Annotated in this window: 46 protein-coding genes (1 of these 46 running past the window's edge); 22 read left to right on the top strand and 24 right to left on the bottom strand. The window is 47.4% G+C overall.

Going from position 1 to position 57,671, the window contains the following annotated elements; translation table 11 throughout:
• Positions 1–796: 796 nt before the first annotated feature.
• Positions 797–1,930: a DUF4932 domain-containing protein gene (locus FN124_RS24615; RefSeq protein WP_142687420.1), complete on the top strand. Its 1,134-nt coding sequence runs from the start codon at positions 797–799 to the stop codon at positions 1,928–1,930.
• A gap of 109 nt (positions 1,931–2,039) precedes the next feature.
• On the opposite strand, the gene FN124_RS24610 is transcribed toward FN124_RS24615, so the two are convergent.
• From FN124_RS24610 to FN124_RS24590, 5 genes are all read right to left on the bottom strand, one after another.
• On the bottom strand, positions 2,040–2,609 hold the full coding sequence (locus FN124_RS24610; protein WP_142687419.1) for a hypothetical protein: 570 nt from the start codon (positions 2,607–2,609) through the stop codon (positions 2,040–2,042).
• Between the two features lie 105 nt (positions 2,610–2,714).
• Positions 2,715–2,846, bottom strand: a complete 132-nt coding sequence (locus FN124_RS31245) for an SMI1/KNR4 family protein (RefSeq protein ID WP_142687418.1) — start codon at positions 2,844–2,846, stop codon at positions 2,715–2,717.
• A gap of 98 nt (positions 2,847–2,944) precedes the next feature.
• On the bottom strand, positions 2,945–4,606 hold the full coding sequence (locus tag FN124_RS24600; protein WP_142687417.1) for a DUF5005 domain-containing protein: 1,662 nt from the start codon (positions 4,604–4,606) through the stop codon (positions 2,945–2,947).
• A 399-nt stretch (positions 4,607–5,005) separates the two neighbouring features.
• A complete protein-coding gene (locus tag FN124_RS24595; protein ID WP_142687416.1) occupies positions 5,006–5,464 on the bottom strand; it encodes a MaoC family dehydratase in 459 nt (152 codons plus the stop codon).
• A gap of 242 nt (positions 5,465–5,706) precedes the next feature.
• On the bottom strand, positions 5,707–6,060 hold the full coding sequence (locus FN124_RS24590) for a winged helix-turn-helix transcriptional regulator (RefSeq protein WP_142687415.1): 354 nt from the start codon (positions 6,058–6,060) through the stop codon (positions 5,707–5,709).
• A 99-nt stretch (positions 6,061–6,159) separates the two neighbouring features.
• Between FN124_RS24590 and FN124_RS24585 the strand changes: the two genes are divergently transcribed.
• Positions 6,160–6,690 carry an NAD(P)H-dependent oxidoreductase gene (locus FN124_RS24585; RefSeq protein WP_142687414.1) on the top strand — a complete coding sequence of 177 codons (531 nt, stop codon included), beginning with the start codon at positions 6,160–6,162 and terminating at the stop codon, positions 6,688–6,690.
• 5 nt (positions 6,691–6,695) lie between these two features.
• Here FN124_RS24585 and FN124_RS24580 read toward each other — a convergent pair whose 3' ends face one another.
• From FN124_RS24580 to FN124_RS24570, 3 genes are read right to left on the bottom strand one after another with little or no spacing between them, the layout of a single operon-like run.
• The gene (locus FN124_RS24580; RefSeq protein WP_185937358.1) at positions 6,696–8,234 is read right to left on the bottom strand and encodes a S41 family peptidase; all 1,539 of its coding nucleotides are present in this window, start codon (positions 8,232–8,234) and stop codon (positions 6,696–6,698) included.
• Between the two features lie 28 nt (positions 8,235–8,262).
• Positions 8,263–8,787 carry a hypothetical protein gene (locus FN124_RS24575; RefSeq protein WP_142687412.1) on the bottom strand — a complete coding sequence of 175 codons (525 nt, stop codon included), beginning with the start codon at positions 8,785–8,787 and terminating at the stop codon, positions 8,263–8,265.
• Between the two features lie 6 nt (positions 8,788–8,793).
• On the bottom strand, positions 8,794–9,372 hold the full coding sequence (locus FN124_RS24570) for a peptidoglycan recognition protein family protein (protein ID WP_142687411.1): 579 nt from the start codon (positions 9,370–9,372) through the stop codon (positions 8,794–8,796).
• A 364-nt stretch (positions 9,373–9,736) separates the two neighbouring features.
• On the opposite strand from FN124_RS24570, the gene FN124_RS24565 reads away from it, so the two are divergent.
• Both FN124_RS24565 and FN124_RS24560 read left to right on the top strand, forming a co-directional pair.
• A complete protein-coding gene (locus FN124_RS24565) occupies positions 9,737–10,780 on the top strand; it encodes an SDR family oxidoreductase (protein WP_142687410.1) in 1,044 nt (347 codons plus the stop codon).
• 46 nt (positions 10,781–10,826) lie between these two features.
• Positions 10,827–11,633 (top strand): helix-turn-helix domain-containing protein, encoded by an 807-nt coding sequence (locus FN124_RS24560; RefSeq protein WP_142687409.1) that lies wholly within the window; start codon positions 10,827–10,829, stop codon positions 11,631–11,633.
• 124 nt (positions 11,634–11,757) lie between these two features.
• On the opposite strand, the gene FN124_RS24555 is transcribed toward FN124_RS24560, so the two are convergent.
• Both FN124_RS24555 and FN124_RS24550 read right to left on the bottom strand, forming a co-directional pair.
• Entirely contained in the window at positions 11,758–12,537 is a 780-nt protein-coding gene (locus FN124_RS24555; RefSeq protein ID WP_142687408.1) for a hypothetical protein, read from the bottom strand.
• Between the two features lie 333 nt (positions 12,538–12,870).
• Positions 12,871–14,088, bottom strand: coding sequence for a Gfo/Idh/MocA family protein (locus tag FN124_RS24550; protein WP_142687407.1), 1,218 nt, complete (start codon positions 14,086–14,088; stop codon positions 12,871–12,873).
• 156 nt (positions 14,089–14,244) lie between these two features.
• Here FN124_RS24550 and FN124_RS24545 point away from each other — a divergent pair, with 156 nt between their 5' ends.
• Entirely contained in the window at positions 14,245–15,012 is a 768-nt protein-coding gene (locus FN124_RS24545; RefSeq protein WP_221887892.1) for a rhamnogalacturonan acetylesterase, read from the top strand.
• Between the two features lie 50 nt (positions 15,013–15,062).
• Here the strand turns inward: FN124_RS24545 and FN124_RS24540 are convergent, their stop codons facing one another.
• The 3 genes from FN124_RS24540 to FN124_RS24530 are packed head-to-tail and all read right to left on the bottom strand — an operon-like array spanning position 15,063 to position 23,755.
• Positions 15,063–16,847 (bottom strand): RagB/SusD family nutrient uptake outer membrane protein, encoded by a 1,785-nt coding sequence (locus FN124_RS24540; RefSeq protein ID WP_221887891.1) that lies wholly within the window; start codon positions 16,845–16,847, stop codon positions 15,063–15,065.
• 14 nt (positions 16,848–16,861) lie between these two features.
• Positions 16,862–20,122, bottom strand: a complete 3,261-nt coding sequence (locus FN124_RS24535; protein ID WP_185937357.1) for a SusC/RagA family TonB-linked outer membrane protein — start codon at positions 20,120–20,122, stop codon at positions 16,862–16,864.
• Positions 20,123–20,155: 33 nt separating this feature from the next.
• Positions 20,156–23,755, bottom strand: a complete 3,600-nt coding sequence (locus tag FN124_RS24530; protein ID WP_142687405.1) for a T9SS type A sorting domain-containing protein — start codon at positions 23,753–23,755, stop codon at positions 20,156–20,158.
• Between the two features lie 411 nt (positions 23,756–24,166).
• Here FN124_RS24530 and FN124_RS24525 point away from each other — a divergent pair, with 411 nt between their 5' ends.
• Both FN124_RS24525 and FN124_RS24520 read left to right on the top strand, forming a co-directional pair.
• Entirely contained in the window at positions 24,167–24,538 is a 372-nt protein-coding gene (locus tag FN124_RS24525; protein WP_142687404.1) for a hypothetical protein, read from the top strand.
• Positions 24,539–24,683: 145 nt separating this feature from the next.
• A complete protein-coding gene (locus FN124_RS24520; RefSeq protein WP_142687403.1) occupies positions 24,684–27,083 on the top strand; it encodes an ABC transporter permease in 2,400 nt (799 codons plus the stop codon).
• 10 nt (positions 27,084–27,093) lie between these two features.
• Here FN124_RS24520 and FN124_RS24515 read toward each other — a convergent pair whose 3' ends face one another.
• The 3 genes from FN124_RS24515 to FN124_RS24505 form a co-directional block, all read right to left on the bottom strand.
• The gene (locus tag FN124_RS24515) at positions 27,094–27,714 is read right to left on the bottom strand and encodes an alpha/beta hydrolase (protein WP_260607579.1); all 621 of its coding nucleotides are present in this window, start codon (positions 27,712–27,714) and stop codon (positions 27,094–27,096) included.
• A 172-nt stretch (positions 27,715–27,886) separates the two neighbouring features.
• Positions 27,887–28,816: a helix-turn-helix domain-containing protein gene (locus FN124_RS24510; RefSeq protein ID WP_142687401.1), complete on the bottom strand. Its 930-nt coding sequence runs from the start codon at positions 28,814–28,816 to the stop codon at positions 27,887–27,889.
• A gap of 5 nt (positions 28,817–28,821) precedes the next feature.
• Positions 28,822–29,685, bottom strand: coding sequence for an NmrA family NAD(P)-binding protein (locus FN124_RS24505; protein WP_142687400.1), 864 nt, complete (start codon positions 29,683–29,685; stop codon positions 28,822–28,824).
• 185 nt (positions 29,686–29,870) lie between these two features.
• Between FN124_RS24505 and FN124_RS24500 the strand changes: the two genes are divergently transcribed.
• The 6 genes from FN124_RS24500 (at position 29,871) to FN124_RS24475 (ending at position 34,319) form a co-directional block, all read left to right on the top strand.
• The gene (locus FN124_RS24500; protein WP_185937356.1) at positions 29,871–30,383 is read left to right on the top strand and encodes a Crp/Fnr family transcriptional regulator; all 513 of its coding nucleotides are present in this window, start codon (positions 29,871–29,873) and stop codon (positions 30,381–30,383) included.
• Between the two features lie 61 nt (positions 30,384–30,444).
• Positions 30,445–30,894: a carboxymuconolactone decarboxylase family protein gene (locus FN124_RS24495; protein ID WP_142687398.1), complete on the top strand. Its 450-nt coding sequence runs from the start codon at positions 30,445–30,447 to the stop codon at positions 30,892–30,894.
• Between the two features lie 10 nt (positions 30,895–30,904).
• Positions 30,905–31,549 (top strand): HD domain-containing protein, encoded by a 645-nt coding sequence (locus FN124_RS24490; protein WP_142687397.1) that lies wholly within the window; start codon positions 30,905–30,907, stop codon positions 31,547–31,549.
• Positions 31,550–31,616: 67 nt separating this feature from the next.
• Positions 31,617–31,943 (top strand): ArsR/SmtB family transcription factor, encoded by a 327-nt coding sequence (locus tag FN124_RS24485; protein ID WP_142687396.1) that lies wholly within the window; start codon positions 31,617–31,619, stop codon positions 31,941–31,943.
• Entirely contained in the window at positions 31,940–32,425 is a 486-nt protein-coding gene (locus FN124_RS24480; RefSeq protein ID WP_142687395.1) for an SRPBCC domain-containing protein, read from the top strand. Before FN124_RS24485 ends, FN124_RS24480 begins: the two co-directional genes overlap by 4 nt.
• Before the next feature lie 124 nt (positions 32,426–32,549).
• Positions 32,550–34,319, top strand: coding sequence for a hypothetical protein (locus FN124_RS24475; protein ID WP_221887890.1), 1,770 nt, complete (start codon positions 32,550–32,552; stop codon positions 34,317–34,319).
• A gap of 83 nt (positions 34,320–34,402) precedes the next feature.
• Here FN124_RS24475 and FN124_RS24470 read toward each other — a convergent pair whose 3' ends face one another.
• Entirely contained in the window at positions 34,403–34,984 is a 582-nt protein-coding gene (locus FN124_RS24470; protein ID WP_142687394.1) for a dihydrofolate reductase family protein, read from the bottom strand.
• Between the two features lie 308 nt (positions 34,985–35,292).
• Positions 35,293–36,213, bottom strand: coding sequence for a carboxymuconolactone decarboxylase family protein (locus tag FN124_RS30975; protein WP_185937355.1), 921 nt, complete (start codon positions 36,211–36,213; stop codon positions 35,293–35,295).
• 274 nt (positions 36,214–36,487) lie between these two features.
• On the opposite strand from FN124_RS30975, the gene FN124_RS24460 reads away from it, so the two are divergent.
• Positions 36,488–36,847 carry a SnoaL-like domain-containing protein gene (locus FN124_RS24460; protein ID WP_142687393.1) on the top strand — a complete coding sequence of 120 codons (360 nt, stop codon included), beginning with the start codon at positions 36,488–36,490 and terminating at the stop codon, positions 36,845–36,847.
• Between the two features lie 145 nt (positions 36,848–36,992).
• On the opposite strand, the gene FN124_RS24455 is transcribed toward FN124_RS24460, so the two are convergent.
• From FN124_RS24455 to FN124_RS24430, 6 genes are all read right to left on the bottom strand, one after another.
• On the bottom strand, positions 36,993–38,291 hold the full coding sequence (locus FN124_RS24455; RefSeq protein WP_142687392.1) for an aminopeptidase P N-terminal domain-containing protein: 1,299 nt from the start codon (positions 38,289–38,291) through the stop codon (positions 36,993–36,995).
• A gap of 45 nt (positions 38,292–38,336) precedes the next feature.
• The gene (locus tag FN124_RS24450; protein WP_142687391.1) at positions 38,337–38,837 is read right to left on the bottom strand and encodes a DinB family protein; all 501 of its coding nucleotides are present in this window, start codon (positions 38,835–38,837) and stop codon (positions 38,337–38,339) included.
• A 61-nt stretch (positions 38,838–38,898) separates the two neighbouring features.
• On the bottom strand, positions 38,899–39,747 hold the full coding sequence (locus FN124_RS24445; RefSeq protein WP_142687390.1) for an RNA polymerase sigma factor: 849 nt from the start codon (positions 39,745–39,747) through the stop codon (positions 38,899–38,901).
• A 74-nt stretch (positions 39,748–39,821) separates the two neighbouring features.
• Positions 39,822–40,625, bottom strand: a complete 804-nt coding sequence (locus FN124_RS24440; RefSeq protein ID WP_142687389.1) for an SDR family NAD(P)-dependent oxidoreductase — start codon at positions 40,623–40,625, stop codon at positions 39,822–39,824.
• Positions 40,626–40,724: 99 nt separating this feature from the next.
• Positions 40,725–41,468 (bottom strand): DUF1444 family protein, encoded by a 744-nt coding sequence (locus FN124_RS24435; protein ID WP_142687388.1) that lies wholly within the window; start codon positions 41,466–41,468, stop codon positions 40,725–40,727.
• An 18-nt stretch (positions 41,469–41,486) separates the two neighbouring features.
• On the bottom strand, positions 41,487–43,430 hold the full coding sequence (locus FN124_RS24430) for an FAD-dependent oxidoreductase (RefSeq protein WP_142687387.1): 1,944 nt from the start codon (positions 43,428–43,430) through the stop codon (positions 41,487–41,489).
• Positions 43,431–43,632: 202 nt separating this feature from the next.
• Between FN124_RS24430 and FN124_RS24425 the strand changes: the two genes are divergently transcribed.
• From FN124_RS24425 to FN124_RS24390, 8 genes are all read left to right on the top strand, one after another.
• On the top strand, positions 43,633–44,604 hold the full coding sequence (locus FN124_RS24425; RefSeq protein ID WP_142687386.1) for an aldo/keto reductase: 972 nt from the start codon (positions 43,633–43,635) through the stop codon (positions 44,602–44,604).
• Between the two features lie 40 nt (positions 44,605–44,644).
• A complete protein-coding gene (locus FN124_RS24420; RefSeq protein WP_142687385.1) occupies positions 44,645–45,457 on the top strand; it encodes a helix-turn-helix domain-containing protein in 813 nt (270 codons plus the stop codon).
• A 491-nt stretch (positions 45,458–45,948) separates the two neighbouring features.
• On the top strand, positions 45,949–49,041 hold the full coding sequence (locus tag FN124_RS24415) for a SusC/RagA family TonB-linked outer membrane protein (RefSeq protein ID WP_142687384.1): 3,093 nt from the start codon (positions 45,949–45,951) through the stop codon (positions 49,039–49,041).
• An 11-nt stretch (positions 49,042–49,052) separates the two neighbouring features.
• Positions 49,053–50,930, top strand: a complete 1,878-nt coding sequence (locus FN124_RS24410) for a RagB/SusD family nutrient uptake outer membrane protein (RefSeq protein ID WP_142687383.1) — start codon at positions 49,053–49,055, stop codon at positions 50,928–50,930.
• Positions 50,931–50,978: 48 nt separating this feature from the next.
• Complete coding sequence (locus FN124_RS24405) at positions 50,979–53,798, top strand: SusC/RagA family TonB-linked outer membrane protein (protein ID WP_142687382.1); 2,820 nt, start codon at positions 50,979–50,981, stop codon at positions 53,796–53,798.
• Positions 53,799–53,831: 33 nt separating this feature from the next.
• Complete coding sequence (locus FN124_RS24400; protein ID WP_142687381.1) at positions 53,832–55,604, top strand: RagB/SusD family nutrient uptake outer membrane protein; 1,773 nt, start codon at positions 53,832–53,834, stop codon at positions 55,602–55,604.
• 54 nt (positions 55,605–55,658) lie between these two features.
• Complete coding sequence (locus FN124_RS24395) at positions 55,659–56,612, top strand: DUF5627 domain-containing protein (protein WP_221887889.1); 954 nt, start codon at positions 55,659–55,661, stop codon at positions 56,610–56,612.
• Between the two features lie 17 nt (positions 56,613–56,629).
• A protein-coding gene (locus tag FN124_RS24390) for an endo-1,4-beta-xylanase (RefSeq protein ID WP_142687379.1) crosses the window boundary here: on the top strand, positions 56,630–57,671 show its 5' portion. The gene runs 1,115 nt beyond the window's last position; 1,042 of the gene's 2,157 nt are visible here — the first part of the coding sequence; its start codon is at positions 56,630–56,632; the stop codon falls past the right edge of the window.

Genomic DNA, 57,671 nt, shown 5'->3' with positions numbered 1-57,671 from the left:
TTGAAGTAATTCAATTCGGATAAGGTAAAGCCGAAAAGGCCGGTTTGAGCTATGCACTCAGCCATCAAGCGGTTTGTTATTGGGTTTTCAGGTAATATATTCATCAATTCAGGTGCAGCGCCATCGATGTGCTTGGTTTTTTGAAGAACAATAATGTGGTAGTTGTTCCTTCCATCCAGATGCTCATAAAAATCACGTATGGCCGTAGCCGTTAGCTCTCATAATGCTGTTGTATAGCACAAACAGAATCCCGGTTTACTTTATGGATGATATTTGGCCGTCCTGCCTCCAAAAATAGAGCTGCCATTTTTCGGGAGGCAGGGCCGGAGGTTCGTACAGTAAGGCCTTGCATAGGGAAGGCCCTCTGCAGGTTAGTGAGAGCAGTCGTGTTTTCATAACGGAAATCTTTCTCTTAGTGGAATATTGTAAATCTACTGAGATGTTTTTTTAAACAGGGGGCTCAGTTGTTGCAGATAGGGGCAAAGAATGTTACATGCCTCAAACTTTGAGGCCCCTGGATTGAAAAAACATTAAGTCCCAATACTATAAGAAAGACAACCAGGTAGCCGGTTTGGATTTTTTATACTTGATAATCTAAGTTCATCCAGGATTTTCAGATTTGTTTGTATTTTGCGGTCCCGGTTGCGGACCGTGTTCTACTGACCTGGTGCTGTAGTTTGAATCCTGCAAATTGCCGGTATCCCGTTTGCCTGTAAAGCATGCTGTATTGGCCTCCAAAGCCAGGCAGGATGCTTGCCAACCGTATGTAGCAGAAAACCGAACAGACATAACCCATATGAAAAGAACAATTTTAGCTGCCCTGCTGGCAATTATCCCTGCTTTTTTATTTGCACAGGACGGAGATGTGAATTTTTCCGCCGCTTTTAAAAAGGAAAATGATGGAAAATCAAAGATTGAGATCAACGAGGTAAAGGAACTGATTCATATTATGGTGGCCATCACCCAAACAGGCCTGGGGAACGATGACATGGTACAGTTAAAGGGGCCTTATTACCAGGATGTGCTGAAGCAATTTGCGGCTTATGAAAAGGAACCGGTTATTGCCACCTTCGATTCCCTGCTCCGGGAAAGTCCCCTGCATTATGTTTTTTTAACCGGGAACGCCATCGCCTATTATTTTGATAAGGACCGGCTGTTGCCCAATAATGTTTTCCTGCTGCCAGCCGATGAAGTAGCCGGTACCAGGATCACTATAAATCCCATCACCACTTATAAAGCAAGTATTGAAGATTTTGCGAGGAAATCAGGTTTCCGTGCGTTTTATGCAGCGCATGCCGCTTATTACCAGGGCATCATTTCCGATTATAAGAAAAACGCCAACCTCGATAAACAATGGAAATGGCTGGAAGCTAATTTTAATACCCATATCAATAGCTACCAGATCCTTTGTTCACCCCTGATCAATGGGCTTAACTATACGCTGTCGTTTAAGAAAAAAGGCTTTGAGCTGATACAGATGATATTGCCACCCATTGATCACAATGATGCATGGTCTGCAAAATATACCGAGGCATTTAATACCAGGGGCATGTTCACCGAAATAGACCACAATTATGTGCGCAAGCCAGGTGAGCAATTCGAAAAAAGGATCAATGAAGCGTTGAAGAACCGGAGTAAGTGGGTAGATACCACTATAGAAGGTACAGCCTATTATCCTACGCCGGTGAAGGTATTCAATGAGTATATGACGTTTGGGGTTTTTGTGTTGTATTGTGAAGATGTGTATAAGAATGATCCTGCCATCCTGAAGGAAATTTATGCAGACGTGAATGGCGTGATGAGCAAACAGCGGGGATTTACAAAAATGCAGGAATTTACCAACTGCCTGGTAAAGCTGCGTAAGGCGCAGCCCCGTAAAAAAATAGATGAGCTGTACCCGGCACTATTGGATTGGTGTATGGAGCAGTAAAGGGAGGTAAACGAAATGACCGTTATTTCGGTCATTTCATTTATTATTGACTGAAATAACGGTCATTAAACGACGGGTTACTTTGCTGTTACCGTTTTAATCAGATCTGTTAATAATCAGACCTTTTTTTCGCTTCTTCCTTTGCAAAATCCAGCAGGGACTTTTTGATCACCTTCGTATAGGCGTCTTTCGTTTTGTTGTTATAGGAAAACGACTGCAGATACTGTTCATAATCCTTCCCCTCATAGTTCATTTTCTTTGCCAGCTGCAGATAGGTATCCTGATCTGCCTCTTTCCCGAAGATATAAATAATGGTAAGGGTATTATAGGTTAACAGTGCGTCAAGGTAGTTTTTATGTTCCTTTGATGTATCTTCTTTTGCCATGAGATCTGCCGTTACAATGGCGCCCAGGTCAGTGCTATTGGCATTATACACCTGCTGGGGACTATCGTCGGCTTGCAGAAGGCTGTCGCGCCGCTTGTAATAAATATCCTGCGTCGCCTTCATGGTAGCTTCTGCTTTCTTTAGCTTTTTCTCATCTGCCTTTTCATTTCTCAGCGTAGTAGCCGCTTTCTTTAATAGTGCCAGGAATTGCTGCTGCCGAATACTATCAGCTTGTTGGGCGAAACAGTTGCCGGAGGCAAACAATAATAATATCGCTATAAATTTACTCTTCATCTTCGCATTGTTCCAGGGCTTCTATAAGATTATCGAACCCTCGTGTTAAAAAACGTGCACTTCCTGCACCTTCATCTAAATAGAGTATAAATATATAATTTATTTTTAAATTGATACATAATAAATTCCCACCCCAATCCTGAAAGCTTCCGGTAATTGTATATTTAATGATTTTTCAAATGACTGAATATCTTCTTCACTTATTTTTTCACTGCCTGTTTCAAAGTTACTATTCATATCAGAAGTTGATTTTTTAATCAGTCATAGATATTTAAGACATAAAAAAGGAGGCCGGAGCCCCCCCAATCGTTTATACATTCAGGTTAGTGCCCTTCTTACAACCCGATTTTTGCGTAGGGTACCCTGATCCCTTTCACGCGGTAATAGTATGGATCCAGCCAGGCTCCTTCACAGCTTTCCAACTTGCACCCGGAAAAATTGAGGCAGTATGTCAGCAGCAGCTCCTGCCGGCCGTTGTTGAACTCCGGATGCACAACAGGGGTATAGTACCGTGCGTATTGCCCTTTAAAGTATTCCTGGATCGTATATACTTTCACCGGTGTAGTGAACGGCCCGGTAGGTGAACTGGAAGTAGAGATATAGATGTTCCTGATTGTTTCGCAGTTGAAACCCTGGTCCATCGTCATGTGAATATACTTGCCATTGAGGTATGCTATGCTGTTGGTGCCTTTACCGGTTGTTACCTTCGCCGCTGAGCCGGGGCTGGGGCTGTTCGTCCAGCTGCTGCCGTTAAAATACTCCCATTGCAGCGGATTATTTTCCGGGAAACGTGCAACGTGGATATAGCTTTCATAATTGAAGCTGATGCCTTCGCTGCCGAATGCATATACATATCCATCGCCCGGCTTCACCATGCCCGTGGAATAATTGATCACAGGTGTGCCGGCGAAGCCATTTGGTACGAAGCGTTCAGAGACCCACTGTGTGCCGGTGCTTTGCGTTAACCGGTAGAGCGACTGTCCCGTTGCGTTAAGGTCATTGCCTTCCCCGCATTGCACATACACTTTGTCACCGATTTCGATACCCGGACCGGACCAGGTCCAGGCTGTACCGGGTTGAATATTGAAGATCTGCTTTGGCTTGCCGGAAGTGCTGGTAGTGATTGTCATATTCGGCGCGTCGTTGGGGTTCCAGTTTGTTTTCGAAGGCTGGATAAGCACGGAGTTGCTGTAACTGTGAACTGCGCCGCAGTTGAACATGCCGTTGGATTGCACCTGGGAGCCGTCCCAGGCATCCTGTGTTACCCACAACACTTTACCGTTGTTGCCACTCCAGGTCAGCGGTATTGTATTGCCCTGATCGAATGCAGCGGAACCGAGGCTGGCGCTGTTGCGATGAAAGAAGCGCACCACTTCATCATCGCGCCAGGTGTCTGCCTCAATGGAGCTAACGGTCCACTGCTGCCTGGTATCGGTTACATCAGTTTCCTGGATCACCTTTGCACCATTTGCCGTAGAGCCGTCCTGTACCGCTAATGCCAGCCCATTGCCTTTATTGTATATCTTGTACTGCCCGTTGCCGAGGTCCTGCATGCGCCAGAGCTGCTGGTCGGCCGGGAGGGGGAATGCGGCATATTGTTGCAGGATAGTGCCGCTGGTAGCAGAACCGGAAGGAACATCCAGCAGCTTACCACTGTATAGGTTCCGGATGTGATAATACTTCACGCCGTTGGAAGTGGTCCTGTAGATCATATGCCATTTCTGCCAGTTATCCATCTGGCCGGCCGGGCCGGAGAATTGCCACTGCTGCAGTTGCGCATTGTCTTTAAACTTCTCATTAAGTGTAGGGCTGCCACCTGTTTCCAGGTATTTGCCACTTTTAACGTTGGTAATGGTAACCGTGGCATAGTCGGGTACGGCCAGCAGGGCTACGGATAATTTTTTGTTGTCGATTGCGGCGAGATCGTTTGTTTGTGGCTGCCGGCAGGCGGCCATTACAAGCAGACAACAGAACATGGAAAGGGTTTGTTTTTTCATAACACGTATTTATTGATTAGCATGAACAAGCGGTGCTCATCCGGCGGGGCGCCGACGGGTACTTCACGGGTGCTATATGACAGATGCTGCTACCAGGTTGATCCTGTAGGTATGTATCAGTTCACGTAATCGGGTCAATGGAACGGTCAGGATCCCTCAGGAATAAGACACCCTTGCGGAAGGATACCGCCATCAGGGTAAAAAAAATCATAAGGCCGGGCATTGCGCCGCCTGTCCGTTGCCGTGAGGTACGGCAATACAGACGCGCTGATTGCAGGCAGGACCTATTTATGAATAGTCAGAGATGACTAAAACCCGCAATGAATTGAACAGGTTCGTTGGAAATAAATAGTGAACACCCCTGTAACTTTCAGGTTAAACCATATTAATTTGATGCTGTTAATTGAAATGATACAGGAAGATAACGTCTCCTGTATATACAGGTTTGGGGTTGTCTTTGAGCTGTAAAACCGCCTCGATCACAGCTTTCACAGTTCCTCTGAGGTTTGTTATTGATTTTACTTTAGCCTGTAACTGGATCTCGTTATCGACCAATACGGGTTGGCCGAACTTGAAGTTTTCGATCCCGTAATTGATCTCCATCTTTACATTTCTTACATCCGCAATCTGTTTCCACAGGTAGGGGATTAGCGCCAGCGTCAGATAACCATGTGCAATAGTTGATTTAAAGGGGCCTTCGTTTTTTGCCCGCTCCTGATCTACGTGTATCCATTGATGGTCCAATGTGGCGTCGGCAAATTTATTGATCTGTTCCTGGCTGATCCTGTGCCAGCTGGAAACACCTAATATCTGTCCCTCAAAAGATTTGTATTCCTCAAAGCTGCTAATAGTTACCACAGTAAATTATTGTTGTAGGTTATAGTTGATTAATGTATATAATTTCAAAATGCAAGTTTATATAATTGATGGCGTAATATCAATTTCAGCAATAAATAATTTATTTTTAAATATATACATATAAAAATCAGGGAAATGTAAATTACTGTGGTATAGCAGGGTAGGGCGATTATTTCAAACTATACAGTGGCGTTTTGTGTAATTATTATCGGATGTGGCAAGGCCCGAAGATTGACAATAAATTAAAGCGCCTTATGCTTCTCTCCCCATTTCCCCAGTTCCCGGATAATCGATCTTAATTCATACCCGATAGGCGTTAGCTCGTACTCAACACGAAGCGGCACTTCGGCATAGACCGTCCTTTTTACTACTTTGCTTTCCTCCAGTTTTCGCAGTTGCAGGGTGAGCATTCGTTCTGTGATGTTGGGCAAACATTTTTTCAGTTCTCCAAACCGTTGCTTCCCGTTTACCAGGTAGCAGCAGATAGCTAATGCCCATTGGCCGCCAATGATGTTGGAAGCGTATACCTCCGGGCACTCATTCGCTAAAGCCTGCTTGTTCGCATAATTAGTGGAGGTTTCTTTTATTCTTGCCATACTTACATTTTTTATAGTACCGTACAATGGGTTGCCAGTATGCAAAATTAGTGTTTTGCCATTTACTTTTGAGCCATCATTCAGTTTAAACAAGGAGATATGAAAACATTGGTAATTGTTGTCCACCCCGATATGGAGAGCTCGGTAATCAATAAAAGATGGGTGGAGGAATTAAGCAGGTACCCGGAAAAATATCACATTCATCAGTTGTATAAGGTCTATCCCGATGAAAAAATTGATGTACCGGCAGAACAGCGATTGATAGAGCAATACGATAAAATTGTATTTCAGTTTCCCTTCTATTGGTTTAGTTCCCCGCCGTTATTGAAAAAGTGGTTTGATGAGGTGCTGACCTATGGTTGGGCTTATGGAAGTAAAAGCGGATACAAGGTAGGAGATAAAAAAATAGGTTTGGTTATTTCAGCAGGAATAGATGAAGAAGGTTATTCCTCGCAAGGGATGTATAAATATACGCTCAAAGAACTGACGGCTCCGTTTGAATTAACATTCAATTATATCAGAGCCGATTACAGGTCTTTATACGCTTATTATGGTATTGAGCTAAACAGTACCCGGGAGTGGATTGAAAATAGTGTAGCCCCGTATATGGATTATCTCAACAAGTTATAAAAGTACTACCCGCCGATCAGCCGGAGCACATATTCCATTTGCGTGTCTTTTTGCTGCATAAAATCGTTGAACGTAGGCCAAACCGTATGATCCGGGATGATGCCCCTGCCTTCCGGCTGATCCGGTTTTACGGGCGCATCCTGGTTTACATACACAATAGAGAATTTCGTTTTTATTTTTGAGTGGGGCAGCTCATATATTAAAGCCATATGCCCGTTGTGCCCGTAATATCCTCCAACGGTTTCCACTCCCACAATGGTAACATTGTGGGCGTAGGCCTTTACCAGGGAAGCCAGGTGGGAGGCGGCAGATGCCACGTTTTCATCGATGAGCAGGTACAGTTTCCCTTTATATCCCGGTTGCTTCGGATAGTATACCGGGTTATAAAACGGGTTCTGTAAATTCCTTCCATTATGCAATGCAGGGAAATGGTCCTCCAGCATTTTCTTTCCTTCGGCTTTGGATGCTGAATCCATCCTTACTGCGGTAGATATGCCCCAGAAATACTGTTCATACGGAACCCCGTTATCAAAGATGCTGTATGCCAGTGTATTTTCCTTAAAGCTGGAATCTGTGAGGTACATCATAGGTTGTTCAAAAGTAGGGTCGCTGCCACCGGGATTGCTACGGATGTCCAGGATCAGGTTGGGTACATTATTATGGCTGAGGGCCTGGAATACGCTGTCAATAAACGCTACATATACCGCAAAGGCGGGGTCATCTGCCCCGGTGGCCATGGTGAATATCCGGAGATTTAATAAGCCGGTGGAGGGATTCAGCATTCTGAAACTGTATTTGGGCTGCAGCTTGTAATCGATCACACTGTCGACCGGCGCGCTATAGCGCTGTTTCAAATTAGCTTTTTGCTCTTCCAGCGATACTGCCGGTACGGTCACTGTTTGTGGAACAGTAGTGCCAGGAGGAATGAAGCGGATGGCAAAACTGTCTTTAATGCCATATTCATACAGGTAACGTAGCCCATAACTTCCATTTACGCTGTTTGAGAGTTTCTGTGTTTGTATAAAACCATCTGTTGTGATGTATTTGTAAAAAGACGTCATCAGCTCCTTTTGGGAAACGCCATTGATCCCCAATACCTGCGACCCTACGGGAATTGGTGCAGACGGGCTATTGAAAATGATATTACCTTCTATGTACTTTAAGGCATAGGGAAAGAAACCGCGTTGCCGGTTTAAATAGCCAACAAGACCGGCTTCCGGTTCTGTATAGTTATGACAGCTTCCTTCAAAATCGGTTAGCTGTAAAATGATCTTATAAAAGGAGATGGCAGACATAGGCCGGCGTATCTCTTTAAAGGCCCATTGGTAAATGCTGTCGATCTGCTTTGGACTTCTGTAACGATACAGGCCCGAGTTGGCTTTTTTACGGATATCGAGGAACAACTGCAGGTCCTGTTTCATTTCATGCGGACGGAGCTGCGGGTTGTATACAGACAGGCTATCGGCAGAGGGCCGGGATGTACGGGTTACCGGCTGCGCCCATCCCTGGTGCACCAGTAGCAGCAAAAACAGTACTTTCTTCATTAGGTTTTTCATGTGTCAAGGTACGAATCTACAAAAACCGGTTCATGAAATGAATTTTTGCAGCCACCAGTTCCTGGCTTCTTCTTAACCGGGCATCAAATGAATCGGCTTGCACTCTTACCACTTTAAGATAATCCTTCCAGCAATCTCTCAGTTTTTTGGACGGTGTAACGCTGGCAAAGAATTCTGCCAGCAACAGCCTGTTCCTGGGATTCTCCGCATATACCACGTTTTCGGAGGCGTATTTGTTGTATGATTCCAGTTCGGCGATCCCTTGTTCCCGGTCCCTGAAGCCCCAGTTAATAATATAAGTGATAACGGTAAGGCCTACTGTTCCGATCAGCCATTTGAAAAGATCAATTTTTACCTTGTATCTCTCAAATGCCTCTGAAAAAGTGGCGTAGGTGTACTGCTGGTTTTCCGGAATTTTAAACAGTTGCTCTAAGTTACCAGCTTGCACATTACTGGTACTCGGGTATGTGGAAGATTGGAGGTTGTGCTCAAGTTCTTCCTGCGACAGGTCGTCGGGGGAATCGTGTTTAGGTACGGGCATATGTATTTATTTAAAGAGGGGTAGAAAATTATCGTTATAGGCTTTTACGGTATTGCCGCCGAAGAAGTTGGTACCGGGGCACGTTTTGATACTGTCTGATTCGTCGGTTATCTTTCTTTTTCCGGTTTCCAGGTCGAACCAGTGGTGATATACCAGGGTTTGGCTGTTGGGGGTGATATTGAATTTCTTCAGCAGTAAACCGGTTAATGCAACAATGGTACTTTTTTGTTGTTGGTTCATCACGTCCCGTCCTATATCAAAGTCGCCGATGTTCTCTATGCAGATACCTCCTTTATTGGCTAAATGTATACCGGCAGGCTGCTTGTTCAGGTGCCGGCAGATCATGATCTTTCCATCGGGGAAGGTAGTCAGGTTCTGCGCAATTTCGTCAAAGCCCCTTTTAATGTGACCTTGCTCCATACTGTCGCACAATTTAAAATGATTGTTGCCATCAAAATGTTTGTAAGAAGGGATCCAGGTGTGGTGCTGTTGGACATGGGTGATAACTCTGCCAGGTTGGAAAAGGGACAACCATTTCTGGAATTCATCTACGTCCAGCAACAGGAATTTGCCTACTTGTTTCATAGTTTGTTTAATTAGGATGAGGGATCAATTGACATTCAGGGGCCAAAATGCCAGCGGCAGTTTTTGGGGAGCGCTTTCTTTTGGCTATTAATAGTTTTTATCGGGTTAATAGGGAGGTGTTAGATAAAGCTAGGTATAACTGCTTTAGAAAAAAATACCTGGTAGTGAGTATTTTTTTGGGTGATGATGAAAACAATTGCGTTGCCAGGATGGGGCGAGGCAAAGAACAGCCTTGCTTACTCCCAGCTCAATAAGGTCAGTGGTGCATTATAGAATGGCCCTTTAAACAATATTAAATTGGTCTTTTAAACAAAACGGCATAGCAGTATTCCATTGATCTTTGTTGCATCAAATTATTTATCAGATGGCAACAAATTCAAATAGTAGTAAAATGGTGCTCGTAACGGGCGGTTCAGGCTTTATTGCCGTACATTGTATATTGCAACTGCTGAATGCAGGTTTCCTGGTGAGGGCCACCGTAAGGTCGTTGAAACGGGAGTCTGAAGTACGCGATATGTTGAGGCAGGGAGGTGTTGAAGCCGGCGACCGGCTATCATTTATAGCGGCCGAATTAGGCGCAGATACCAATTGGAAGGAAGCCGCAAGCGGCTGCACCTATGTTTTACATGTAGCATCGCCAACTCCCCTGAATGAGTATAAGCACGAAGATGAAATGATCATACCGGCCCGTGAAGGCGTATTGCGTGTATTGCGCGCCTCGCGCGATGCGGGTGTAAAGCGTGTGGTGCTTACTTCTGCTATCGGCGCGGTTGTTTGCGGGCATAAACCACAAACAAACCCTTTTACAGAAAAAGACTGGACAGTGATAGGTGATAAAGTACCGGCTTACCAGAAATCAAAAACGCTGGCAGAGCGGGCTGCCTGGGATTTTATCGGGAAAGAAGGCGGAGGGCTGGAGCTTTCAGTGGTTAACCCTGTTGGTGTTTTAGGGCCTGTGTTGGGTACCGACTATTCTCATTCCATCTATTTTATTCAAAGACTGCTGGAAGGAAAAATTTCCGGTTGCCCGAAGATAAATTCTTCGTATGTAGATGTACGTGATGTGGCCGATCTTCATTTGCGGGCGATGCTCGATCCTGCTGCCGGGGGCCAACGTTTTATTGCCACCGCAGGTGAAAGCATCTGGCTGGTGGAACTGGCAAAAATACTTAAGGAAAATGTGCAGGAATTTGCAGATAGGATACCGGTTAAGGAGGTACCTAATATAGTCATGCGGATTGCAGGTTTAAAAGATCCGAAGATCAAAGCGATTCTTCCACTTTTGGGTATTGTGCTGAACACCAGCAATGAAAAGGCCGTGCGTCTGTTAGGGTGGTCGCCACGCTCTACGGGAGAGGCTATACTGGCTACCGCCGAAAGCCTTATCCGTTTGAAGATCATTAAGTAAATTTGGGGCGGTCATCTTCAGGGTAAATTTCAATAAATTAAGTAAGATGGAAGCATTAACCATAACCAGTGTGCCTGAAATATTTATATCCTGCAAAAAGGAAGTGCATTATAGCCGTGAATTGATCCTGCCGCAGCCCGCACTGGTAAGGGTAATGTCGGGGGAAGTAAGGGTTGCGGCGGCCGACCGGCAATATAACTTTTACGAGGGAGACACTGTGTTATTCCCCCGGAACCAGTTAGGGAGAATGAGCAAACTGCCTTTGGATGGCAAGCCTTGTATCGCGGTGTCCATTGTTTTCAGGCGGGATGTATTGCACCGGTTTTATACGGCTAACCCGGTTGAATCGCCGGTTTTTCAAACAGCGGGTTTAATGGAATTTGGGGAGCACCCCTTGCTCGAAAGCCTCTTTAATTCACTCACGCCTTATTTTAAACTGGCGGATGCGCTGCCACCCGATCTTGCGGCGTTTAAGATGGAAGAAGCGATAAGGGTGCTGCGTGCCATTAATAAAAACGTGGATCAATTGCTGGGATGGTTTGAGGAGCCAGGGAAGATAGACCTGATGGATTTTATGGAAAGGAATTTTATGTTTAACCTGCCTGCGGCCCGGTTTGGTTACCTAACGGGGAGAAGCCTTACTACGTTTAAACGGGATTTTAAAAAGGCGTTTAACAACACCCCTGAAAAATGGCTTACAAAAAAGCGCCTGGAACTGGCACATTACCTGATATCAGAACAAAAGAGAAGGCCTTCGGATGTTTATTTTGAAGTGGGCTTTGAGAATTTATCCCATTTTTCTTTTGCTTTTAAGAAACAGTTCGGGTATAATCCTACCGCTACTCCTGTATAATTCAGCCGTTATGCAGCGGTTGCTGTAATACGCACTTTGGAAGAAGGGAGGTGTTGATGCAGTGAAGGGGTCCCGCTGATCTGAAGATAAAAAAACCGGGATCTTTTTGATCCCGGTTCAAACATCAGGGGGCCGGAGGCGGAGGCGCCGGCATGCCTGAAATGGCCACCAGGGCCAGGGCGTTGTAAGCGCCGTTTTTGAGGCTATACGAAACGCCATTCACCTTCTGGAAGAACTCAATGCCCATTGCAAGGAACAGTGGCCTGGTACTGTTGGCTGTTAGGTTAACAGACAGGTTCATCACTTCAGTGGGAGTAGCGCTGATCGCTGTTTCGGCACCGGCTGCCGTTGCATTCACGATCGTTTCCGCTTCGAAATCTATCTCAGCGCCGGCAATCGTGATTTGAAAATGCGTGGCGCCGGCGGGGCTGGCCAGCAGGTTCACCGGTACAAAGGCCGGCATATCCACTTTAAGCACGCCTGTACCACGATCTATACTGGCTGCGAAAGGCGCATACAGCGTGCCGCCCAGTCGCCCGTTGGCATTGAACTCAAAGCCATTCAGCAGCTCCACTTCTCCGTCGATTACATTGCGTTGGCCTCTTGCATTGGTGGCATCTGCCTGAATCTCCCTGAGCATTTGGGAGGAGAGGCGCGATGTTACCTGGCTGTCGCCGATGTTTGAAAGCAGTGCGCGGAACGCGGTGCGGAGCAATTTGCCGGCTTTACCCGCGCGGCCAAACTCTGATCCGTTTTCACGGGTACGCACAAACGCGGGGTCTGTGGCCAGGCGTCTGGCATCAACCCCGCCTTTTGCACGGGCCATTGTACCGTCTTTTGATTTGTAAAAGGTAATATTACCTATCGTACCTTTCAGGGAAATGATTCCAGTTTGTTTTGCCATTTTAAAACATTTTTAGATTAACAATGGGGCTGTTTATATAGCCTTGCCCGTTAGGCTTACATCTGCGCAGGATGTTGTGTTTTTGGATTAATCATGTCAAACCTAAGCTGGCATCTCCATCAAAAAAAAATTCCCTTCCGGTTATACCGGATTGATATGAATTAGTATCTGAATTGTGCTGGTGAGGGGTATAATGCAGTTGATCCTGGCAGTATATTACCAGGATCAATTTTCCGGGATCACAGGCAGATGCCTGAACAGATGTGGGGGCTTACAGGGATTTAGGGTTATTGAAAATTAACCGTTATGCATAAAGAGGGAAGGTATCCCAGATCATACATCATACTCAGGTTTCCAGTACTGGCAAGCGCCGGTTTCAATGGCATGATTCGCCATATGTACGGCAACAGCGGCGTCTTTCCCGCTTTCTACACCGGATACCGGCTTTTTGTTGTTCCTGATGCAGGCGGCGAAATCGAGTAATGCAGAAGTGGTTGGCTCTGGTACCGGCTCGCCTGCTTTTCCGAAAGTAAGCGGCATACCCTGGCCGGGAGGGCCGTCTGTCCTGGTGGCGCCGGTTACGCCATCTACGGTATCCAGTACTTTTTTTACGTCTTCGCTGTAAAGAAATGCTTTGTCGCGCTGTATTTCAAGTGTGCCGCGGTTTCCCAGTACCCTGATGGAATATCCCTTATACGCATTGCTGAGGATAGAGGACACGCCTGATTTTACACCGCCGGGATATTCAAATACAGTGCGCACATTGTCCCAGGTTTCCCGCCCGTCTTTCCAGTAGTCGATACCGCCCATGCCTACTACGCGGAGCGGGTGGCTGTTGAGGATATAATTGACTATATCGATCTGGTGCCCGCATAGTTCGGCTACCAGGCCGCCGGAGTATTCGCGGTACATGCGCCAGTTGATAAGGCGCTCCATGGCCGGGTCGGGCACGGGGTTTCTCCAGTCGGAATTGCGATGGTACTGGCACTCAAAATGAGTAACGGTGCCCAGCCAGTTTTGTGCGATTATTTCCTTCACGCGATGGTAGAGGGCATAGTACCTGTATTGATGCCCTACCTGGAATACCAGCCCGGATTTCCTCACCTGGGCCACCAGTTGCAACGCCTGTGGGATATCATAGGTCATGGTTTTTTCCACGTACACATGTTTACCGGCATCCAATGCGTCCTTTGCCATGGCATAGTGCAGGTAAAGCGGCGTAGCAATGATCACGGCTTCCACTTCTTTATTTTCGAGCAGCTTACGATAGTCGGTATAGGCTTTAGCTCCTTTTGCTGCCAGGGCCATACCATGTTGCAAATTTGCAGGGATGGTATCACAGCAGGCAATTATTTCAAGGGCCGGGTTTTTCTTCAGCAGCCTGGCTATGCCGCTGCCGCGGTTACCGGTGCCTATGAGGCCGGCCTTAACGGGAGCTGCGCCTGGTGCGCCCAATGCCCATGCCGGCAAAGTGGCCGCTGCTGCAATGCCTGTTAATGTTACGGCGCCGGAATACAAAAACTTTCTGCGGGAAAAATGATGATCTTGCATATTCCAAAATAGGTAATAAAAAGCAGCGGGGCAAGGTTTGCACAGCATAAATCTCCGGTAACGTTCTCGCTGTTTTAGCGTGTGCAAAAAGAAATCCATCAGGGCAATGAGTATATTTATTACCTGGATATTTTATCAACCGGAAATATTTTCTATATGCAGATGAATTTAAAAAAGAACATGCTGCCGGCGGCTTTGTGCCTGTTACTTTGCAGCTTTATTCCACAGCAAAAGAAGATCAATATTTTTTCCATTGGCGATTCCACGATGTGTGATTACGATGAAAAATACCTGAGCTCATTCGGGGGCAGCAGTCTTTATCCTATCCGCGGATGGATGCAGATGGCGCGCGAGTATTTTAACGGGCCTGTTATTATACATAATGCGGCCAGGAGTGGGAGAAGCTCTAAAAGCTACCGCAGTGAAGGGCACTGGCAAAAGGTGATCGACAGCGTACAGCAGGGTGATTATGTTTTTATCATGTTTGGTCCCAATGACCAGAAAAGCGATACCGCCAGGCATACGGACCCGCGTACTACCTACCGTCAGAACCTGATCGGCTACATTAACGAAACGAGGGCAAAAGGAGCGCATCCTGTATTATTCACTTCTATAGTAAGACGTAAATTCGGTACTAACGGGAAGCTGGAAGATACTTTGGGCGATTATATCCCGGTGGTGAGGGAACTGGCGGCTGAAATGAAGGTACCACTGGTAGATCTTTACAAAAAATCCGGGGAGCTTGTTGAAAGCTACGGACCGGAGGAATCCAAAAAATTGTTTGTTTATATCCGGCCGGGCGTATTTCCAAAGTTGCCTGAGGGGAAGCAGGATGATACGCACCTGAATGAGCGGGGAGCTACTGAAATAGCAGGGCTGGCAGTTAGTGAGCTGAAGGCGCTGGGATTACCTTTCTTTAAATAAAATATATGCAGTTGCCGGAGAACAATAACTCCGGCAACTGCATATGCTGATCAGTATCCATAATCCTGGGTGAGATTATGATTTGCTTCGATTGATGTTTGAGGTATTGGCAGCAGCTCATTGCGATCGGGCGTAAAAAGCTGCGCTACATTTGTGATCCATGACGCCGTGATGGAACTTACCCAGTTGGCCTTTGCATAACCGCCGGGAGGAGCTGCGGCAGGAGAGGGCTGGTAAAGGGAACCGCCCCATATGATGGTTTGTGATCCTGTTTTATAATAAACTACCTGCGGCAATGTATTGTATGGCGCCTGTTTGTTCATCATCTTTGTATAATTAGCTCTTGTTTCCAATATTTTCTGGTGGAGCAGGTTCCAGCGGATCAGGTCATATTTCCTGATCCCTTCTCCGCCAAATTCAAAAGAGCGCTCATTTACCAGGGCGTTAAAGAAAGCCTCTTTGGAGGCGGGCGTAGTGCCTATCTTATCTTCGTTGCCTTTGAACCCTCTTTTTCTTACTTCCTCATACGCGCTGATGGCGGCGGCTGTGGGGCCATTGTTCAGCTCATTTTCCGCTTCCGCAAACATCAGGAGGATATCAGAAAAACGCAGCACCGGCCAGTTGATGCCCAGTTGCTGCGAGGTGGTGGTGGGCGCCGGCGTGATCCAGTCGGCACGGAATTTTCCACTGGTCATATTCACCAGTGTTTGTACTGTTTTACTCTTGTCTGCATTATTGTAATAAGGAGCGGTGGTTACATCCCGGCGGGTATCCACTGAATCAAAGGAATAGAAATACGTGGGAATAACGCGTATGGAGCTGTTGCCCAGCTGGGCGGCATTACCGGGCACATAAAACCTGGGGCCATCGTAATAGCCGAGGTTGCCAGTGAGGCCTGCACCCATAGCTATTTCAAAGATCACTTCTCCAAAGGGGTCCTGCTTATAGGAATCAAGACCATCTTTAAATACCGCCTGGAAGCTGGGGTTGAGGGTATGTTTATCGCGGCGCTGCATGATATCATAGCATTCATCCCTGGCTATTTTGTAATAGTCGGAGTAGTTGCTGCTGCGTTCCATTTTCCTGGAAGCACGGCGCAGGGAATAGCCGCCCCTGAACAGGGCAATCCTTGCGCGTAGTCCTTTTACAGCGCCTTTGGTGATGCGTTCATCTGCTGTTACGCCGGGATCGCCGCGCCAGGGCACCAGGTCTTCCGCCGTTTTCAGGTCGCTCAGCAGGCGGTCGTAGATGCTGTCGCGGTCTGTTTTCGCAAGGAACAGGTCGGCCTGGTCAATGGATGGTATAAACGGCGCAGGCACATCTCCCCAATTCCTGATCAGTTCCAGGTAGTACTGTGCTCTCAGGGTAAGCGATTCTCCGTATAGGCGGCGCAGTTCAGCCTGTTCTGTAGCGGTACCTTTGCTGTATAGTTCCATGGCAGGAATGTTTTTGATACAGATATTAGCGCGCTCCACGCCAATATACAACTGCTGGAAAGGCCCTGCCAGTTGCGCATTGGTGGGCTGCAGGTTGTAGCGGGAGAGGTCCCTGGAGCTGTTGTCTGGCGCGGTGGTATTGGTAACGCCTATCATTTCATCTGTATCGTAAGGATACATCAGGCTAAGCCTGCTGCCGTAGGCCTGTGTGCCGGACAATGGTTCATATGCGCCAATCACGGCGCTGGTGGCATTAGGCACGCTTCCGAAAACATACTGCTCGTCAAACGCCGATGGAGGCGTTTTGTCGAGATATTTTCTACAGGCGGCGCTACCCATCAGTATCGGGACGAGCACTATCATCCAGGCGGTGTAATACAATTTTTCCCTTGCTGTCATGTTCTCCATAATCTTTATAATGTAAGGTTAATACCAAAAAAGAAAGAGCGGCTACGCGGATAGGCTGAGTAGTCCACACCAGGCGTAACAGGAGTGGCGCGGCGGGTATTCACCTCGGGGTCATATCCCGAATAACGGGTTAGTATGGCGAGGTTGTTGCCGGTAGCGTATATCCTTAAACTGCTGATCTTTATTTTACCAAGTTGTTTTGCGGGAAATGTATACCCGATGGTAACATTGTTCACGCGAAGGAAGGAGCCATCTTCCACCGCCCAGGAAGTGGGATAAAAAGCGCCAGCGCCGGAAATAGGCATCCATATTTTTGCGTGGCCGTTCAGCGCTGCCAGCTGTTCGGGGGGAGCTCCTGTTACCACTTGTTTACCGCCCACGGTAATTACCTGCTGCATTACTTTCCCGCCTGCATCTACCGTGCGCCAGCGGTCTTCCATAATAGCGAGCATATTGGTGTTGCGGGAATAAGCATTGGTAAATTCTATTTTGTTGGCATTCAGGATGCTGTTTCCTACCACGAAGTTCAGGAACACACTGAGGTCAAAATTTTTGTAAACAAATTGCTGGTTCAGTCCACCTGTATATTTAGGGTTCGCATTCCCGATAATGGTTTTATCGTTTTCATCGATGATGCCATCGCCGTTCAGATCCTTCAGTTTCATCCATCCGGGTTGTGCCACGCCTATTACGCCTGACACATCGGTTACGCCTTCTTTCAATGTATAGATCCTGGTGGAGGCGTCGTAGTTAAAGTCGTCCAGTTTGTAAAATCCATCATTCACAAACCCGTACATGGAGCCAACGGGTTCTCCTGTTCTTACAATATAATCTGCCGGCTGCCCGGAAATGCCAAAGCCTGAATTCCTGTAGAACTGTGTGAGGTAGCTGGAAAGCGCCTCTACCTTGTTCCTGTTGAATGCGATATTAAAAGTGGAGCTCCAGCTGAAGTTCTTCTTTTGAATGATGGTACCGCTCAGCTGCAGTTCCACTCCTTTATTGGAAGTGGTGCCTACATTCTGCAACTGCTCTGAGTAACCGGAGCTGGTGGGAATGCGTATAGGTATGAGGAGATCTTTTACCTTGTTAAAATATACATCTGCGGTCAGTTGCAGGCGGTTGCCGAAGAAGGCGGCGTCCAGGCCGGCATTACGGGAAATGGTGGTTTCCCATTTGAGGTCTTTGCTGGCAAGACTGCTTGCTACATACCCGGGTATGATCTGTTCATTCAGGGAATACTGGGCATTGGCGAAATAGGTATTCAGGTATAAATAGTCGGCAATACGGTTATTTCCAGCCAGCCCGTAACTGAGGCGGAGCTTCAGGTCGGATATGAATTGTACATCTTTCATAAAATCCTCCCCGGAAATCCTCCATGATAACGCTGCGGCAGGGAAGTATCCCCATCGCTTATCCGGGGCAAATTTGGAGGAGCCGTCTGCACGCAAACTGATACTCGCCAGGTATTTATCCTGGTAATCATAATTTACTTTTGTAAAGAAAGACAACAGGCTGCTTTCCGCGATAGTTGTTTTGGGGAACAGCGGCACTGTAGTGCCCAGGCTAAACTGGCCAAAGGCTTTTTCAGGCGTGATACCTGCCGGGAAATATCTCAGCTCATTATCCAGCATATTGCTGGAAGTATTATATATTTCATTTCCCAGCAGTACATTCACGTGATGATCTTTAGCGCCGCTGTTCCGGTAGGTGAGCACGTTTGAATTATTAAAGGAGCTGCGGTTAATAGTAATATTGCTGATGAGCGGAAGGTTGGCGCCGTTAAGCCTTGAATTGGAAGTAACGGAGCCATCGAATGCCTGTTGTTCCTGGTTGTTGCGGTCGAACCCTATAGTTGTTCTGAAAGAGAAGTACTTGTTAAAAGTATAGTTCAGGTAACCGCCTATGTTGAGGATCTTTGTATATTTTTTCCTGTATTGTGCATTGTTCAGGAGCACGGGGTTAATGATGCCCAAACCATTTCCTGCATTGGTGTCGTTGTAATAGTCCACATCATCCACCTCTTCCGCGTTGGTATCATCGAGGTTGAACGGGCGGTATTTGATGGTATGCCGTAGCCCGTTATAGGCGGAGGCGCCTTCGTTTGACGAGCCGGCGCCGCTGGAAGTTTCATCGCTGTACCTAACGTTAAAACCTATACGTAGTTTGCTGTTGGCCGTATGGTCAAATTTGAAATTGACCAGGTTCCTTTTCAGGTCTGAATTGATCATAATCCCTTCTTCCTGGTTATTGGTATAGCTGAGATTATATCTGGTGTTCTGTGTGCCTCCTGCAACACTTGCGTTATGTGTTTGCATCAGGGCATGGCGGCCAAATACATTATTTTGCCAGTCTATTTCCGGTGTGTTCCTGTATTTCTCCAGGTCGGAACCGTACATGTTATCAAAAGCGGTGCTGTCGGCCGTAAGGCCCCGGCTGCGCTCATACTGGTACAATACAAAATTGTAGGGGTCCATTACTTCCAGTTCCTTTGGCAGCATACGTACGCCCATCATGCCGTTATAGCTCACCACGGTTCTTCCTTCCTTCCCGGTTTTGGTAGTAATGATCACCACGCCGTTGGCGCCTCTTGCGCCATAGATGGCAGTAGCAGAGGCATCTTTCAGCACATCCACTGTTGCAATATCCTGTGGGGATATACCGGAAAACCCATCTTCCACTTGTACGCCGTCGATGATGTAGAGAGGGGAGTTATCCTGTGTTACAGAGCCGCCTCCTCTTATCCTGATATTGAAATCGGAGCCGGGCTTTCCTTCCGAGGAGGTGATCTGCACGCCTGCCAGCCGGCCGGTGAGCGCTTCCGCTGCGGAGTTAACGGGTATATCTTTCAGTTCTTTTGCATTGACGGAGGATACAGCGCCGGTGAGGTCTTTTCGTTTAACGGTGGCATAGCCCACTACCACCACATCGTTGATGTTCCTGATCTCGGTTTCAAGCACTGCGTTGATGGTAGTTCTGCCGTTTATGGGTATTTCCTTTGCAGCATGACCGGTATAGGAGAATACCAGTTTCTCCGCTGTGGCGGGGGCTTTCAGCCGGTATTGCCCTTTCTCGTCTGTGATGGCGGCAGCTTTACCGCCTTTTACCTTTACCGTTACGCCTATCAGCGCCACCTTATCTGCCGCCGATGTAACGGTTCCCGTTATTGTGATCTCCTGCGACTGGCCAAACAGCGCCGTCGTAAAACACAGCATTACACAGGCCAGTAAAATACCCGCCAGCGGTTGCATAAAATTCTGCTTATCCATCATAACAATCATTTGAAAATTAGTACCTGTTCCTTACTGTTTTATGAACACCAATCCGCTCCTGGTACCTGCGTTATCCATTACCAGCAGGTAGGAGCCACTTATAAGTTCCCCGGTATTGATCCTTGTTTCTGTAGCACCGGGGGCCACCACACATGTTTTTATCTTTAATCCGCCTATAGTAAAAAGGGAGATGCCGGCATTTCCTTTTACCAACGGGTGGCGTATTACCAGTTTGTTGGTTACGGGATTTGGGAAGATGATCAGCTGGCTTTCCTTTTTTATTTCTTTCACCAACATACCGTTGCTTACAGGCAGGGAGCGGAGCAGGGTGGTATCTGCGGATTGCTTTGCCTGCAATGTGTTGTCGATGCTGACAGTATTGCTGTATACGATGGCTCCCTGTCCATCGGTCCTGTAGCTGCCTATCTTATAGTAAAGCGTTTGTTGCGGGGCATTCGCATCTTCCGTTACATAGTGCGTCCTGTTTATATTGGATGGCAGCTCGCTGATCTTTGTAAATGATACGTTATCAGCGGAGCGGTAGATGCCAAAGCGGAACAGGTCTTTAGCCCAGTCGATATCAAAACTGATCTTTGCCGTATCGCCACCAGCGTGGGTTGCGGCAACCTGGGTAAAGGTCACCTGCTGATCGGGAGACTGGATGCCGTTGAGATAATTTTCCAGCATGGTGAAACCATTACTTCCGGTTGTATTGGCGGCGGTGCCTGTAGAGTCGCTGCCTGTCATCAGTTCCCACCAGTTGGGGAGGCCGTCATTATCGGTATCATCCGGGTAGGTGGTGGATGTTAAGGCCGGCCATCCGCCTACGGTGTTCTGGCTGTTTATAATCCCGGAGGGGTGGCCCATGCCGGAAGCCTGGTAGCTGCTGTCTTCATACGTAGCGGTGCCGGTGAGCGTTTCTCTTACAATGCGGCGGTCTACCGTATCCCTTCTTGGCAAAATGGCGCCGGCGCCGCCGGTTACAGCTATATAAGCATCGGGCGCTGTTTGCGTAGTTACGGGGCTATGTGCGAAAGGAGTGTTTACCCTTGCGGCTGCGAGGGCTTCTGCAGCGCCTGGGAGATTGTCGGGGTGCACGCCGTATACCCAGTTATTATCGGATGAATCGTTGGGTTCTTCCACGCAGGGATAGCCAGGCACATAGTTGCCTTTGATGTAAAATTTTCCGCCGGGAATAGTATCTCCGGCCAGGGATACGCTGTAGGTGGTGTACGACAGGATACGATGCCGCCTGTTGGAGGTGGCGCAGGAAGCACTGCCTGTAGTAGCCGGGCCGGGTTTGTAATAATTGTTCACCATATTCTGGTGGCCGCCGGCGCCGCCATAGGTAGAGCCAACCCAGTTGTACACCACATTATTCCTGAAATCGACATACTCCAGTTCAGGCTGGCCGGTATTGGCGCTGCCGGAAAAGCGGGGATTACGGTTGCTGTGGCTGGCCAGCAGGTTGTGATGGAACGACGATTGCTGGCCGCCCCAGATGCCGCCGTAGCCATGTGGTGTTTCCTTTACATGGATAGACTGGTACAGGCTTTCGCTCAGGATACTCCATTGCAGGGTGAAGTTGGAGATGGCATAAAATGATCCTGCTTCATCGGTAGACCAGCTCATGGAACAGTGATCTACTATAATATCGGAGAACGGCTTTGTAACGGGATTACCAAAATTGTTGTACATGGCATCCACTGCTTTTGCCGTATCCCCGGGGTTCAGTATAATATCTCCCGGACGGCTGCGCAGATATCTTATGACCACGTTATTGGCCCTGATGCCCAGGCCATAGTTGGCGAGGCAAATACCATCGCCGGGCGCTGTTTGCCCCGCAATGGTGATATTGTCCTGTAAAATTACAATAGGGCTTAGCAGGTATATGGTGCCGGACACTTTGAACATCACTGTGCGGTTAGGCTGGCTGACTGCATCCCTTAAACTGCCTGTGCCGGAGTTATTGAGATTGGTGACATAATAAACGCTGCCTCCTCTGCCTCCTTTGGCAAACCTGCCGGCGCCTTCCGCACCGGGAAAGGCAATTTGCCGGAAAGGATAGGTAGTGCCGCTGATCATTACATTCTTTGTTACCAGGTATTTATTGCTGATGGCGCTGGTAGTCCATGGATATACCCTCAGGTATAAAGTTTTGCCCTGCGGGATATCTATATTCAGGTTGCTGAACGTATAGGCGGAAGGGGTAGTACCGGATACCAGGAGCTGGTCTGTTGCCAGGTCGGTGAAAGTGCTGCCGTCGGCCGACCAGCAGATCCGTGCATGCGCATAGGCTGATGAATTAAACGACAGGGGCACCGTGATCTGCTGTACCAGCAGGCTGTAGCCTGTTACAGGGGAAGCAGTGTATTGAATATATCTTCCGGTGGCTGGTGCAGTTTCCGCAGGCCAGGCGCTGTCGGGTGGGAGCAGTCTTTGTCCGCCGCTGCCGGAGATGTAGTTATTCACTTTCAGCCCGGTGAGCGATTGGGCTGTTGCCGTTACATCGCCGGTTACGGTGGCATCCTGGCCAGCAGTAAGCGCCCAGGTGATGGCCGGCACTACATAGCTGTATCCTGTTACCGTCATGTTTTTTATGGTAAGCGGTATATTCCCCTGTGCGGCGGTGCTCCAGGGGAGTAGCCGGAGGTAGAGGGTTTGCCCGGTAACGGCCGTGATGTTAAGGTTGCTCAACGTATATACGGCAGCGTTAGTGGTTAAGCTCAGCGTTGTATCAATTTCCGTATAGTCGGTCCCGTTAACCGACCAGGAAAGTTTTGCTTTAGCACCGGCCGCGGCAAATGCCAGCGACAGGGAGATATCCGTTACCGTGAATGCGCTGCCGGTAACAGGCGTGGTGGTGAACAAGGCATACCTGTTATTATCCGGCGCTGTTGCAGCCGGCCAGCTGCCGGTTGCGGGCAATAGCTGCTGCCCGTTGGAATAACTATCCACCACCAGGTTACCAAGCGTTTGCTGCCCTGCGGTGATATTCCCGCTGGCAGTTGCCTGCTGGTTGGCCGTGAGTGGCCATGAAGCTACAGGCACGGGGTTGGTGGTTCCTTTAATGATCACATTTTTTGTAACCAGGTATTTGCCGGTGATCAGGCTGCTGGTCCAGGGAGATACCCTGAAATACAAAGTGCCGCCAGCCGGCACGTTGATATTCAGATTGCCGAATGTATAAGCTGTTGGCGTGGAAGAGGAAGCCAATGCAAAATCAGGCGTCACATTTGTAAAGTGAATGCTATCTGTTGACCAGGCCAGGTTTACCCTTGCAGCACTGGAGCCGTTGAAGCTGATGGATATCCCGATCTCTTTTATAGTAACACTGTTACCGGTTGCCGGTGTTACCCGGTATAGCATGAACCTGGAGCTGTCGGGGGCCGATTGTGCAGGCCAGGACCCGGCAGGGGGAATGGTCCGTTCCCCGCCTGAAATGTAATCGTAATGCGACAGGCCAGTCAGGAGCTGTGCAGCAGCGGTAATATTTCCGCCGGTAACAGCCTGCTGGTCTGATGTGAGCGCCCAGGTGGCAACAGCCGGGGTTTGGCCATAGGCATTGCTGCTATCAAAGCTGTTGATCAGCAGTATTACAGGTAACAGAAGAAGTAGAAATCTTTTCATAAATATTGTTGTATTATTCATTCTCCAGGTATTTCCCTCCCTCAAAACCTAATGCTACAGTTACCGGAAAAGCACGGCCTGCCGGATAATATCCGGGTGTTTTCCGAAGTGTGGCATTTTACCTTTCTGCGTTTAAATGGAATAGTGCCTGTTTGAAAATAACAACGTGGACAACAGGCTTCTTCTTCGTCTTTACATTCCTGAATCTAAAAGCGCAATTTTTGGCTGATATTGTTTTCCTCAACCAAAATACACCCGAAATGGGTTATTTTGCATGTGAAGGGCAGATAAATCACCGAGAACGTTACCGAAATCCCCGGCCCGGAGTATTTAATAGCAATAGCTACTGACCTTATTTTTACTTATATTGCTTATAAGAATTAAATCTCCCCAATACATTCCTCTCTAACCATGAAGTATCTTACTGCATTAATAGCTTTGGTGTTTTTTCTTGGTAGTTGCAGCAATAATAAAGCTAACAGCGATACCTATGATCCCCCGGGTGGTAATACTTCTAATAGTAATTCCTCTTTGGGAATACCTTCGCGTTTTGTGAATAATACGCCGGAGAGGAATGCTGAAATACAGGATTATTCAGATGACAGTGAGAAAACAGAAGAATATCCGGATGATACCTATTGTGCTGAGGTGGAGTTTTATAATCCTGATACCGGTACAAGGTCAGGCTATACTTTGACCGTTGAAGTTGAAGATAATGAAGTTACCCGGATAAATTTTCCAAATGGAGGGGGCCGCAGCATCAGTTGCAGGATGATTGAATAATCGCTGAACTTTTCCTGACCGTTCACGCACACTCCTGTTCTTAATCGGACATTTTGTTGAATTTGAATTTGTATAACCCGTTATTGATCAGGTATTTGTATTTTGGCACAACCGTTGAAATGCCCATGGTACTTATACTGCCCATATGTTTAGTAATTATCTGAAAATCGCTCTCCGCAATCTTGCGCAAAACAAAATCTATTCTTTCATCAATATTGCAGGACTGGCTATTGGCCTTACCTGCGCTATGTTGATACTCCTTTATGTAAAGGATGAAGTGAGCTTTGACCGTTTTCATAAAAAGAGTGCGGGTATTTACAGGATAGTTTCCAGGATCGCTGTCAATGGCGCGGAACGCCGGTCTACCAGCACCGGCTTATTACAGGGGCCGAGGTTCTCACAGAATGTGAGCGGAATCAAATCATATGTGCGCGTGCAGGACGGCCATGCAGATTTTAAGAAAGGCGCTGAAGTAGAAAGCAGGGATCTTCTTTTTGTAGATGCCAACTTCCTGTCGGTATTTACCTTTCCCGTGATTGAGGGCGATGCGCGGACCTGTTTAAAAGACCCGCATTCTGTTGTGCTTACAAAGGATGAGGCAAAGAGGCAATTTGGCACAGAGAAAGCAGTGGGTAAGATCCTTATGTTAAAAGAGCGTGAGAAGTTTGTGCCATACCAGGTAACTGCTGTTACAGAGAATTGTCCGCAGAACTCCACCATCGGTTTCAGTATACTGTTGCCGATCAGGGAAACGGAAGCAGATTTAAATAACAGTGAGAACTGGTTTTCTTATTTCCTGAACACCTTTGTTGAGCTGGAGGATAATGCTGATCCGAATATGGTGGCGCAGCAAATGCAACGGTTTTATATTAAAGATGCCAGTGCAGCATATAAAGCGATGAATACCAGGTTTGGGAACCCCGACAATTCCCGGTTGGAAACCTATTTCCTTCAGCCATTCCTTGATATACATCTGAGTAAAGAGCTTTCAGCGCAGAATGGCCTGCAAAAAGGCAGCAACCCGGTTTATGGTTATATTCTTTCCGGCATCGCGCTTTTTGTGCTGCTTATTGCAAATATCAATTTTGTAAATCTTACCGTGGCCCGTTCTGTGAGGCGGGCAAAAGAAATAGGGATCCGTAAGGCAATTGGGAGCGACAGGCGTCAGCTTATCATACAATTCCTGGGAGAGTCTTTTATACTATGTGCTATTGCTTTTGTACTGGCAATTGTGCTGGCGCAATTGGTGCTGCCGCTGTTTAATGAATTGTCAAATAAGAAACTGTCCATCAGTTACCTGCTCGATTTCAAGCTGGTGGCGGGTTATTTCGCTCTTTTCCTGCTTACGGGTTTGCTTGCCGGATGTTATCCAGCCATGATTCTGTCGGGCTATAAACCTGTTGAAACCCTCTATAGCAGGTTTACGCTGAAAGGTAACGGCGGGTTACAAAGATCACTGGTGGTTTTCCAGTTCACATTGGCAGCCTTTTTAATTATAGCCACTTTTACGATCTATTCCCAGTTCAACTATCTTACAAAAGCCGATCTCGGGTACGATGACCGCGACATTGTAGTAGTGAGCAAAGATAATATGTCGCACCAGGAAGCTGCCGCCTTTAAGCAGGAGCTGCTTAACTCCCCGGATATTATGTATGTAGCCCCTAAGAACGGTGGTTATTGGGGTACTGCTGCAAAAATAGATAACGACTCATCTGTTAACTTCGCCTGGGAAACAGTAGATGAATCTTATTTACAAACCTTAAAGATCCCGGTGGTAAAAGGCAGGAATTTTTCAGCGGACCATCCCGGTGATTCCGTTCAGTCTGTGCTGGTCAACGAAACTTTTGTAAAGACGGCAGGATGGAAAGATCCTATTGGTAAATCAATCGTTTTCAACTACCAGAATAATCAAACATACCAGGTAATCGGTGTAGTAAAAGACCATCATTTTACTGCCCTTAACGAACGGATAAGGCCCCAGTTGTTTACCATGAAAAATTCCAATCCTTATGGGGTTTTTTATATCAAGATACGCCCCAATACAGCTACCAGCAGTCTTAAATTTATAGAAGCAAAGTTCAGGGACTTTTTCCCTTTCAGCCCGTATACCTATGTGTTTAAGAATGAAGTGAACCGGCGGAATTATGAATCAGAAGCCAGGTGGAAACAGATTATTTTGTACGGTGCTATACTAACTATTTTTATAAGCTGTATAGGATTATTTGGGTTGTCCGTTCTTTCCGCTGAGAAACGTACCAAAGAGATAGGTATCCGGAAAGTATTAGGGGCATCGGTGCAGAATATAGCGACGGTGTTGTCTTTGGAATTTGTGAAGCTGGTGATCATTGCATTGCTAATAGCCATTCCGCTGGCCTGGCTGGCAGGTGTAAAATGGCTGGAGAACTATCCTTACAGGATCACTATGAGCTGGTCTTTATTTGGCTGGGCAGGGATGCTGGTGGTACTGATTGCCGTATGCACGGTGAGTTTCCAGGCGGTGAAGGCCGCGTTGGCGAATCCTGTTAAAAGTCTCAGGAATGAATAGATTTCGATGCTCAGAAGCCGTTTTCCCTTAGCCAGCTTTTGAACATCCTGAACCAGTTATCCTTACTGTTCAGATCAGTAAGGTCAAAGCCGTGACCGCCGGATTGCAGGATATGCATTTCAGCTTTTACATTTGCCTGCAAGAGAGAATTAAAAAAAGAGAGCGTGTTTTTAACAGGGATCACATCATCATCTGCAGCATGCACCATAAAGGTGGGCGGGGTAGCAGTGGTAACATGTTTATCGGTACTGTAGAGGTGTAATGATTCCGGGGAAGGTTGTTTGCCTATCAGGGTTTCACGGGTCCTGGGAATGGCCGGGTCATAAAGGATCACCGGGTAGAGCAATGCCATAAAGTCCGGCCGCAGGCTGATCTTTTCCGGGTTGCTGATCACCACCCTGTTTTGCTGTGTTCCTTCCATCGATGCCAGGTGCCCACCTGCAGAAAGGCCCATTGTGCCTACTTTGTTGGGGTTAATTCCCCATTCCGCCGCCCTTTGCCGCACCAGCCTGATAGCAGCCTGTGCATCCTGCAAAGGCCCGATAGACCTGTTAATCATGATGGTATCGTTGGGCAAACGGTATTTTACAATAAAAGCGGTAATACCTTCTTCGTTAAGCGCCCTGGCAATTTCTTCGCATGCCGCTAATGCCAGGAGGTAATACTCCTGGTTGAATTTTATCTGCCGGGCCAGGGAGATAAATGAGCTGATGATTTAAGATTCCGGTTCATATTTGTAAGGTACTAACCTTTCAGGTAATAAATTGTAAGTAAATGTAGTCTGATTTTGCTTTTCATAAGGGTTAAAACCTGCCGGACTTTCTGAATTCCAGCGGTGAAATATTCATTTTAGTTTTGAATAGTTTAGAAAAAGACTGTGGATATTCAAACCCCAATTCAAAGGCAATTTCATTTACGGATAAATCGGTCATGATTAGTTTTTCCTTTGCTTTCTCCATAATTTTTTCCTGGATGTGCTGCTGGGTGCTGTAGCCTGTAAGTGTTTTGAGCAGGCCGCTCAGGTAATTGGGAGAGATATTCAACCGGGCGGATATATCCTTTACCGCAGGTATGCCGTTCTTCTCCAGTGCTTCCGGGGAAAAAGCTTTTTCCAGCAAGGATCGCAGCTGGCTTATGATACCGTGGTGGGTGATTCGCCGTGTGATGAACTGCCGCTGGTAAAAGCGTTCTGAATAACCCAGCAGGGATTGGATCAGGGAGATAATAATTCCCTGGCTGAATTGATCAATATTTGTGCTGTATTCCTGTTCAATATTCCTGAATAAACCGCTGATGGTCTGTTCCTCTTTATCAGACAGGAACAGGGCTTCATTTACAGTATAATCAAAGAATTCGTATTGCTTTATCTTCAATGCCAGGGGATGGTTCCAGAGAAAGTCCGGATGGAGCAGGAGCAACCATCCGGAGGGATTCACATCTTCTGCCAGGCCGGCATTGAAACCAAATACCCGCCCCGGTGCTATAAAGTTCATCACACCTTTATCAAAATCATATTCCTGTTGTCCGTACTTCATCTTCACGCAAGACTGTGTGAATTGACTCATACCAACAAAATAGAGATCGGTGGTTAGCGCGGTATCCAGCTGTTTGGGTGGCTCCTTTAGCTCAGCAATATTAATGATACTGATGAGCGGATGCTTTGTAGCAGGCAAGCCTCTCAGCTGTAACAGCTCATTAACGCCTTTTATTTTCAGGGGCAGGTTTCCGGCCATTAGATTCAATTTTGAAAGTACCAGGCAGCATACTCCCCGGCAAAATCCCGTAGTTTTCGTTTCCCCAATGCGGGCCTGTTAAGATAGTAATCCTTTTGCGCTTTTCCATTATGCATATTTTCCTGCATTTCCACCAATAACCCCGCCACTTCAGGTGATATGCCGTTGGCTTCGAGCGCTTGTTTTACCTGTTCTCCGGGCAATACTATCCATTGAAGGCCAGGTATTCCGATCGCTTCCCCTATAATTTGTGCTGCCTGGGCACAGGTAAGCTCTTCGCTGGCCACATATTTTACTTTCAAACCTGTAACTGCCGGGGTGTTGACCTCTTCTGCAATAGCAGCGGCAATGTCTTCAGGAGCTACAAAAGCCACCATATCTTCCCCGCCATAATTGGATATAATCATGCCCTGGCGGCGGATCATTTCCTTTAGGTGATAGAAATTACTGTAAAAAGGCCCTGGCCGCATAAAGGTAACAGACAGCGCTTTCAATGGCTCAAACTTTTTCTCCGGCTGCATGGAATTCAACAGGTGGGCTATCCACCCGGTGAGCACAATTGCGCGTTTTATCCCTGCTTCCCTGATAGCATGGACATAGTTATCCATATGTTGGTCCCATTCATCCAGGTTGCGTGAGGTGAAATCCAGCGGGTTCATACAATAAACGATATCAGCCCCGGTAAAGGTTTCAATAAGAAAGGACAGGTCCCGGATACTGCCAATAGCAGGTTGGGCGCCCATTGCCTGTATTTGTGCACGTTTAGCTGGGTTGGTACTGATAAGGGTAACCTGGTGGCCTTCCTTCACCAGTATTTCAGTTAGCGGTTTGCTGATATTCCCGAGGGAACCGGTAAGTACGATCTTCATTTCGATTATTAATTTCAACAAAGTTCGCCGGGAATAAGGAGGAAAAAGTGTTCATATCTCAGAAGATCGTATGAAAATCTATTTTTGATTTTACTTTTGCATATAAAGGAGGAACAAGGCCGGTGATCCAACAACTTATGTCCCATATAGCACAATTTTGCCCCATCCGGGCAAACAGCGCGGGTTTGATCGAGCCGTTCGTTGAGCAGAAGGTATTTAAAAGGAAAGAGCTCCTGTTAACCGAAGGCCAGCGCTGTTTTGAAAAGTTCTTCATTGTTAAAGGCTGTGTACATTTATCTTACCTGAAGCAAAACGGGATGGAACAGACCATTGACTTCGCCATGGAAAACTGGTGGACTTCGGACTTTATGGCTTTCCAGCATGCAACAGCCGCCCGGTTTTCTATTCGTGCCATAGAACGTACCGAGGTGCTGAGCATCAGCGCCGGCAACCAGCTGGAGCTGCTTAAACAGTTGCCGGAACTGAACGCATATTTTCATATGGTATTCCAGCGTGCATATGCAGCGTCGCAAATGAGGATAAGGTATTTATATGATTTTTCAAAAGAGCAGTTATATCTTCATTTCCTTGAGAATTACCCGGAATTTACACAACGTGTTCCCCAATACCTGCTTGCTTCTTTTTTAGGCTTCACACCCGAGTACCTGAGCGAATTAAGAAAGAAGTTTCTTTCTTAAACCAGTTTAAGAAGCAGGGCATTTGCGCTTTTTACCTTTGTAAAACGCAAATTGAACAAATATGAACAAAGTAATTAAACATCGCCTGGATGTATGGAAAGAAGAGCCTTTGTACTGGGATTTAATGTCGGGAATAGACAAGCGCCTGTATGAATCCACCATCTCCAAAAGTCTTATAGACATTATCAAGATCAGGGTTTCGCAAATAAATAAATGCGCCTTTTGTATCGATTATCATACGCACGATGCGTTGAAGAACGGAGAAACAGCCCGCCGTATATTTGCGCTATCCGCCTGGCAGGAGAGCCCCTTGTTCACTGACACAGAACGTGCAGTGCTGGAAGTAGTGGAGGAAATAACATTTATTTTCAATCACGGGGTTTCAGACGGGACCTACGAAAAACTTAAATCTTTTTTTACAGAGAAAGAAATAGCCGATATCATTATTGGTATCTGCCATATGAATTTCTTAAACCGTGTGGGTATTTCAACTAAAACAACAGCTATATAAATCCTGCAATATGACGAGAAGTGAAATTATAGCCGGGATAAAAATACCCGACAGCGCGATGTCGAAACAGGCAACAGCGTTATTGCGCGAATATGGCAGTGAGCTTTTGTATAACCATTCACAACGGAGTTTTCTTTTCGCCGCCCTGCGTGGCCGGCAGAGCAATGCCCGGTACGATGCAGAGCTCCTGTATGTTAGTGCCATGTTCCACGACCTGGGCCTTACTGCGCGTTACCGTAGCGACGATAAACGGTTTGAAGTGGACGGCGCAAATGCGGCCCGTGATTTTCTGCGTGGATATGGTATTTTGCCGCAATCATTACAATTGGTATGGGATGCCATTGCGCTTCATACTTCACCCGGTATAGCGGAATACAAAGAGCCTGAAGTGGCATTGCTCAATTACGGGGTAGCGCTGGATGTGGTAGGCAAAGGGTATGACCTGTTATCCGTCGGAGATCGCGAAGAGATCATAAAGCAGTTTCCCCGCGGCGGACTAAAGGAAAATATGATAAGCACTTTCTTTGAGGGGTTTAAACATAAGCCACATACAACGTACGGAAGCATAAATGCAGATATCTGTGCGTGCATGATCCCCGGGTATCAACGACCTGATTTTTGCCAGGCTATCCGGCATTCACCCTGGGCGGAATAGGGATTCCTGAAATATATTTGCGCAAGTAAATACTTGCTCTTATATTTGCAAGCAGATACTTGCATATATGAAGATCAGAAGAGACGTTTACCAGGCTATAGCCGACCCCACAAGAAGGGAAATCATTAACCTGGTGGCAGCGCAATCCCACAACGTAAATACTATTGCGGAAAAGTTTGACATGACCCGGCAGGCCATATCCCTGCATGTTAAGATACTGGAGGAATGTGGCCTGCTGGTGATCAGGCAAAGCGGAAGGGAAAGGTTCTGCGAAGTGCAGTTAGATCAGCTGGATGAAGTGGTAAGCTGGATAGATCAGTCCAGGAAATTATGGACGAAACGGTTTGAAAAATTAGATAAATATCTGCAGCAACAAAAAAACAAAGCCAAATGAAGATTCAGAAAGAAGACCTTTTGATCACACACCTGTTTAATGCACCGAGGGAGCTTGTTTTTAACGCCTGGACGGATCCTGAGCATTTGCAGCACTGGTATGCACCAGATGGATGCACCATCGAATTTAAATCAATAGATGTAAAAGTTGGCGGCAGGTTCCATTCTGTTGTTTACGATCCTGTTCACGGGGAATGCTGGATCAGGGGAGTGTACCAGGAAATAAAGTTCCCGGAAAAACTGGTTTTTACCATGGAGCTCAGCAATGAACAAGGGGTACCTGTTGGCGCAAATGAGGCAGGAAAGCCGGAAGACTGGCCACCGGCAATTATTACCACCGTCATTTTCGAATCGCTGGGCGAGCAGACAAAACTTACTTTGCACCAGACTGTTGCTGAAGCGGAAGCCAGGAAAACCGGCGCTTACCAAAGCTGGTTCAGTATGTTCGATCGCCTGAATGCGTTGTTGGCAACCGGTAAATAAGCTGTTATTAGCTGTCGATTTCGTATATTAGTATTGGCTAAACGTACGCTATACCTGTTCTTCAATAAAACTTTCAAAGTAATGCGGAGCTTATGAATTAATAAATCAATCAAATAAGCTTCCAATGAAACAGCACTATCTGCCAATTATCCTGTTATTACTCCTTGTTGCGTGTAATAATGGCACTAAAACAAAAGACACATCTGCAACCGTCAGAAAATCGCCCGATGTTCGCTGTTATACTTCCAGGATAACAGACAAAGACTGGTACTCTTCGGGTAAAAAGGCGCCTAAGCTGAGGGGATTGAAAGGGATCAACTTCCAGATTTCAACCAACAGCAAAGAAGCGCAGGAATATTTTAACCAGGGAATGATGCTGATGTATGGTTTCAATCATGCAGAAGCGGCGCGGTCTTTTTATGAAGCGGCGCGGTTAGACACCATCTGCGCTATGGCCTATTGGGGATATGCTTATGTGCTGGGCCCCAATTATAATGCAGGCATGGAAGAAGATAATTTTCAGCGCGCCTATGAGGCGACTGTTAAAGCAAAGTCCATGTATGCGCCATGTACCCCAAAGGAAAAAGCACTTATCAATGCATTGGCTTCCCGTTATAAAATGCCTGCGCCGGCGGACCGGAAGCCGCTGGATATTGCCTATGCAGCAGCCATGAAGAAAGTATATGAGCAATACCCGTCAGACCCCGATGTGGGTGCGTTGTATGCGGAATCGCTGATGGATCTTCATCCATGGGATCTGTACGACAAGCAAACCAAGCAACCCCGTGCCTGGACACCGGAATTGGTTGGGGTGCTGGAGCACCTGATCAAAATCAATCCTGTACACCCGGGAGCGCATCATTACTATATTCATGCCTTGGAGGCATCGGCCAACCCGGGAAAAGCAATGGCAAGCGCCAGGTTGCTGGATACACTGGTGCCAGGTGCAGGACATTTACTGCATATGCCTTCGCATATCTATATTAATACGGGCGATTATCATGCAGGCTCTATTGCCAATATACATGCCGCGGAAGCCGACAGTGGTTACACGGTTGCCTGCCATGCGCAGGGAGCATACCCGCTGGGCTATTACCCGCATAATTACCATTTCCTGGCGGCTACCGCTACGCTTGAAGGCAATTCCGCACTGGCCTGGAAGACCGCAAAAAAACTAAGGGAACATGCCGCAGAAGATATTATGCGACTGCCACGCTGGGGCACCTTGCAGCATTACTATACTATACCGTACTACATTGCCGTGAAATTTGGTATGTGGGATACTATTTTTTCTCTGCCTGCACCGGCGGAAGACCTGGCGTATCCGCGGGCCATCTGGCATTATGCGCGGGGCATGGCATTTTTGGATAAGAACAAGACAGCGGCCGCACAAAAGGAACTGGACAGCCTCAGGATACTTGCTGCCGATACAGTGCTCAAACATATTACTATCTGGGATATAAATACCACGGCGGATCTTGTGCAGATAGCCGTTAAGGTATTATCAGCCGAAGTAGCGGCCAAACAGCAGCAGCCGGATATTGCCATTGCTTTGCTTAAAGAGGCTGTTGCCATAGAAGACGATCTGAATTATAACGAGCCGCCCGATTGGTTTTTTTCTGTAAGGCATTACCTGGGAGCGGCGCTCCAGAACGCAGGGAAATACAGTGAAGCGGAAAGCGTTTACCGCAAAGACCTGCAAACATGGAAAAAGAACGGGTGGGCATTGATGGGATTATACCATTCATTGATCTCCCAAAACAAAAATAACGAGGCGCAGAAAGTGAAGGCTGCATTCGTGGAAGCATGGCGGTATGCTGATGTGAATTTACCGCTACTTCCTGAAAACAAACATCGCGCCCATGCCGGCAATATGCGGCCCCATGCCATATAGCTGGAACGCTTTTCCCAGGCAGGTGTTAAGGATCAGGCTTTGGGGGCCATAGCCCACGAACAGAAGATGGCAAAGAGCCCGCATTAATGATAATGCAAAACAGCGATTCCTGATGAAAATGACTGCGCGGTATTCAGCTGAAAGTGCCGGAGACGATGAAACACGCTCATCCCGCTGCCGATCGCTACCGGGTTAACCAGCAGGTAAAGTTCATCAATAAGCCCGTGTTCCAGTAAACCGGATACCAGTGAAGCTCCGCCATACACCAGGATATTTCCATCCGTTTCCTGTTTCAATCTGGTAACAGCAGTTACCAGATCATTGGCCAGTGACACATTGTTCCAGCCACCAGGGATCTCCTGCTTATAAGTTAGCGTGGTAGAGATAACCGTTTTGGGTGTGTTGCTGATATGTGTAGAAAAAACTGCCTGTTCATCCTTACGGGCTGCTGTTTGTTGCCAGTGGGCAATAAAGCCTTCTTCAGCCATTTGTTTACTGATGATCAGATGCGATGCTGATAATGTGAGCTGTGTATGGAAATCCTGCAGTGACTTATCCCAGGACCACTGTGGCCCCCAGTTCCACACCATCCAATCCGTTTGTCCCTGCGGGCCTGCCATATACCCGTCGAGTGACTGTTGCATTTCTAAAATTAACTTCGCCATTTTGTAAGATTTTATAAGATGATATAAAGCGGCCGGTATTCTCAATTGACCCGCTTAGCCCGGGGGCACGGGGGATAAGAATTGGACTTAGCCTCTTTTTTGTTTTATGTATTTATGAATACAAATCTACAGTTGACAGCAATATACAACGGGGTGTACATTTGACAATTTAAGGGGTGTTTGCGTCAACCAGCCAGTCTCCACCTAACGGGATAAATGATATCGCATGTCATGAGAATACTCTCCGCTCAGCAGTCTTACCGTTTCTTCCATCCGTTTCTTTACGGGATGCAGGCAGAAGGAGAGCTTTACTTTTTTACTTCTTCCAGCAGCGCAGAGCCGCTTTGCCAGCGGGAAAGGCCGGTAGCTACCGCCGCAGCCGTGATCAGTTCAAACGCGGCTTTTTCGCTTCCTGCAACTTTTACGGCTTCATTCACCTGTTCATCTGTAACCCTGTAGGAGCCGGCGCCAATTTCCAGCGCCAGCTTGTCGTATGCAGGCACTGGTAATGCAGGTCCGCCAGTTGCCCGGTTGCCAACTGCCTGTCGTAGATCCGTATCCGTTAGTCCCGGTCCTTCAAATATGCATTTGTGCAGTTTCAGCGCCATAGCCTTATGATCCGGGCGGCCTTTTGGTATGCCTTTGCCAAAAACATAACCCTGTTGCAGCATTCGTTTTGCCGCGCCTGCCTGATCAGCGGCGCTTAACATTTCAAACCTGAGGGCATTGGCGCAGCGGACAGTAATGCTGAAAAGGGCAACAACAGCCATGGCATCTTCAAGTTCCTGTGTGGAAACCCCGCTCAGTAGCACCTCCTTTACCTGTTCAGTGGTTAGCTCACCGGGTGTTTTTGCAAATGTTTCCAGGAACTGCAGTGTAGTATATAATTTTGAAGACAGCGCCGCGTTATGGTAGTTGCTGAGTGCAGCCGTTACCAGTGTTTTATCAAGAACAAGCGAAGCAATAGCGCCGTGCGCATCTATACAAAAAGGGCATTGGTTCCATTTTGCTGTCATGGCTGCAAAAAGTTCCCGTTCGCCCACAGACCAGCCGCTTTCCCCGCGCATAGCGGCATGCGTCCAGGCAGTCATAGGCTTACCGTAATAATCACGGTGGTACATAACGATCCGTGCAGCATCCGGCAACCGCATCCCGGATACTCCGGAAATAAACCTGATCAATAACGCCCTGAAAAGACCATCTCCTTTTGTTACTTTCTGCAGACGCATACAATTTATTTTTTGTTGATTAAGAAAGGAGCAGTGCCGGATATTTTTCCTGTAATAAGCAAAGATAAACGGTGAAGGGATTGAACGATTGTAAAAACCGGAAGTACTAATCTCTGTAAAAGATCTTACCAATATGTTGAAACTGCATTTTCATTCCAGTAGCCTTAGTGGTACTAAATTTAATATTTTATTATTTATATGATCATTTAAATGCTGTGCCTGTTGATATAGGCGACAAGAACCTGTAACTTTATTTTTATCAAAATCATATGCTATGACTGTAGAACAAATCGCCTTACGCCTGGCAGAATACTGCCGTAATGAAGAGTTTAGTCGTGCACAGGAGGAGTTATTTGCAGAAGATGCAGTGAGTATAGAGCCTTTCGAAACTCCGGGGTTTGAAAAGGAAACACGGGGATTGGAAGCATTAAAAGAAAAGGACCGTAAGTTCAGCTCGATGGTGGAATCCCGCTATGGTACTACTGTTTCCGAGCCGTTAATAGCGGGCAATGTCTTTTCTTTTGTGCTCAGTATGGATCTCAAAATGAAAGGCAGGGACCGTGAAAAGTTTACTGAGCTTTGTGTGTATCATGTGAAAGATGGAAAGATCGTGTCTGAGCAATTCTTCATGTAGGATAACAATTTATCCGTTAACATAGAGGCTGTATCAAAAGTAATCTGAAGGTCCTGAGAATTGCGTAAACGAAAATTCTCTCCATCAGGTACCCGAATAAAATCGAGTAAAAATTACTTATGATACAGCCTCTATGTTGGCTGTGTTATATATGGGTTGCTTTTGGCACCGTTTCCGTCAGGTTTTCATTACCGGAAGCCGTTACCAGTATGTTATCTTCTATCCGTACCCCGCCAATATGTTTCCAGTGTTCCAGCTCGTTCCAGTTAATATCTTCCTGGTATTTTTTTACAAACCCCGGTTCTTCCAGCAGGGCTTTAATGAAATATAATCCCGGTTCCACGGTGATCAGGTGGCCGGCCTCCAGTTGTATATCCACCCGCAGGCGGGCGCCGGAGTAGATACGGGGCGAGGGGTTTTCTTCCTGGCCGGTATCGCGTACATGAAGCCCTACCAGGTGCCCGAGCCCGTGAGGGAAGAAGGCAGCTATCACTTCCTTTTCGATGAGGCCGGAAAGATCGCCTTTCAGGATGCCGAGACTGAGTAACCCGCGTGTAAACTCCCGGGCGGCATGATTGTGTATATCGTGCCAGAAGGTACCCGCCAGCGTTTTGGAGATACAATCCTGTTGTACGGATAATACCAGTTCGTAGAGCGCTTTATGCCTTGTGTCCATTGCAGCGGAGGAAGGAAAAGTACGGGTAATATCAACGCAATAATCGTACACACTGGCGCCTGCATCCACGAGCACAAACTCATTGTTGCCGATGATCCTTGTTGTAGGCAATGCGTGTAAAATAGCGGCATTGGGGCCGCTGCCCACGATGGTGTCGTAAGGCACGGCATGACCGCCATGGCGGAAGGTCTGCATTTCGAAGGCGAGTCGCACTTCCATTTCTGATACGCCCGGGCGTATCATTTGTTCCAGCTCCCTGTAGCCATATGTCGCAATACCGGCAATATGCCGGATCAGCTTTACCTCGGCTGCATCTTTGACCCTGCGGGTTTGCTGAAGCAGGGTACGAAGGGTAAGAGCATTGTCTTCCACCGGTGGATTGCCGGGTACCTGCCCCAGTTGATAGACCCTGGAAAAACGCTGTGTTTCCATGTAAGACTTCAGGTGTTGAATATCTTCCCCGGGTTCCTGTACCAGCAGATCGTGCTTTTCGCCTTCCCAAACGGATTGTTCCCGGGTCCAGGCTTTCTGGAATTCAATCCAGCCCGTGTGCCTGTTATAAAGGATCACTTCTTCCTCCCGGCGCCTGCCTGTAAGCCAGTAGTAAGAGGGGTGGGGGAGGAAAGGATAGGTTTGATCAAGACCTCCTGGTTTTTGTACCGGGTAGCCGCTGTATACCAGTATGGCTTCATCGTTTTTTAAAACGTTGTTCCATTGGGCCGCCAGGCGGGCTCTCCTGGCGTCGATATCTGCTTTGGTAAAATACATGGGTGTTTTATTGTTTGGTATGTAGACTGCGTATTTCCGTTTATATCAGAACCTGCTTTCCTCGTAGGTGGGGCCATATAGTCCCGGCACTTTATTGCCGGTTGCGCGTAGATAAACGATCATTTCGCCCCGATGGTGATAGATATGGTTGAACAGAAATCCGCGTGCCACAATTCCCCGGGGCATGGGGCCAAGAATAACCCGTTCACCTGCTTTCATGGTCCAGTTATCCCGGAGTTTTTCTTCTGTAAGTGATTTTAACGCACTTCTTGCCTGATCTACATTACTTTCAAAAAGCGACAGGGTAGCTTTGATATCGTTGGGGCTTCCCCGTTCAAGACGATCGGCGGCCAGATCGTATACATCTTTAGTGAGCGTGCCTGCGTACCAATAGTAAATGGTGGCAATATGCTGGGCCAGCTCACCCATTGTCCAGGAGGTATCCGCTGGTTTGTACATAAGGTCTTTTTCCGGGACAGCCAGTAATACTTTACGGGTGTTGTTTACTTCATGCTCAAATTCTGTTAATAGATATTGTAGTATCATAGAGTGGTATTTGAGATAAAGATATAACAGCGTAGGATTTAATTGGGGTTTGTGATAAAAATTACTCCGGCTTCTCTTCAAAAAAATCGCTCTTTTCACCGATCGCTGTTCTCAGGCATTTCATAATTTCCTCGTGGAAGTCGGTGCCCGCCGCATGCAGGGGATCGATAGCCTTTACCAGTAATGTACGTAATGCAAAAAGCTGCTCCCTGTTATACTTCTTTGAAGCTTTTACCAGTTCCAGTTTCATCAGCTCCTCCTGCTGGTCCTGTTTGGGGTTGAAGATCTCGTTTATATGACTGCACTGATGGCAAACACCATTTTTATTGATCAGCGCGCACCGGTGCTCAAAGATATCAGTCATGGTATTCCTGGCATCGTTCAACAGGTGCTTTATCACGCCTTCCGTTTTTTCGAGGATCATACAAATTTCCCGGACCTGGAAATCATAGATATTTTTCAGGATCAGCGCTACCTGGTTTTCTATGGGTAATGTTTTTGAGATGCAGGTGAAACAGTAGTCGATATGCTCTTTCATTTCGTAAGCTCCTGCAGGCGATGTTTCGTGCACCATCCAGAAAACCTGCCTGATCTCTTCTGAAGCAATGGCCAGGTCGGCTGCCCGGTCCTGTGCATCGGGTTGCCATCTTTTTTGTTTCCGCAGATGATCATAGGCAAGATTGGTAGCTATCCTGAACACCCATGTTTTGAGGGATGAGTCCCGGTTAAACGTTGATATCCTGGTAAACGCCCTGATAAAGGTATCATGCGTCAGGTCATCTACGTCGTTCCTATCGGTCAGCAAACGATACAGGTAAGATTTCAACTGGTTTTGAAATTCGGCAAACAGTGTTTGAAACGCGTTAATATCGCCGGCAATGGCCAATTGGAGGATGTTCTCTTTTTCCATTTAATAAAAGTGAGGTTGCGCGAAGGTTACAGCCCTTTACGGAGGGCTGTAACCACTAATCTACTATAAGTATGTTATAAAATGTTCAGTTTGCCGCAATCCACATCCACAATATGGCTGTTGAAAGCGACCCCTGTTTCAGATACGAGGAAGGCGGCTGTTTCACCTACCTGTTTTAATGTGAGGTTTGTTTTCAGGATATCGAGCGATTTATACTGTGCAATTAACTGTTCCAGCGGCATTCCATATTGTCGGGCGGTGGCTTCGATCCATCCGGAGATCCGTTTGGTTTCCATTATGGCGCCGGGACAGATGCAGGTTACCTTGATACCGCTTTTTCCCCATTCCGCGGCCATTACCCGGGTAAGCCCTTCAATGGCTGCGCTGGCGGCTGTTATACCTGCTACATTGGAGAGTTTTGACCTGGATAATGCGGCTGTAAGCAGCAGGATGGTTCCTTCGGACCGGGTTTGCATCATATATTTTGCTGCTGCCCTTGAAGTAAGGAATTGAGATCCGCAGATCTTTTCAACCGGGGCCATGAACTGTTGGAAGGTGGCTTCTGTTGTAGCAGGGCGGCCGCCCATTTCATCATAGCCGGCTCCGATGCCATTGAATACAACATCCAGCCGCTGGTTGTCCGCAACCACCTTTCCCAGGAAGTCGTTAATCTCGGTTTCATTTAACGCATCTACTTTAGCGGCTTCCGCCCATCCGTCACCGGACTGGATTTCGCGGGCCAATTGATTTGCGGCATCCGGGTTCCGGGCGCTAACATATACCTTTGCCCCGTGCCGGGAAAACGACCGTACCACAGCTCCGGCAATTTCACCGGATGCAGCAAAAACGACAGCTACTTTGTCTTTCAGATTTTTCATTTTAATTGAATTTATCTTTTGGACGATTCAGCTATGCAAAACGGTCGGGATTTCAGAAAAAAATATTATTTATCGCGGGAGTAAGCTGCCAGCATGATGTTATCTCTTAAACAGCACCGGTATTTTATTCCGTTCTATTATCTTTTGAAAATTTATCTGGTCATTTTCATCGAAGAGCTCATCCATAGTGGAATAAACCAATTTTCGTTGCCCGTCTTTTTCATATAGGTTAATACGGAACCCCAGTGGTACAGCATACTCTACATTTTTGTTATTGGCAGTAAAGATCATTTCAGTAATGGGCTCGTTGCCGTATTCTTCTTCCCGGAATGCGATAAAATGCAGGTGGAAGAAGTTTTCCAGCATGGGGAAGTTTTCATGATAGCTGGTTATCATCAGGCAGCGCCGTCTTGGTGCAGAAATAATAAGCCGGTCGGTATGAAGTACTTCGCAGGCATGATGGAGGAAAGCGGGCGACAGGATCTTTTCTGAAGAGTGATCTTCACCGGAAGCAAAAATGATGCGGTTATCCAATCGCTCTGAAACTTCGAATTCATAAGGGTATGCATCGATCTGCAGTTGCCAGTTTTCATAATTGGCTTTTACTTCAGGATGCTGCAGATCGGATGGAGTGATATATTCAAAACGGGTTCCCGCGTCCTGGGCAAAAATGATGGCCAGTTCGAGCTGCTCCTTATCCTTTACAAAAGGAATAGCTTCAACCCGGTTTATTGCCTGCCAGTTCCCTGCTTTCAGCATGGGGTAAACCGGCACTTTGCTTTTATCTATTGCAATTTCAATTTCCTGTTTGCTTTTGCCAAACAGTTTTTTGAATAGTCCCATAGTAATGGTGCATTGGGTTTATGATATATTCTCCGCCCGGTATTGGCCAGGCATACGCATCAGGTCCTGCAGTTTATCCAGGTGCTTTTCGTAAACACCCCTGGGTGTTGTTTTGTATTTCGTACATAAGGCAGCGGCCTTTCCTACTACTTCACCCATCATACCGCAGGTGCGCATTACACGTACGGGGCCAAGGCCGTCGTTGCTTACGCTGATGTCCCTTCCTGCCATAAAAAGATTGCTGATGTTGCGGCTGTATAAAACGCGGTAGGGGGCCCAGTATATTTTATTATACACATATCCTTCTCCCTCGCTGGCTCTTGAAATAAATTCCTGTCCTTTTAAGTCTTTGTCGAAGGCCGGATCGGCGGCGTGGATATCTATATGCCAGGAGCAGGGGAATGCCGGGTCGGGAAACGAATTATTTTTCCGGAAGTCATCGGCGGTTAATACCAGGTCGCCCATTAACCTCCTGGATTCTCTTTTGCCGGCAATAAAGGCGGCCCAGCCCAGGCGGTGGTTGAGATATTGCTTATCCACGTTCTTTAAGGTGTCCCAGGCGCCGTACATGGCCCGGAAATTAAGATCCCGGATGAGCTCTACTTCTGTGATAGGGTTTTTATCAAACCCGCTTTCCCAGAACCATCCGCCCAGGTTAGAGAGCGGATCCTCGCGGCCCCATTGTCCTTTATAACCTTTGCGGCCCGGAAACGGTTTGTCTTTTAAATCAATTGCCCAGGGACAGCGGGGAAAGGGCTGTGCCACTTCACCAATTTCGCACTGCATGGCCAAAGCGGTTTTGTCTTTGCATTCACAGGCCAGCACCTGTTTGTTATCAGCAGCATTGAGCACGTTCCATAAATTTGACATCCCCATCAAACCGGTTTTCGACATTTCATGGTCGGCGCCGGCAAGGAAGCCAACGGTGGCATCGCCTGTACAGTCTGCAAAATATTTTGCCTTGAGTTTCCGCCGCTTGCCTGTTTGTATATTCTGAATAATAACGGCTTTGATTTCATTATTATGTTTCTCTACCTGGAAAGCCCGCTCATATATCATTAAGGTGATATTGGGCTCGTTTTTTACGGCTTTTAATTTTTTTGAATCATCATAAAATGCACCGTTCAATGCATTGCGGGTACCATTTACCGGGGTAGGCGGCGTAGGCATTATTTCCTCAACAATATCTCCAACATGCGGGAAGGGTTGCTGCTGGGTACGTCCTTCCGGCCATACCCTTACTTCCGAGCTTCCGTTGCCACCCAGTACAGGGCGGTCCTGTATAAGCGCTACCCTGATTCCCTGCCTGGCGGCGGAGATGGCCGCGCTGGTTCCGGCAACGCCTCCTCCAATCACCACCAGGTCGTAGCTTCCGCCATCGGCGGGCACATCGCTTAATCCCAATAATTTTCTCCTGAATTTGGTGAGGGCCTGGAGATCGTTTACAGGTTCAAAATTTAAGTCCTTGCAAAACAGGATGGCTTCACAGCGGCCTTCAAAGCCGGTGAGGTCATGAAGGGAGAGGGTTGCTTTTTTTTGTACGGTAACCTGGCCTCCGTCGTGCCAGTGCCAGGCGGCGCCTTTTGTACCAAAGGTTTCTTTTAAAGGGACCTTGTCGATGAGTAGCTGAAACTTACCCGGCGCTCCTGGTGCTTTCCAGGGAGCTACCCAATCCCTTGTGCGTACCCAAACCCTGTATGTGCCGGCCGAAGGAAATTCAACGGTTGTTGAAGCATCTGCAACGGGTATCCCTAAACCATGGGCCAGCAAATAGGGAGATCCTGTTACTTCCATTGATTGCTGATCAAGTTCCCATCCGCCATAATCTGTAAAGCCTTCTGCTTCCACGAAAAGAAATTCACCCTGCGTCGGCGCCTTTGTGTTGGCAAAAAGATTTTTCCTGCTTAGTAATAGTGTTAAGGCGGTGCTGCCGGCGAGACCGATGAATTGTTTTCTGTTCATGTTAATTCCTTTTCTTTACGTGGATTTATTAGTGGTTTTTAAAATACTAATTTAATCTGAAAGTAAAAGGAGATTGTTAATTGGTGTTGAGCTTGATAAGGGAATTACCTGAGCCACCCAGACAACTAATTTGAGCTGTAAAAGCAAGCGCGCCAGGTCTTAAACCCTGACCTTTGTGTTATTAATCAATAAAATAACAACAATGACAACAATACCAAAGATAGCACTTGGCAAAAACGGACCACTGGTGTCCAAGCTCGGATTAGGTTGTATGCGGATGTCTCCTGTTTGGGGAGGCAAGGGCAGTGATGAAAATGAAAGTATTGCTACTATCCAGGCGGCATTGGACAGCGGCATCAACTTCCTGAATACAGGCGATTTCTATGGCGCAGGCCACAACGAGCTGCTGGTGGGCAAGGCCATCAAAGGCAGAAGGGATGATGCTTTTATAAGCGTTAAGTTTGGCGCCATCTTTTATGGCGGTCAATGGCTGGGGCTGGATCTGCGTCCTGCGGCCATTAAGAATTTCATTAACTATTCACTGGTACGTTTAGGTATAGACACTATTGATCTTTACCAGCCCTGCCGGCTTGATAACAGTGTGCCGGTAGAAGATGTGATAGGCACTATAGCCGACCTTATAAAAGAAGGCAAGGTGCGCTACCTGGGCGTTTCTGAAATAACTGCTGATCAGCTGCGCAAGGCAAACAGCATTCACCCTGTAACAGCTTTGGAAATAGGTTATTCGCTGGCCGACCGACAGATAGAAAGCGACCTGCTTCCTGCGGCGAAAGAACTGGGCATAGGGGTGGTGGCGTTTGCCAATACTGCCGAAGGGTTGCTTACCGGTGATATGAAAGCACCGCTTCCCGACGATGCCTACCAGCATCATTTCCCGCGTTTCCAGGGAGATAACCTGGTAAAGAACCTGGAAAAAGTAGAAGTGCTGAAACAAATGGCAAAGGAAAAGGGATATACGCCTGCCCAGCTGGCCATCGCCTGGGTGAATGCACAGGGCGGTCATATTATGCCGCTGGTAAGCATGAGCCGGAGATCACGGCTGCCGGAAAACATAAAGGCTATGGAGATAACATTTACACCTGCCGAGATGGATACGCTTAACACGCATTTTGCTCCCGGCGCTATTCTCGGAGGTACTTACCTGCAACGGTAAGAGAAGCACATAAGCCGCGCCCGTTTCATATCTTTACATTATGACGAATCCAACAGAAATACTCCCGGGAGTCATCTTTTTCTCCTACTACTCCACTATGAGGAAGGAAAAGGTGGCATTCCTGGAAGATAATACGCTGATACTGCAGGTGTCGGGCCGTTTTAGCCTGGAAACTGCCACCCAGAAGATATCGATGGGGCGCGGCGAAATGTTGCTGGTACAAAAAAATCAATTGGGAGAAATTATCAAGACTCCCCTGGAGGAAGAGAATTACCAGACCGTTGTTATCCGGCTGAAGGAAGACCTGCTCAGGAAGATTGCCCTTGAGGAGCAGATAGAGATAGGACATAAATATAAGGGACCTGCCAGCGTCCTTATTCCCGGGAACGATTTTTTACATGCCTTCTTTCAATCCATACTTCCATATGTTCATCACCCGGAAGAAAAAATAACCCAGGCCATGGGGATGCTTAAAGTAAAAGAAGCGGTACATCTTCTCCTGAATATTATGCCCGGGTTGAAGGAGCTGTTATTTGACTTTTCAGAGCCTTATAAGATGGACCTGGAGAAATTTATGGTCAGCAATTTCCATTATAATGTTCCCATTGAAAAATTTGCACAGTTAACGGGAAGAAGTCTTGCCGGGTTCAAGCGCGATTTCCAGAAAGTATTCGATATGCCGCCGAGACAATGGTTATTGGAAAAACGGCTGGCGGAGGCCCGGCATCTTATTGAAAAGAAGAACAAGAAGCCATCTGCAATTTATCTTGACCTGGGCTTTGAAAGCCTCTCTCATTTCTCGCATTCTTTTAAAAAGAAATTTGGCAAGGCGCCTACCGACTGGTTAAATTAGGATGCCGACTGCCCCGATGCTGTTACCCCAACCCCTCATTTTAATCCCTGCCTGCTCATTTTCGGACGCCTTTCCGGCAGCTACCAGCGCTTATTTAGACATTATTACCCTCCTTTTGGAGATTCGTACCATTCATATAAACATGACTATTGTAGATTCGCCTGTTGCTTTTTGTTTTAGCACCATCTGATGATCCACAGTTTTGACGTTATGAATAATTGTCTATTTAACACTAAATAATTACTTATGAAATTTGAATGTCCCCCGGGTTACCACGTCCCGGAAATCATTTTCAGCTCCATCAATTAATGTGTAGCATCCGACCGCAACTGTAGAGGTCCTGCTTTTTATTGCATCTCATTGTTCCCGCCGGGTATTCCGGTATGACAGTCCTGAACCGGCTGTCATAACCCTTCATTGCCCTAACATTAAATATTTTGAATTCCATGTTAAGAATGATTCTTTCACGAAAGTCATGCAAATGGCTTGTTATGATAGCAGTAATGCTGTCGGTTACGCTTACCTCTTCTTTATTGCTGGCCCAGGACACAAGGGTGGTGCAAGGTGTGGTACAGGATGAGAAAAAGACGCCTGTACCCGGTACAACCGTAGTGGTAAAAGGTACCCAGGTGAATACCAGCACCGGTAATGATGGCAGGTTTTTTATCCGCGTTCCTGCAGATAAGCAGATCCTCGTTTTCACTTATATAGGAAAGTTGCCGCAGGAGGTGAACATCCAGCAGCAGTCCAATATTACCGTTACCCTGAAAGACAATGTAGTTGGCCTTGAGGATGTGGTGATAGTAGGTTACGGACGCCAGAAAAGAGAAAGCGTGGTAGCCGCAGTTTCGCAAACCGACGGTAAAACGCTGGAACGGGCAGGCGGGGTATCAAACATAGGCGCTGCGCTCACCGGGAATGTACCGGGTCTTATCACGGCCCAGAGTACCGGCCTGCCAGGTGAAGAAGATCCTCAACTGATCATCCGGGGACTCAGCACATGGAATAACAGCAACCCTCTGATATTGGTAGACGGGGTGGAACGGCCCATGTCCAGCGTGGATATAGGGTCTGTGGAAACCGTTACCGTTTTAAAAGACGCGTCAGCAACGGCAGTATTTGGTTCACGTGGCGCCAACGGCGTTATCCTCATTACTACCAAAAGGGGAAAACTGGGTAAAGCGTCTATCCGCGCTACCGTGAACAATGTGGTGAAAGCGCCTTCCAAATTGCCGGGAAAAGCGGATTCGTACGATGCATTGCGAACCGTTAATGAAGCCATAGAGTATGAGCTGGCATTAAGACCGGAAGGATGGAACAATTATTATCCGCAGGCTATTTTAAATAAATACCGCTTCCCGGCCAACCTGGAAGAAGCGGAACGTTATCCGAATGTAGACTGGGCCAAAACCTTATTTAAGGATTATGCCACCTCACAGAACGCCAACCTAAATATCAGCGGTGGTACCCGTTTTGTAAAATATTTCACCAGCGCGGATTTCCTGCATGAGGGCGATCTTTTTAAAATATATGATAACCGCCGCGGCTACAAACCCGGTTTTGGTTTCACAAGATTAAATGCCCGCTCCAACCTCGATTTTCAATTAACACCCTCTACACTCTTTAAAGTAAACCTCTCGGGATCATATGGCGTACGGAAAAGTCCCTGGGGATTTTCTGGCAACCAATACGGCTCCTGGATCGATGCTTATACCACAGCGCCTGATGTATTCCTGCCGGTATATGCGGATGGCTCCTGGGGTTACTATGCACCCAATGAAGGACGTGCGGAAAACTCTGCCAGGAGCCTGGCAGTGGGCGGTATTCAATACCAGACGACCACGCGCATCACTACCGACTTTTCGGTAGAACAGAACCTGGATATGCTTGTTGACGGACTGAAATTCAGCGGTACCATTTCGATGGACAATACTTTCATTGAAAGCGACAGGGGAGTGAATGACCTTTATCATGACGTGCAACGTAAATGGATAGACCCCGCCACGGGAAATGTATTTTACAAGAGCGCTTTTGACGGGGTAACAAATTTCGATTTCCAGGAAGGCATCAAGTGGTCGCCCGCCGCCGGCGCCGTTACTGATAACCAGCGGAGATTGTTTTACCAGTTGCAGCTGAACTACGCAAAAACCATTGCGGAGAAACACCAGGTGACCGCCATGGGACTGATGAACCGCAACATTACGGCCAGCGGCAGTATGATACCCTCGTACCGGGAAGATTGGGTTTTCCGCGCTACTTATACCTACAATAATAAATATACCATTGAGTACAATGGCGCATATAATGGTTCCGAAAAGTTTGCGCCCGATTACCGTTTTGCTTTCTTCTCTTCCGGTGGTGTGAACTGGATAGCCTCCAATGAGCGCTTTATGGAAAATATAAAGTTCCTGGACCTGCTGAAATTCCGTGCCTCCTACGGGCAAACAGGTTTCGATAACGTGGCCGGCCGATTTTTATACCTCACAGAGTGGGGCTATGGCGGCAGGGCCAGGCTAGGCACTACCGGTGAAGGCGCTGAGCAAAGCCCGTTCAACTGGTACCGCGAATCCACCGTTGGAAACCCGAACGTGCAATGGGAACAGGCAGAGAAAATTAATGCAGGCGCCGATTTTGAGCTATTCAAAGGTTTCATAAAAGGTAAGGTGGATTTCTTTGAAGATAAGCGTTCCAAAATATTGCTTGCCAACAGGGCCTCTGTTCCTTCCTACTATGGCACTACGCCTCCTGTAGCTAATCTTGGCAGGGTAACTTCCCGCGGGTATGAACTGGAGCTGCACTTCAGCTACCCGGTCACAAAAAAACTCCGGCTTTGGTCTGATCTGAATATGACCCATACAAAGAATAAGATCATTGAAGCAGATAATCCCCAATTGCTGCCGGCCTATCAGAAATCTGAAGGGATGCAGATCGGCCAGGCCTATTCTTATGTAAGCCAGGGCTACTACAATACATGGGACGAGCTTTATGGCAGCACCATTCATAATACCAACGACAACCAGAAGCTCCCGGGCAATTATTATATCGTTGATTATAACGGCGACGGCGTGATCGATGCAAGGGATAACATTCCCTATGGCCACAGCGGATGGCCCACCAATACCTACAATGCCACGTTTGGGGTGGACTGGAGAGGGCTGAGCGCTTTTGTACAATTTTATGGCGTGAATAACGTAACCCGGCAGGTAGTGTTCAACAGCCTGGGCTCACAAGGACATACAGTTTATGATGAAGGCAGCTACTGGTCGAAGAACAATACTAACGCCGATGTGCCTATGCCGCGGTGGTTATCTACACCGGCGGGTTATTACCGGGGTACCCAGTATATGTATGATGGTTCCTACCTGCGGTTAAAGAATGCCGAAATCGCTTACACACTTGATAAAGGATTTATAAAACGGGCAGGTCTTGAATCGGTGAGGGTTTATCTCAATGGCAATAACCTGGCAGCCTGGAGCAAGATGCCGGACGACCGTGAATCCAATTTTGCCGGTACCGGCTGGGCATCACAAGGAGCGTATCCTACTGTAAAGCGTTACAACCTCGGCGCCAATTTTACTTTCTAAACATGTATTTTATGAATAAATATACAAAGCTATTGCTTGCAGCTACCGGTGTGATGATTGCCCTGGGACTGGCATCCTGCAAGAAGTTCCTGGATAAGGAACCACAATCTATCGTATCGGCAGACAATGCATTCAGGAACTTTATCAGCTTCCAGGGATTTACCGAAGAGCTTTATCACTGCGTACCGGATTTTACCAACGCTTACTGGACTAATTCCTGGAACTGGGGAGAAGATGAGATCCAGTCGACCGCACGTGATTTTCATTTTATAATAAAGATAGACAACGGCGATTTCTGGGGCTGGCAGTCGCAGTTTGATGGCTGGCAGGCGGGCTGGATGGACCGGAACAATACCAGTACCAACGACGACCGTTTTGCAAAATCGCTTTGGAAACTGGGATGGTATGGTATCCGTAAAGCCAATATGGGACTGGAAAATATTGATAAGCTAACCGATGCCACCCAGGAAGAGAAAGACCTGATCAAAGGGCAGCTGTTGTTTTTCAGGGGATGGTTTCACTTTATGTTCATCCAGTATTTTGGCGGGTTGCCCTATATTGATAAAGTGCTGCCCGGCGATCAGAAACTGACCTTGCCCCGTCTTAAATACAATGAATGTGCAGATAAAGCGGCGGCTGATTTCAGGGAAGCGGCCAACCTGCTGCCTGTTAACTGGGACAATACCACCGCAGGTAAAAGAACGCTGGGAAAAAACCAGTTGCGCATTAATAAAATTATGGCGCTGGGTTACCTGGGGAAAAACTATTTATGGGCGGGCAGTCCGTTAATGAACTATGTATCTACAGGCAGCAAAACGTATAACCAGGAGTATTGCAAAAAAGCAGCAGAAGCGTTTGGAGAATTGCTGCAGCTCTGCGAATCCGGGGATGCGCCTTATAAATTGGTAGAGTTTTCAAAGTACTACACCAATTTTTACAGCACCGGTCAGAACTGGCTGATGCCAGGCGGCACCGAAGCTATTTTCCGCAGTCCCTATTACGGTGCGCATGGTTCCACTTATGGTACCGCCAAGCAATATGGCCCTGCTTTGCTGACAGAAGAAGCTATCACGTTTGTGCCTACCGCCAATTACGTGGATTACTATGGTATGGCCAATGGTCTGCCAATCAAGGATATTACGCAGGCGGACCCGGAATCGGGATACGACCCGGCTTATCCATGGAGGGGCAGGGATCCGCGTTTCTACAATGATATAGTTTTTGACGGGGTGAAATGTATACAGGGCGCCACCACCGATGAAAGAAACCGTTATGCCAACCTGTACACCGGGGGAACATACCGCGACATCAGCAGCGGCAGCCGCTCCGGTTATCTGCTCTATAAATTTATTCCCATTACAGCCAACAGGTTTGATAATGGCTGGACCTATGACAAGGCGCTGAATATACATCTTCCCTATATGCGCCTGGCGGATGTGTATTTAATGTATGCAGAAGCCGCCGCCCAGGGCTATAGCGTTGCTACCGGCAAATCAGGCAACTACAGCAAAACGGCGCTGGACGCCATTAATGTGATCCGCGACCGTGCGGGGGCAGGGCGTGTGGCTGCCCGCTTCACCACCTCGCTGGATGGTTTCATGAGCGAAGTGCGGAGGGAAAGGGCCGTGGAGCTTTCTTTTGAAGGCCATCGATTCAATGACCTGAGAAGATGGATGTTGCTGATACAAAGCCCCTATACGCTGAAAAAATCCGTTGAGTTTGACCGGTCGCCATCATTCAGTACTACAGACCCGAAGAACAACCGGGTGCTCAATTTGCGCGAGGCCGTTATCCTGGAGCGCAGGTATTCTGAAAAACATTACTGGCTGCCATTAAAAAATTCAGATGCCAATATGTACCTGGAATTTCCACAGAACCCGGGTTGGTAAAAACGGGGAGTCTTTACATGTATCGTTTACTGTAAATTTCAAAAATTCATGAATCAGATAAAAGCACTAATAGCGGCTGTAGCATTGATGGGCCTGGCGCCGGTTTCACAGGCACAGGACAGCACGGTAAAAACTACTTCCGTTATCCCGGAAAACAATAAGGTACAGGTGGCGTTCCGGAAATTGGATAAGAAAGACCTGCCGGGAGATGTTTCGGTAGTAGATGTGGCGTCGCAGATGAACCTGAACTATATGACCTCCAGTCTTGAAAATATGGATGGCTGGATCAATGGGTTTAATGGCAACAGTATGTGGGGCATGGGCAGTTACCTGCTCATCATTGATGGTGTGCCCCGTGAAGCAGGTAACGTATTGCCAACAGAAATAGAACAGATCTCCTTTCTCAAAGGAGTGAATGCGGTGGCGCTTTATGGCAGTAGGGCTGCAAAAGGGGTGATTTACGTTACCACCAAAAGAGGAAAACCCGGCAACCAGCGGATCAACCTGAGGGCAAATGCCGGTATTAATGTTCCCAAAGCATACCCTCATTACCTTGGATCAGCGGAGTATATGACGCTTTACAATGAAGCGAGACGCAACGACGGGCTGGCTGAGCTGTATAGTCCTGAAACCATTTATCATTACGCCTCCGGTAAAAATCCATTCAGGTATCCCAATGTAGATTACTACTCCGATCAGTATCTGAAAAATTCCTTTGGCCGCTATGATGTAACTGCGGAAATATCAGGCGGAAACGACAAGGCGCGTTATTATACCAATATTGGTTACCAGACTTCCGGGTCATTGCTCAACTTTGGCGAAGCGGTGAACAATGGCACATCCGACCGCTTCAACCTGCGCGGCAATGTGGATGTAAATCTCAACCAGTATATTTCCTGTAATGTAGATGCCACTGCCATTTTCTATACAGGAAGAGGAGTGAATGCCAACTACTGGGAAAGCGCGGCCACCTTACGTCCGCACCGTTTTGCGCCGCTCATTCCGCTGGATATGATTGAACCTACCGATGAAGCGTCTAATGTATTTGTGAAGAACAGCAATCATATCATCGACGGGAAATACCTGCTGGGCGGAACCCAGCTTGATCAAACCAATCCATTCGCGGCTATTTATGCCGGTGGAAACAACAAGTACATCAGCAGGCAGTTCCAGTTCAATACCGGTGTAAATGCAGACCTGCGCAATTTACTGAAAGGCCTTTCTTTCAGGTCTACGTTTGCGGTCGACTATAACACTTCCTATAACCTGGCCTTCAATAACACCTATGCTGTGTATGCGCCTACCTGGAATAACTATTCTGGTACAGACCTGATCAGCAGTCTTACCCAATACGGCCAGGACGCTACTTCCGGTGTGCAGAATGTAAGCAACAGCTGGTACCGCCAAACAATTGCTGCTACGGGTCAGTTCAATTATGTAAATTCCATTAATAACCGGCATCATCTTTCCGGTGTATTGCTGGTAAATGGATTCCAGCAATCAGAATCGGCGGTATATCACCGTACCAGCAATGCCAATTTAGGTTTGCAGCTGGGTTATAATTTAGATCACACCTACTACATCGATTTCAGCGGCGCCGTGGTACACAGTGCGAAGCTGCCTGAAGGCAACCGCACCGCTTTTTCGCCTACTGTATCGCTGGGCTGGCGGCTCAGCAACGAGCCTTTTATGCGTAGCGTACGGGGAGTGGATGATCTGCGTTTAACTGCCAGCGCAGGTATTCTGCATACTGACCTGGATATTGCATCGTACTACCTGTACCAGGGAGTTTATACTACGCTGGGCAGCTGGTTTGGATGGAAAGATGGTACCGGTGTACAGGCTACAGAATCCAGGCGGGGCGCTAACCCGGATATGCGATTTCCGAAAAGGGAAGAGATCAGCATAGGTTTGCAGGGATCTTTCTTCCATGAATTAGTAAAGCTGGATGGTAATTTCTTTATTAATAAGATAACCGGTAATATCATCCAGCCAGACGTGTTGTTCCCTTCCTGGTTCACAACAGGCTGGCCGGTATCTTCCTTTATTCCCTATATAAATTATAACGACGACAAACGGGTGGGCGTTGATTTCAACCTCAGCTTAAACAAGAAGCTGTCGGCCATTAATTATTCTATCGGTTTGGTGGGCACCTGGTATAAAACCACTGCTACCAAACGTGCGGAGGTGTATGAAGATAACTACCAGAACCGCCAGGGCCGGCCTTTGGATGCCATATGGGGGCTGCAGCACCAGGGCTTTTTCCGTGATGCCGATGATATTAAGAATTCCCCGTCGCAGTCTTTTGGCCAGGTGAAACCAGGCGATATCAAGTATAAAGATCAGAATGGAGATGGCATTATAGATACCCGCGATGAAGTATACCTGGGTCGTGGGGGCTGGTTTGGTTCACCTCTTACATTGGGAATAAACATCAGCCTCAGGTGGAAGAACCTTTCTTTCTTTGCGCTGGGCCAGGGCAGATTTGGTTCCTATGGAATGAAGAACAGTTCCTGGTTCTGGGTAGATGGGGAAGATAAATATTCAGAAGTGGTAAGAGATCGCTGGACGCCTGAAACGGCGCAATCAGCGAAGTACCCGCGTTTAACCACCTTCAACAGCGACAATAACTTCCGCAATTCGGACTTCTGGTTGTATAAGGCTAACCGCATAGACCTGGCTAAAGTGCAGATCTCTTATGATATGAGCGGCCTGATTGGCAACAGGAAAATTGTACAGGAGCTGGGCGTGTATGTGAGTGGTTTCAATTTGCTCACGATTTCTGCCGAACGTAAACTGATGGAGATGAATATTGGCAGTGCGCCGCAAACCCGCTTATATAACCTTGGTGTAAAAGCGATGTTCTAATTCATGTTTTTCACCCAATCAAGTTTCCACTTTATGAAAAGAAATATTATCATTTTCCTGGCATCTGTTTTTTTGCTCACCGGCTGTAAAGACCTGCTGACACCGGAGATAGAGAATAACCGGGAGCTGAACCCGGGGAATTATACACCCAATGATGCAGGGCTGCCATTTGGCGTGTTGCTGAATGGTTATAACCGCATACCCACCAATTCATGGTCGTTTAATGATGTGGCAACCGACGATGCCGTATCAAATGACCAGAACGATCAGTTCCTGAAAATCGCCAACGGGCAATGGACCGCCAACAATAACCCGCTTAACCAGTGGACCAATGCGTATGCCGCTATACAATATCTCAACATCACACTGAGGGATGTTGATACCGTGAAATGGGCTACAGACCCGGATGTAAGCAGGTTGTTTGCCATGCGTATAAAAGGAGAGGCCTATGGTTTGCGCGCTCTTTTTTATTATCACCTGCTGCAGGCGCATGCCGGCATGTCTGAAAGCTCCGCTATACTGGGAGTGCCTATCAATCTTGAAGTACAGGGAACAAATTCCGATTTCAACAAACCCAGGAGCAATTTTGAAGCATGCATGAAGCAGATCTATAGTGATCTGGCTCAGGCCGACCAGTTACTCCCGACAGACTATGAGAATATTGCCAATGCTTCGCTTATTCCTGCAAAGTATGGCACGGTTACCAAAGAGCAATACGACCGCGCTTTTGGTTCCGCTTTCCGTGGCTTCTTCACCGGCCGCGTTGCAAAGGCCATCCGCTCCAAGGCCGCATTGCTGGCTGCAAGCCCTGCTTTCAACAAGAGCGGCGCCACCAACGCCTGGGCAGATGCCGCAAACTATGCCGGGGAAGTAATTGCCCTGAAAGGCGGGATAGGAGCATTAGCGGCCAACGGCCTTACCTGGTATTCCAATGCCTCAGAAATAGCCGGGCTGGCCGATGGGGCCAATCCTCCCGAAATTCTCTGGAGAAATAATTATGGCGATAACCGCGACCTGGAGCAAGCCAATTTTCCACCCAGTTTGTTTGGCAACGGACGTATCAATCCCACGCAAAACCTGGTGGATGCATTCCCTATGGCAAACGGGCGTCCCATTACCGATGCCGCCAGCGGTTATGATGCCTCCAATCCCTACGCAGGGCGGGATCCCCGGTTACGTACGTTCATTTTAGTGAACGGCGGTACCGCAGGCCCGAATAATTCAATGATCAATACTGCAGCCGACGGGCCCACCAATGATGCGCTGAATAAGGTAGAAACCTCCACACGCACCGGCTACTACCTGCGTAAGCTGTTGCGCCAGGATGTGAATCTTAATCCTAACTCGGCAAACAATCAGCGGCATTATAAACCACATATCCGGTACACAGAAATTTTTCTCAACTACGCAGAAGCTGCCAATGAAGCCTGGGGACCAACAGGCACCGGCGCCTACAGCTTCTCCGCGTATGATGTTATTAAGGCTATCCGCACAAGAGCAGGCGTAGGCACTACCAACGGCGATCCTTACCTGGAAGAAATGAAAGGCAGCAAGGAGCAGATGAGGGCGCTTATCAGGAATGAACGGAGAATAGAGCTGTGTTTTGAAGGCTTCCGCTTCTGGGATCTCCGCCGCTGGAATGCAAGTCTTGGTGAAACCGCCAAAGGCGTGAGCATCCGCAATAACAACTACTCCATTATAAACGTGGAAAGCCGGCAGTTCCAGCCCTTCATGATCTATGGCCCTATTCCTTACGGGGAGATCCTGAAGTTCGGATCCCTGGAACAGAACAAAGGCTGGCGCTAACAGGATATGCCTTATAACGAAATAATTTTTCCCTGATTTTTGAAATTAATGAAGATGAAAAAGTTTTTAGTGCCCATCATACTGCTCTTTGTACTGGCAGCATGCAACAAGGAGGTAACCTTCCCGGATTATGAATACCAGACGGTGTATTTCGCCTACCAGTATCCTGTGCGGACCATTACTTTCGGTGAAGATATATTCAGCACGGAACTGGACAACCAGCGCAAATGCAAGATCATGGCCACCACCGGAGGCGTTTATTACAGTAAGAAAGATCTGCATATCGGGATAAGGATCGACAATTCCCTGCTGGGAAATGGTTTGCTGTTTGGTGCAGGGAAAGATGAGATCCTGCCTATGCCTGCGAATTATTATTCACTTGCCGCCAATGAGATCGTGATCCCCGAAGGCACGCTTGCAGGCGGAGTGGAAGTACAGCTCACGGATGCTTTCTTCAATGATCCCAAAACCATACGGAATACTTATGTGATCCCGCTGCGTATGACCGATAAACAGGGAGCCGACTCCATACTAAATGGAAAGGACTTTATCCTCTATGCTGTGAAATACGTGAACACCTGGCATGGGAATTACCTGCGCAGGGGAAAGGATGTAGTGTCCGGAAATATAAACCAAACCATTGTAAGGCATAAAGAATACGTGGAGCTGGACGAGGTGAATAAGCTAAACACCCGCTCTGTGAAGGAACTGGAATTCCCGGTAGTGTATAAAGACAAGGACGGCGTGAATATTTATTGTACGCTGCTGCTTACGTTCGATGACCAGAACAAATGTACCATTTCCGCTGCCGGTGCTGGTTTCACCGCAACAGGAAATGGACAGTTTGTAAAAAGGGGAGAGAAGAACAGCTGGGGCAGTAAGGACCGCGATGCGCTTTATCTTGATTACAAGGTTACCGTGGCGGGTATGCAGGTGGCTACATCAGACACGCTGGTATTAAGGGACAGGGCCGTAACTATGGAAACATTTACGCCAGTAAGTAAATAACCACTAAAGTAATTTTTATGAATCGACTTTATAAAATAGTTCTTGGTTTTATGGGAATGGCCGTTATTACTTCCTGCAGTAAGTACAAGCCGCTTGATTTTGATGTAGATAAACCTGAAAGCATTACGGCGCAGGAAGACATAGACGCTTACCCGGCGCTGAAGAGTTATATTGACCGGGTTGCCCATCCGGGCTTTAAGCTGGGAGTGGCGCTGGGTTTGCAGGAATACCTGGATAAGGGAGTGATGTACCGGTTAGCCAACAGGAATTTCGATGAAATTGTGTTGGGCTATGAAATGAAACATGGCGCGGTTGTGAAAGCTGATGGCAGCTTAGATCTCGTGAAAGTAAATTCATTCCTTCAAACGGCAGGAGAATCGGGCATGCAGGTATATGGTCATACCCTGATGTGGCATGCCAACCAGAATGCCGCTTACCTGAAGGGATTGCTCAGCCCTTTATTGGTAACATCTCCCGCTTATCCGAATGACCTGAGCCTTGCAGGGTTGAAGGATAAAACTTTTACCGGCTGGAGTCTCGCGCACCCCGGGGCCGGTATTTCCATTGCAGATGGCGAAGGCATGGGAGCCGGCAACAAGGCCATTAAGCTGGTAGCAGGCGGCGGCTCGTCGGCAGCCACTGACCTGCAGTTAATAACACCAGGCGTAGTGGTGAATAAGACGCATAAGTACGAAGTGGTGATGTACATCAAATCAGATGTGGCTGGTGAAGGAAGGATCTCTTTTGAAGGATTGAAGAACAATACGCCATCGGTAGACTGGACCAAAACAGGCACGGCTTCTCCTACCTTCACTACAGGGATTTCATGGAAAGAGATCCGCTTTACCATAGATGATTTTTCCGGTGATCATATTAAGCTGCATTTTGACCTGGGGTACAAAGCCGGTGTGACTTATTATATCGACATCAACAATTTATACGTATATGATACCCAGGGTACGCCTGTGGTCAGCAACCTGGTAAGCAATGGTGATTTCGAATCCGGAAGCGGTTGGGGAGGCTGGGGAGGCAGCTCTACCCGCGGTATTACTGCCGATG

This window comes from Chitinophaga polysaccharea (genome assembly GCF_902150045.1).
Taxonomy (GTDB): domain Bacteria; phylum Bacteroidota; class Bacteroidia; order Chitinophagales; family Chitinophagaceae; genus Chitinophaga; species Chitinophaga polysaccharea_A.
This window is presented reverse-complemented; position numbering and strand designations above follow the sequence as displayed.

Bases quoted from the DNA above. Each gene is read 5' to 3' on its own strand.
- FN124_RS24615 (WP_142687420.1), top strand. From the start codon at position 797: ATGAAAAGAACAATTTTAGCTGCCCTGCTGGCAATTATCCCTGCTTTT.
- FN124_RS24610 (WP_142687419.1), bottom strand. From the start codon at position 2,609: ATGAAGAGTAAATTTATAGCGATATTATTATTGTTTGCCTCCGGCAAC.
- FN124_RS31245 (WP_142687418.1), bottom strand. From the start codon at position 2,846: ATGAATAGTAACTTTGAAACAGGCAGTGAAAAAATAAGTGAAGAAGAT.
- FN124_RS24600 (WP_142687417.1), bottom strand. From the start codon at position 4,606: ATGAAAAAACAAACCCTTTCCATGTTCTGTTGTCTGCTTGTAATGGCC.
- FN124_RS24590 (WP_142687415.1), bottom strand. From the start codon at position 6,060: ATGGCAAGAATAAAAGAAACCTCCACTAATTATGCGAACAAGCAGGCT.
- FN124_RS24585 (WP_142687414.1), top strand. From the start codon at position 6,160: ATGAAAACATTGGTAATTGTTGTCCACCCCGATATGGAGAGCTCGGTA.
- FN124_RS24580 (WP_185937358.1), bottom strand. From the start codon at position 8,234: ATGAAGAAAGTACTGTTTTTGCTGCTACTGGTGCACCAGGGATGGGCG.
- FN124_RS24575 (WP_142687412.1), bottom strand. From the start codon at position 8,787: ATGCCCGTACCTAAACACGATTCCCCCGACGACCTGTCGCAGGAAGAA.
- FN124_RS24570 (WP_142687411.1), bottom strand. From the start codon at position 9,372: ATGAAACAAGTAGGCAAATTCCTGTTGCTGGACGTAGATGAATTCCAG.
- FN124_RS24565 (WP_142687410.1), top strand. From the start codon at position 9,737: ATGGCAACAAATTCAAATAGTAGTAAAATGGTGCTCGTAACGGGCGGT.
- FN124_RS24560 (WP_142687409.1), top strand. From the start codon at position 10,827: ATGGAAGCATTAACCATAACCAGTGTGCCTGAAATATTTATATCCTGC.
- FN124_RS24555 (WP_142687408.1), bottom strand. From the start codon at position 12,537: ATGGCAAAACAAACTGGAATCATTTCCCTGAAAGGTACGATAGGTAAT.
- FN124_RS24550 (WP_142687407.1), bottom strand. From the start codon at position 14,088: ATGCAAGATCATCATTTTTCCCGCAGAAAGTTTTTGTATTCCGGCGCC.
- FN124_RS24545 (WP_221887892.1), top strand. From the start codon at position 14,245: ATGCAGATGAATTTAAAAAAGAACATGCTGCCGGCGGCTTTGTGCCTG.
- FN124_RS24540 (WP_221887891.1), bottom strand. From the start codon at position 16,847: ATGACAGCAAGGGAAAAATTGTATTACACCGCCTGGATGATAGTGCTC.
- FN124_RS24535 (WP_185937357.1), bottom strand. From the start codon at position 20,122: ATGGATAAGCAGAATTTTATGCAACCGCTGGCGGGTATTTTACTGGCC.
- FN124_RS24530 (WP_142687405.1), bottom strand. From the start codon at position 23,755: ATGAAAAGATTTCTACTTCTTCTGTTACCTGTAATACTGCTGATCAAC.
- FN124_RS24525 (WP_142687404.1), top strand. From the start codon at position 24,167: ATGAAGTATCTTACTGCATTAATAGCTTTGGTGTTTTTTCTTGGTAGT.
- FN124_RS24520 (WP_142687403.1), top strand. From the start codon at position 24,684: ATGTTTAGTAATTATCTGAAAATCGCTCTCCGCAATCTTGCGCAAAAC.
- FN124_RS24510 (WP_142687401.1), bottom strand. From the start codon at position 28,816: ATGGCCGGAAACCTGCCCCTGAAAATAAAAGGCGTTAATGAGCTGTTA.
- FN124_RS24505 (WP_142687400.1), bottom strand. From the start codon at position 29,685: ATGAAGATCGTACTTACCGGTTCCCTCGGGAATATCAGCAAACCGCTA.
- FN124_RS24495 (WP_142687398.1), top strand. From the start codon at position 30,445: ATGAACAAAGTAATTAAACATCGCCTGGATGTATGGAAAGAAGAGCCT.
- FN124_RS24490 (WP_142687397.1), top strand. From the start codon at position 30,905: ATGACGAGAAGTGAAATTATAGCCGGGATAAAAATACCCGACAGCGCG.
- FN124_RS24485 (WP_142687396.1), top strand. From the start codon at position 31,617: ATGAAGATCAGAAGAGACGTTTACCAGGCTATAGCCGACCCCACAAGA.
- FN124_RS24480 (WP_142687395.1), top strand. From the start codon at position 31,940: ATGAAGATTCAGAAAGAAGACCTTTTGATCACACACCTGTTTAATGCA.
- FN124_RS24475 (WP_221887890.1), top strand. From the start codon at position 32,550: ATGAAACAGCACTATCTGCCAATTATCCTGTTATTACTCCTTGTTGCG.
- FN124_RS24470 (WP_142687394.1), bottom strand. From the start codon at position 34,984: ATGGCGAAGTTAATTTTAGAAATGCAACAGTCACTCGACGGGTATATG.
- FN124_RS30975 (WP_185937355.1), bottom strand. From the start codon at position 36,213: ATGCGTCTGCAGAAAGTAACAAAAGGAGATGGTCTTTTCAGGGCGTTA.
- FN124_RS24460 (WP_142687393.1), top strand. From the start codon at position 36,488: ATGACTGTAGAACAAATCGCCTTACGCCTGGCAGAATACTGCCGTAAT.
- FN124_RS24455 (WP_142687392.1), bottom strand. From the start codon at position 38,291: ATGTATTTTACCAAAGCAGATATCGACGCCAGGAGAGCCCGCCTGGCG.
- FN124_RS24450 (WP_142687391.1), bottom strand. From the start codon at position 38,837: ATGATACTACAATATCTATTAACAGAATTTGAGCATGAAGTAAACAAC.
- FN124_RS24445 (WP_142687390.1), bottom strand. From the start codon at position 39,747: ATGGAAAAAGAGAACATCCTCCAATTGGCCATTGCCGGCGATATTAAC.
- FN124_RS24440 (WP_142687389.1), bottom strand. From the start codon at position 40,625: ATGAAAAATCTGAAAGACAAAGTAGCTGTCGTTTTTGCTGCATCCGGT.
- FN124_RS24435 (WP_142687388.1), bottom strand. From the start codon at position 41,468: ATGGGACTATTCAAAAAACTGTTTGGCAAAAGCAAACAGGAAATTGAA.
- FN124_RS24430 (WP_142687387.1), bottom strand. From the start codon at position 43,430: ATGAACAGAAAACAATTCATCGGTCTCGCCGGCAGCACCGCCTTAACA.
- FN124_RS24425 (WP_142687386.1), top strand. From the start codon at position 43,633: ATGACAACAATACCAAAGATAGCACTTGGCAAAAACGGACCACTGGTG.
- FN124_RS24420 (WP_142687385.1), top strand. From the start codon at position 44,645: ATGACGAATCCAACAGAAATACTCCCGGGAGTCATCTTTTTCTCCTAC.
- FN124_RS24415 (WP_142687384.1), top strand. From the start codon at position 45,949: ATGATAGCAGTAATGCTGTCGGTTACGCTTACCTCTTCTTTATTGCTG.
- FN124_RS24410 (WP_142687383.1), top strand. From the start codon at position 49,053: ATGAATAAATATACAAAGCTATTGCTTGCAGCTACCGGTGTGATGATT.
- FN124_RS24405 (WP_142687382.1), top strand. From the start codon at position 50,979: ATGAATCAGATAAAAGCACTAATAGCGGCTGTAGCATTGATGGGCCTG.
- FN124_RS24400 (WP_142687381.1), top strand. From the start codon at position 53,832: ATGAAAAGAAATATTATCATTTTCCTGGCATCTGTTTTTTTGCTCACC.
- FN124_RS24395 (WP_221887889.1), top strand. From the start codon at position 55,659: ATGAAAAAGTTTTTAGTGCCCATCATACTGCTCTTTGTACTGGCAGCA.